This is a genomic window from Luteimonas wenzhouensis, assembly GCF_007859305.1.
Taxonomy (GTDB): Bacteria; Pseudomonadota; Gammaproteobacteria; order Xanthomonadales; family Xanthomonadaceae; genus Luteimonas; species Luteimonas wenzhouensis.
In genome coordinates this window covers 1-57,671 of sequence record NZ_VOHE01000010.1, presented here as the reverse complement: position 1 = coordinate 57,671, position 57,671 = coordinate 1, and the positions used below count along the sequence as shown (strand labels likewise).

Below are 57,671 nucleotides of genomic sequence, written 5' to 3'. Positions count from 1 at the left end.
GATCCGCCGCGCCGGCGCCGACGGCGTACTGACCTACTTCGCCCTGGACGCGGCCCGCTGGCTGCGAGAAGGATGATCCGCCGCGCCGACCCCGCCGACATCCCTGCACTCGCCGCGCTGGTCGTGGCAAGCGGCGACGACGGCGGCGATCCCGCCGGACTGCCGGCACGCCTGGCGCGGCTGCTCGACCAGGCCACCCATGCGCTGTTCCTGGCCGAGGGCGACAACGGCCCCTGCGGCTTCGCCGCCGCCGAGCACTGCCTGGCGCCGGGCGGCGAATGCGTGGTCCTGACCTGCCTGGCCGTCGACGCCGCCGCCCGGCGGCGCGGCCTCGGCAGCCAGCTGCTGGCCGCCGCCGAGGCCTGGGCGCGGCGGCGCGGGGTGAAACGGGTGCAGGTGCCGGTGCCGCTGGCGCACGGGGACGCCCACGGGTTCTATCCGGCACTGGGCTACGAAGCCTTCGACACGCGCCGGGTCTACCGGCGCGACCTGCGCTGATCCGCGCCGCGGAGTAGACTCGTAGGCCGGTCCACCAGCGAGCGGTCGACATGAGCAGCCTGTACGCGGTTTTCGGCCATCCCGTCGGGCACTCCCTTTCGCCGCGCATCCACGCCACCTTCGGCCGCCAGACCGGCATCGCCCTGCGCTACGAGGCGATCGATGCCACGCCGGAAGAATTCCCGCGCGCGCTCGACGCATTCGCCACCGCCGGCGGCGCGGGCGCCAACGTCACCCTGCCGCACAAGCAGGCCGCGTACGCGCTGTGCGCCACCGTCACCGAGCGCGCGCGTCGCGCCGGCGCGGTCAATACCCTGGCCCGCAGCGCCGAAGGCTGGCACGGTGACAACACCGACGGCGCCGGACTGGTGCGCGACCTCACCGAGCGCCACCGCTTCGACCTGCGCCAGCGCCGCACCCTGCTGATCGGCGCCGGCGGCGCCGCGCGCGGGGTGGCGCCATCGCTGCTCGACGCGGGCGTGGGCGAGCTCTACATCGTCAACCGCACCCCCGAGCGCGCCGACGCGCTGGCCGACATCCTCGGCCAGCCGGCGCGGGTGCACGCACGTTACCTCTCCGACCTGCCCGCCCTGGGCAGCTTCGACCTGCTGCTCAACGCCACCTCGGCCGCGCGCGGCGGCAGCCTGCCGCCGCTGCCGATGTCGCTGCTGGCGCCGCGCTGCACCGCGGTCGACCTGAGCTACGGCGAGGCCGCGATCCCGTTCCTGGCCTGGGCGCGCGCGAACGGCGCGCAGCAGGTGGTGGACGGCCTGGGAATGCTGGTGGAGCAGGCGGCCGAGAGCTTCGCCCTGTGGCATGGCGTGCGCCCGCTGACCGACGAGGTCTACGAGGAACTGCACGCCCGGCACGCGGCGCTGGTGACCGCGGACTGAGCCGCGCTTCGGCACCCCGATGCCGGCATCGCCTGCGGCGGAGCCGCGCGCGGGGCGTACTCAGCGGCCGCCCGCGGCCAGGTATTCGTCCTTGAGCCGCACGTAGTGCTGGGCGCTGTAGTACAGGGCCTCGATCTGGGCATCGTCCAGCCGCCGCACCATGCGCGCGGGGTTGCCCAGCCACAGTTCGCCCTCGCCCACCACCTTGCCGGGCGGCACCAGCGCGCCGGCGCCGACGAAGCCGTGGCGCTTGACCACCGCCCCGTCCATCACCACCGCGCCCATGCCGATCAGGCAGGCGTCCTCGATCCGGCAGGCATGGATGATCGCGCGGTGGCCGATGGTGACGTCCTCGCCGATGATGGTGGCGAAGCCGCCTTCCTTCACGTGCGGGCCGTCGTGGCTGACGTGGATCACCACCGCGTCCTGGATGTTGGTGCGCGCGCCGACGCGGATGTAGTTCACGTCGCCGCGGATCACCGTGGTCGGCCAGACCGAGACGTCGTCGCCCAGGACCACGTCGCCGATCACCTCGGCCGAGGGGTCGATGTAGACCCGCGCGCCCAGCTGGGGCAGCTGGTCGCGGTAGGCACGCAGGCGGGGGGAGGGCATGGGCGTCATGCCGCGCATTGTAGGCCCTGCCCCCGGCGGGCCCGTCTACACTGGCCCGATGCAGCCGCCCGTCGACACCCCGCCGGCCGACCTGGCGCCCACCCTGGCGCGGCTGCGCGCCGCCTGGCGGGCGGCGCGGCCGGACCTCGGGCAGCGCCTGGACGACCTCGCCCGGCTGCGCGCCGCGCTCAAGGCGCGGCTGCCGGAGATGGCCGACGCGCTCGCCGCCGACTTCGGCCACCGCTCCCGCCACGAATCGCTCATCGCCGACGGCATGGCCGTGCTGGCCGCGATCGACCATCTGCGCCGGCACCTGCGCGGCTGGATGCGGCCGAGCCGGGTCGCCGCGGGCTGGCGGTTCTGGCCGGCCCGGGCGGAAGTGCGCAGCGAGCCGCTGGGCGTGGTCGGCGTGATCTCGCCCTGGAACTACCCGGTCAACCTCGCCCTGGTGCCGCTGGCGACCGCGATCGCGGCCGGCAACCACGCCTTCCTCAAGCCCTCCGAGCACACCCCGCGCAGCAGCGGGTTCCTGCGCTCGCTGCTCGATACGGTGTTCCCGGCCGACCGGGTGGCGGTGGCGACCGGCGGCGCCGAGGTGGCGGAGGCGTTCGCGGCCCTGCCCTTCGACCATCTGGTGTTCACCGGCTCGACCGCGATCGGGCGCAAGGTGATGGCCGCGGCCGCGGCCAACCTGGTGCCGCTCACGCTCGAGCTCGGCGGCAAGTCGCCGGCGATCGTGTGCGCGGACGCGCCACTGCCGCGGGTGGCCGCGCGCCTGGCCAGCGGCAAGTGGTTCAACGCCGGCCAGACCTGCATCGCGCCCGACTACGTGCTGCTGGTCGGCGGGCGCGCGCGCCGCGACGCGCTGGTGGAGGCGCTGCGCGCCGAGATCGGCGCCCGCTACGGCGGGGCCGGCGCGCCGGACGACTACAGCCGGATCATCCACGACGCCGCCTTCGCCCGCCTGCAGGCGCACCTGGACGATGCCCGCGCGCGCGGCCTGGAGGTGGTGCCGCTGGCGTCCTGGCACGACCCTGGGCAGCGGCTGTTCGCGCCGCACCTGGTGCTCGAGCCCGGCGACGAGGCCAGGGTGATGGGCGAGGAGATCTTCGGCCCGATCCTGCCGCTGCGCAGCGTCGCCTCGCTCGACGCGGCGATCGACGAAGTCAACCGCCGCGAGCGGCCACTGGCGCTGTACCCCTTCAGCGACGACCGCGCCAGCGTCGAGCGGATCCTGCGCAATACCCTGGCCGGCGGGGTCACGGTCAACGACACCCTGGTCCACTTCGGCATCGACGGCCTGCCCTTCGGCGGCGTCGGCGCCAGCGGCATGGGCGCCTACCACGGCCGCGCCGGCTTCGACGCGATGAGCAAGCAGCTGCCGGTGGCATGGCAGGCGCGTCGTGCCGGCAGCGACCTGCTGCGCCCGCCCTACGCCCGGATCGCCCGGCTCATCGACCTGCTCGTGCGCTGAAGGCCATGACCGTGTCGCCGCGCGCCCCCGACCCGGACGACGACGCGCTGGGCGACGCCCTGCCGCGGCCGCCGCCGCTGGAGGACATCGCCACCACCGGGGTCTGGATCGTGCAGTGGCGCGACGGGCGCGGCCCGCAGCCCGGGACCGCGCTGCACCGCTGGCTCGAGGACCGGCACCCGGGCTGGGCGCGGCTGGTCGATTGCCGGGGCCGCACCGACGTGGTCTCGGCGATCAAGGCCGCCAGCTGGTTCGCCCGCGACGCCCGCGCCAGCCCGATCCTGCACCTGGACGCGGACTGCGACCCGGACGGGCTCGCCGGCCCGGAACGCGACGGCGGCCGCGGCCGGGCCGGCTGGGACGCACTGGCCCCGCACCTGGCGCGGCTGAACCTGGCCACCCGCGGCAACCTGCTGCTGGTGTGCGCGGCAGGCGATGGCGTGGCCGCGCGGCTGGCCGCCGCCACCGGCGACCGCAGCCCGTGCGTGGCGGTGATCGCGCCGGCCAGCGCCCGCCCGCCGCCGCCCGCGCCGTGGCTGATCGCGACCCGGCGCCTGTACCGCAGCTGGCGCCAGGGCCAGCCGGGCCTGGCGGAGGCCTCGGCGCCGCTGGCGCCGGTGGCGATGCAGGCGCAGTCGATGCCCGAACAGCTCCACGCGCGCCTGCGGTCGGCGCTGCTCGCCGCCACCGGCCCCGGACGGCGCGCGGCCCCGGGCGGCCCGGCCGCGCTGATGGCCGCGCTCGGCGCCGATGCCGACCCCGACCTCCCGTGGGCCGCGGTGCCGCGGCGACTGCAGCGGTACTGGCGGGCGCTGTTCATGGCCGACCTCCACCCCGGCAACCTGCGCCGGTTCGACATCGACCTGAAGAGCGCGGCGTGGCGGATCCTGCAGGCGCGCGGCCTGGCCTGAGCGGCCGCGACTCAAGCCCCGGCCGCCGCCGCCGTTACCGATTGCGACCCACCCGCACCGGCCTGCACATGTCCTGTCCCTTGCCTCGCCCACGGATGGGGGTCCCGTCGCGCCAGCACCGGCCGCGTCCGCGCGCCCGGCACCCCGGGGGGCGCCGGTGAACGGGCCGGGCGGCCCGCCCCTGGGCGACGGCATGGACCGGATCTGGATCCGCAACCTGCTCGACAGCGCGGAGGAGGTCATCTATTTCAAGGACCTGCAGAGCCGCTTCCTGCGGGTCAGCCTGGGCATGGCGCAGCGCCACGGCCTGACCCAGGAACAGATGTACCTGCTGACCGACTTCGACCTGTTCGCCGAGGCCCACGCGGCCGCGGCGCTGGCCGACGAGCAGGAGATCATCCGCACCGGCAAGCCGATCATCGACCTGGAGGAGTGCGAGAGCTTCGTCGACCGGCCCACGCGCTGGGTCTCGACCAGCAAGTTCCCGCTGCGCGACCTCGACGGCCGGATCATCGGCACCTTCGGCATCTCGCGCGATATCACCCGCCGGGTGGTGGCCGAGCAGGCGATGGAACGGCTGGCCGAGCGCTCGGCCGCGGCCAGCGCCGAACTGGCACGGGTCGAGGCGCAGCTGCGTGCGGTGCTCAACGGCTCCTCCGACGCCATCGCCCAGTACTCGCCGGACCTGCGCTACCGCTACGTGAACCCGGCCGGCGAGCGCCTGCGCGGGCTGCGGCTCGACGCACTGATCGGGCGCACCGACCGCGAGCTCGTCCCCGACCTTCCCGGCCTGGACACCTGGGAAGCCGCGCTGCGCGAAGTGCTCGAGACCGGCACCCCGCGCGAGCACGAATTCTCCATGGCCCTGCCCGACGGCAAGGAGGGCTGGTTCCACACCACCTTGTCGCCGGAAACCGACGTCTCCGGTGCCGTGGTCGGGGTGCTGACCTCCACCCGCGACGTCACCCAGGCCAAGCTCGCCGAGCGCGCGCTCGCCCACCAGGCCATGCACGATCCGGTCACCGGGCTGGCCAACCGGTACCTGCTGATGGACCGCCTCGGCCAGGCGATGCTGCGCCTGGAGCGCAGCCCCGGCAAGGTCGCGCTGGTATTCATCGACGTCGACCACTTCAAGGCGATCAACGACTCCTACGGGCACGAGGTCGGCGACGAGGTGCTGATGGAACTCGCGCGCCGGCTGTCTGCGGTCGGCCGCCGCGAGGACACCGTCGCGCGCCTGGGCGGCGACGAGTTCGTGATGCTGTGCGAGAACGTGCAGGGCGATGCCGACGTGCGCGCCCTGGCCGGGCGCGTGGTCGCCGCGCTCGCCGACCCGTTCGCGGTCGGCAACGGACTGCAGCTGCCGTTGTCGGCCAGCGTGGGCGTTTCGGTGACCGGCGATCCGAACGCGCGCCCGGCGGACCTGCTGCGCGACGCCGATACCGCGATGTACCGGGTCAAGCAGCACGGGCGCAACGGCTTCCACGTCTTCGACGCGGCCGCCGACGGCGAGAACGACGACCACCTGCAGCTGGCGGCCGAACTCCAGCACGCGGTCGACCGCGGCCAGTTCATGCTCGCCTACCAGCCGCTGCTGTCGCTGTCGGACCAGCGCCTGCTCGGCTTCGAGGCGCTGCTGCGCTGGCGCCACCCGGTCCGCGGCGTGCTGCTGCCGGGCGAATTCCTGCCGACCGCCGAGCGCGCCGGGCTGATGGGGCAGATCGGGGCGTGGGTGCTCGACGCCGCGTGCGCACGCCTGGCCGCCTGGTCGGCCCATGCCGGCGACGGCGACCACGACCGCGAACCGCTGAGCATGGCGGTGAACGTCTCCGGCAGCCAGCTGCGCTCGGCCGCCCTGGTCGACCAGGTGCGCAGCGCGCTCCAGGCGCACGGCGTGGCGCCCTCCTCGCTGCGGCTGGAGATCAGCGAACGCGAACTGATCCACGACGACCCGCGGGTCGAATCCACCCTCGCCGCGCTGGGCGCGATGGGGGTGCAGCTGGCGGTGGACGACTTCGGCGCCTCGGTCACGTCGCTGGCGCGGCTGCCGCGGATCCCGGTGAGCGTGGTCAAGCTGGCGCGCTTCGCCGACCTCGGCCAGCGCGAGGTGGTGGCCGCGGTGATCGCCACCGCCCACGGCCTGGGCATGAGCGTGGTCGGCGGCGGCATCGAGGACGCCGAGCAGCTGGCCCAGCTCAGCGCGCTGGCCTGCGACGACGGCCAGGGCTTCCTGCTCGGCCGCCCGCTGGACGAGGCCGCGGCCGAGCGGCTGCTGCGCGGCAAGGCCGCGCCCGCCGCCGCGACGGCGCGTTCCCGCCCCGGGCCGCCACCGCGCGACGCACGGGGCTAACATGGTCCGGCCCAGGAACAGGACGCCGCGCGCCGGATGAAGATCGCCAGCTGGAACGTCAACTCGCTCAACGTGCGCCTGCCGCACCTGGAACGCTGGCTGCGCGACGCGCAGCCGGACGTGGTGGGCCTGCAGGAAACCAAGCTCGAGGACGAGCGCTTCCCGGACGCGGCGCTGGCCGCGCTCGGCTACCGCAGCGTGTTCCACGGGCAGAAGACCTACAACGGCGTGGCGATCCTGGCCCGCGACCGCGCGCTCGACGACGTGCAGATGGGCATCCCCGGCTTCGAGGACGACCAGAAACGGGTGATCGCCGCCACCGTGGACGGGGTGCGCATCGTCAACCTGTACGTGGTCAACGGCCAGGACGTGGGCACCGAGAAGTACGCCTACAAGCTGCGCTGGCTCGACGCGGTGCACGGCTGGCTGGCGCAGGAGCTGCAGCGCCACCCGCGCATGGTGGTGCTGGGCGACTTCAACATCGCGCCTGACGACCGCGACGTCCACGACCCGACCCTCTGGAACGACGACCACATCCTGACCTCGACCGCCGAACGCGCCGCGCTGCGGCGGCTGCTGGCGCTGGGCCTGCACGACGGCTTCCGCCTGCACCACGAGGAGGCGGGCATCTTCAGCTGGTGGGACTACCGCCAGGCCGCGTTCCGCCGCAACCTGGGCCTGCGCATCGACCTGACCCTGGTGTCGGAGGCGCTGCGCGCCGAGGCCGCGGCGTCCGGGGTCGATCGCGAACCGCGCACCTGGGAACGTCCCAGCGACCACGCGCCGGCGTGGGTGACGCTGGCGCGCTGAGCCCGCGGCAGCTTCAGTCGACCGCGGGCGCGCGCGCCGCCTCCGCCGACAGCACGCGCTCGAAGCAGTGGCGACCGGCCGGGTGGCGCCAGCCTTCGTCCGCGCGCCCGCCGGGCCAGGCCTCGCCGCGGGTATCGGTGGCGAACTCCGCGCACAGCCGGTAGCGCCCGCCCTCGCCCGGCGCGTACACGTAGGGGGTCCGGCCCAGCGGGTCGACCAGGTTCAGGTGGCGGCCGGTCGCGTCGGCCAGCGGCTCGAGCGAGGCCGGCAGCCGGCCCTCGCGGCGCGCATGGTCGGCGATCGCGGCCTGCAGCTGGCGCAGGTCGTCGACCCGGCGCTCGTCGAGCCGCGCCTGGCGCTGCGCCGGCGGCGTGCCGATCACGGCGATGGCGCAGGCCACTGCCGCCACTGCCGCCACCGCCGCGGCCACCACCAGCCCCCGGCCCAGGCCGCGACCGTCGCCGCCGGTCTCGTCGCGGCGCAGGTCGGACAGGTAGTAGCCGAACACCGCCCCGGCGATCACGCCGACCACCGCCACCTTGAGCACGAAGCGCAGGCTGGCCTCGCCGCCCAGGACGTTGTAGACCAGCGCCACCAGGTCGCCGACCAGCACCGAGGCGGCGATGAACAGGGTGAGGTAGGTCAGCCAGCGCCGCACCGGCGACAGCCGCCGCACCGGCTCGCGCGCCACGTCGCCGCCGATGCGGCGGGCCAGCCAGGCGAACAGCGGGAACGCGACCACCAGGGCCGAGATCGACCAGCGCATCGACGGGCCCAGGCGGCGTAGCCGGTAGGCCGGATCGGCCGGGTCGGGCAGGACGTGGTCGACCAGGTCGAACAGCAGGCTGCCCAGGTGCCAGGCCGACAGGTACAGGGTGGCGAACAGCAGCAGATACTCGAACGCCTCGCGCGCCGACAGCTGCCGACGCGGGCGCGGCACCGGCACCGGGCCGGCGATGTCGGCGTATCCGGCCAGCGCGGCGCGCACCTGGGCCTGGCCCCAGCCGGCGCCGAGCAGGGTCGCTTCCACCTGCGGCCGCGGCATGCCGGCGGCGAGTGCGTCGCGCACGTAGCGCTCGAGTTCCTGCGGGACCGCCATGTCGCCTCCGGGCATGGAAAAGCCGATGGCCACCTTGCGGGTGGCCATCGGCCCGGGTCAAGCGCGCGGCGGTCAGTCGCGGTGTTCGCCGATAATGCGGCCTTCCTCCGGGTCCAGGCGCAGCTCGACCTTGCGGCCCGAGGAATCGCGGGCCTCTGCCTTCCACACGCCGTCGTCGAACTCGACGTCGTGCACGTCGCTGTAGCCGGCGGTGGCCAGGCGCGCCTCGATATCGGCCTTGCCCAGCTTCGACACCTGGTGGTCGGGGAAAACCTGGCCGGTGCGCGGATCGATCGACAGGTCCACGCGCTTGCCGTCGGCACTGCGCGCGTCGGCGGTCCAGACGCCGTCGTCGAACTCGACGTCGTGGACGTTGGTGTAGCCCTCGGCCTCGATCTTGGCGCGGACCTCGGCCTCGGTCAGGACCTTGCCGGGGTCCTGGGCGCCGGCGGCGCCCGCGGCGGCGACCAGGGCCACGGCCAGCCACGCCTTGCGGAATCGGATCGGACGTTGCATCAGCTGCACTCCTCGTAGGGGGAACGCGCATGCTGGCGGGCGGGCGCGCAAGCCGACGTGAATCCCCCGCGCAGGCGCGGAACCGTTCACGTGGCAGCCCGGAACGCGAAGGCGACGCGGCCGCCGCCGGCCTCGCGCCCACGCGAAAAAAAGCCCGGCCAAGGCCGGGCACCGTCTGGAGCAAGAGAGAGGAAACCGCGCGTCAGCGGACGCTGCCGCGGCGGAACAGGTTGACGATCGCGAGCAGGATGATCGCGCCCAGCAACGACACGATGAAGCTCATCACCGAAATGCCGTCGTTGATCGACCCGGCGCCCAGCAGCGGCCCGATCAGCCAACCGCCGATCAGTGCACCGACGATGCCGACCACGATGTTGAGGATGATGCCCTGCTGCGCGTCGCGCTTCATGATGATGCTGGCGAGCCAGCCCACGATGCCGCCGACGATGAGCCAGATGATGATGCCCATTGTGCTGCCTCCTGTCAGGTGAAGTCGGGCTCGACGCACGCATGCGCGGAGTGGACTTCATGCTGGCAGCGGTGTCGTGACGGTGGTGTCAGCACCCCGCGCGGTCTTCGCCGCAGTGCAACAGGCGCAGCAGTGCCGCGCGCGGCAGCTTGCCGGTGTCGTTGCGCGGCAGCGCCGCCACCCGCCGCAGCGGACGCGGCAGGAAGGCCGGGTCGATGCTGCGACGCAACGCCTCGCGCACCGCCTGTTCGTCGAGCGTGGCGCTGGCGTAGACCGCCGCCACCCGGCGCACCCCCGCACGCTCGTCGTCGAGCTGGAACACCGCGCCGTCGTCCACGCCCGGCACCTCCAGCAGGCGCCGGGTCAGGTCGGCCAGCGACGCGCGCTTGCCGGCGATCTCGAGCAGGTCGGCCTGGCGACCGCGCAGTTCGAAGCGGCCTTCGCCGCGCAGCTCGACCACGTCGGCGAGCAGCACCGGCGCGGGCAGCCCCGGCACCGTGACCAGGCTGCCGTCGGGCCGCGGCTCCAGCCGCACGCCGGGGAACAGCCGCCAGGCCTCGCCGAGGGCGGTCCGGCGGCTGGCGATGATGCAGGTTTCGGTGGAGCCGAAGGTCTCGCGCACCTCGCAGCCGCAGCGCGCCTCGGCCTCGGCCGCCAGCGCCTGCGGCAGCGGCGCGGTCGCGCTCACGATCCCCGCCATCGGCGGCAGCGCCACGCCCGAGCCGACCAGCGCGCGCAGGTGCACCGGGGTGGTCACCAGCAGCCGCGGCGCGGCGGCCTCGTGCAGGGCGCGGGCGATGTCCTCGGGAAAGAACGGGCGCCCGCGGTGCACCGCCACCGGCCCGAGCAGCGGCAGCACCACCGACATCTCGATCCCGTACATGTGCTGCGGCGGCACCGTCGCCACCACCTGCGGTTGCATGCCCGCCGGCCACAGGCTCTCGAGCGCGGCCAGGTTGCGCGCGGTGCTGGCGCGCAGCGCGCCCAGCGTCTTGGCGTGCGGCATCGGCGTACCGGTGCTGCCGGAGGTGAAGCCGATCGCGACCACCGCTTCGTCGGGCACCCGCAGTGGCGGACCGTCGAGCCAGGGCAGCCGCTGCGGCAGGTGCACGAAGTGGCTCCCGCTCGGCAGCAGTCCCGCGTCGCAGCCGCAGGCCTCGCCGTCGCCGATGCAGTAGCTGTCGGGATGGCGCGCGCGCACCTCGTCGATCGCGGCCCGGGTCCGGGTCGGCGGCAGCAGGTTCACCTGCCCGCGCACGGCCACCGCGCAGAACGCGACCAGGAACCGGTAACGGTCCTCGCACAGGTTCACCGCGAAGCCGGCGCGCGGCAGCCGCGCCGCCAGCGCGCGCACGTGCCCGGCGAACGCGGCGGCGCTGACCACATGCGCGCCGTCGAATGCAAAGGCCCGCGCGCCATCGCCCGTCGGCAGCGGCGATGGCGCGTGCATGGGTGCGGTGTGGTGCCCGATCGCCGCCGACATTCTTCTCCGCGCAGTTCACGCCGTCCGGCCGCTAGCTTACGCTGGCCGGCCCATGGAGACCGAGTCCGGCCCGCCGATGCCCCACCCGCCCGACAGCCTCGACCTGGGCGCGGTGCGCTGCGCCTGGGGCCCGTACCGGCGCGGCGAGCGGGCCGAACCGCAGGCCCGGCGCTGGCTGGCGGCGCAGCTGGCGGTGGACGAGGAGGCGCTCGGGCTCTGGCGCGATGCCCGCGGCCGCCCACACCTGGGCCCCGCCCACGCCGGCCTGGACGCGAACTGGAGCCACAGCGGCGAACGCCTGCTGGTGGCGCTGGCGCGCGGCGCCCGGGTGGGCGCGGACATCGAGTGGCTGCGCCCGCGGCCGCGGGCGATGACCCTGGCGCGCCGCTTCTTCACCCCGCGCGAGGCGGCGCTGCTGGCGGCGCTGCCGGCGGCCGAGGCCGAAGACTGGTTCGTGCGCCTGTGGTGCGCCAAGGAGGCGGTGCTCAAGGCCCACGGCCACGGCATCGCGTTCGGCCTGGAGAAGCTCGAGTTCACCCGCGAACCGGACGGCTGGCGGCTGCACGCCTGCGACCCGGCCCTGGGCGCGCCCGGTGACTGGCGCCTGCATGCGTTCACGCCGACGCCCGGCTACCTGGCCACCCTGGCCTGGCGGCCCTCGCCGGCGGCGGACGTCGCGCCCGGTCCTACAATGGCGCGATGACCGCATCCTCCCCCGACGCGCTGCGCGGGACCGTCGAATCCGGCCTGGCCGCGCTCGGGCTCGACGCCGCGCTGGCCGGCCCGCTGCTCGACTACCTGGCGCTGCTGCAGCGCTGGAATGCCGCCTACAACCTGACCGCGGTGCGCGATCCGCGGCAGATGGTGGTCCTGCACCTGCTCGATTCGCTGGCGATCGCGGCGCACACCGAGGGCCTGCAGCGTCTGGCCGACCTGGGCACGGGCGCCGGCCTGCCCGGCATCCCGCTGGCGATCGCGCGCCCCGACCTGCAGGTCACCCTGGTCGAGTCCAACGGCAAGAAGGCGCGCTTCCTGCGCGAAGCGGTGCGCCAGCTGGGCCTGGCCAACGCGCGGGTGGCCGAAACGCGCGCCGAGGCGCTGGATGAACCGGGTGCCCATGATGCGATCACCGCGCGCGCGCTGGCGCCGCTGGCCGAGATCCTGGCCGTGGGCGGGCACCTGGTCCGCCCGGGCGGCCGGCTGCTGGCGATGAAGGGCCAGCGCCCGGACACCGAACTGGCCGCGCTGCCGGCCGGCTGGCGCCTGGAGGGCGTGCACCGGCTGGACGTGCCCGGGCTGGCCGCCGAGCGCCACCTGGTGGTGGTCGAACGCCTGTCCTGAAGCCGCGCGGCGGCGCGCCGGCCGCGGCCGCGGGCGGCCGGCCGCGGCGTGGTCCACGGGCCGCGGACGACGCGGGGGCGCCGGGCGCGGCATAATCCCCCGTCCGGGCCGCCCTTCGCGGCCGATCCCCGCCGCAACCGAGGCACCCGGACCCCATGGCCCGCATCATCGCCATTGCCAACCAGAAGGGCGGAGTCGGCAAGACCACCACCGCGGTCAACCTCGCCGCGGCGCTGGCCGCCACCCCGAAGCGGGTGCTGCTGATCGACCTCGACGCCCAGGGCAACGCGACCATGGGCAGCGGCATCGACAAGCGCGACCTGCACGCCTCGACCTGCGACGTGCTGCTCGAGGAGCTGCACGCCGAGGACGTGATCGTGGAGACCGCCGAGGGCTACGACCTGCTGCCGGCGAACACCGACCTGACCGCGGCCGAGATCGAGCTGATGGACGAGGAGGGCCGCGAGCAGCGGCTCAAGCGCGCGCTCGAACCGCTGCGCCCGCGCTACGACTTCATCATCATCGACTGCCCGCCGGCGCTGTCGTTGCTGACCCTCAACGCACTGACCGCGGCCGATTCGGTGATCGTGCCGATGCAGTGCGAGTACTACGCGCTTGAGGGCCTGAGCGCGCTGCTCGAGACGATCGAGGCGCTCCGGGCACGGCTCAACCCGGCGCTGGAGATCGAGGGCGTGCTGCGGACCATGTTCGACGTGCGCAACAACCTGGCCAACGCGGTTTCGGCCGAGCTGGTGCAACACTTCGGCGACAAGGTGTTCCGTACCATCGTGCCGCGCAACGTGCGCCTGGCCGAAGCGCCCAGCCACGGCCAGAGCATCATCGGCTACGACCGCGGCTCGCGCGGCGGCATCGCCTACCTCGGCCTGGCCGGCGAGGTGCTGCGCCACCAGCGCGAGCGCGAACAGGCCGCGCGCCAGGCGCGGCCCGACACCCCACACGAAACGGAGACCCCGGCATGAGCACCGCCAAGCCAGCGTCCACCAAGCCCGCGCCCGCCCGCAAGCGCGGCCTCGGCCGTGGCCTGGAGGCCCTGCTCGGCCCCAAGGGCGCGGCCCAGGCGCCGAAGCTCGAACCCGAGCCCGGCGAGGCGCTGCGCAACCTGCCGGTCGACGCGCTGCGCCCGGGCAAGTACCAGCCGCGCAAGCACTGGGACGGCGAACGCCTGGACGAGCTGGCCGAATCGATCCGTGCCCAGGGCGTGATCCAGCCGATCGTGGTCCGCGCGCTGGCCGACCGCACCTACGAGATCATCGCCGGCGAGCGCCGCTGGCGCGCCTCCAAGCTGGCCGGCCTGGCCGAGATCCCGGCGGTGGTGCGCGAGGTCGACGACCGCACCGTGGTGGCAATGGCGCTGATCGAGAACATCCAGCGCGAGGACCTCAACCCGCTGGAGGAGGCGCAGGCGCTGCAGCGCCTGATCGACGAGTTCGACCTCACCCACGCCGCCGCCGCCGAGGCCGTCGGCCGCTCGCGCGCGGCGGTCTCCAACCTGCTGCGGCTGCTGGAGCTGCCGCCGGCGATCCGCGCCCTGGTCGAGGAACGCAAGCTGGAGATGGGCCATGCCCGCGCCCTGCTGACCCTCTCGCCCGATCTCGCCGCGAAGCTGGCGAAGGAAGCCGCGGAGCAGGGCTGGTCGGTGCGCGAGGTCGAGCACCGCGCAGCGCAGTTCGCGGCGGGCAAGGTGCCGGCCGGCGGTCGCCGCAAGCCGGCGCCCAGGGGCGCGGCCGCGCCCGACATCACCCGGCTCGAGAACGAGCTGTCCGAGATCCTGGGCGCGAAGGTCAGCATCCAGAACGGACGCGGCAACAAGGGCAAGCTGGTGATCCATTACGCCGGCCTCGACGCGCTCGACGGGGTGCTGGAACGCCTGCGCGGCAAGTGAGGGCGCGCGCGTCCGGACGGGCGCGACGCGCCGCACCGGCCGTTCCGGCTGCAGGCGCGGCTGCGGCCGCGAACCGGCCTCCGGACCCGGGATCCCGGGCAGTGGGGTCGCGGCTGAAGCCGCTCCTGCGGGGCGGGTTCCCCGCCGGCGCGCCGGCAGCCTGGCCCGCGCCCGCCGCCATCATCCGCCGGCCATGCGTCGTGGCCGATACTGTGCCCGCATGAGCACCTGGCGCCTGCCATCGGTCTTCGAGCCGTCGTCGATCGCGATCGTCGGCGGCAGCCCGCGCGAACGCTCGGCCGGGCGCGCGGTGATGCGCAACCTGCGCCAGGGCGGCTACGGCGGGAAGATCGGCTGGGTCAGCCCGCGCCACCGGCAGATCGACGGCATCGCCACGGTGCGGCGCCTGGCCGACCTGGGCTGGGTGCCGGACCTGGCCGTGATCACCGCGCCGGCCCACCTGGTGCCGGGCCTGGTGGCGGAAGCCGCGCAGCTGGGGGTGGGCGCGGCGCTGCTGCTCAGCGCCCACCTGGGACCGGGCCGCGACGCCTTCCACGACGCGATCCGCGACGCCGCGCGCCCGCACGGCATGCGCATCGTCGGCCCGCACTGCCTGGGCATCGTCTCGGCCCACGCCGGGATCAACGCCAGCATCGCCGCACGCGCGCCGCAGCCGGGCGACCTGGCGCTGGTGTCGGAGTCGAGCGCGATCGCGGCCGCGCTGGTGGAGTGGGGCGTGTCGCGCGCGATCGGCTTCTCCAAGGTGGTCTCGCTCGGCGACGCGCTCGACGTGGACTTCGCCGACCTGCTCGACTACCTGGCCACCGACCGCCATACCCGCGCGATCCTGATGTACGTCGAGCGGGTGGCCGACGCGCGCAAGTTCATGTCCGCCGCGCGCGCGGCCGCGCGCGCCAAGCCAGTGGTGCTGGTGCGCGCCGCGCGGCCGCAGCCGGCGGCGAGCATCACCGAGATCGGCCTGCGCGCGCTGGCGCCCGCCGACGCGGTGCACGCGGCCGCGTTCCAGCGCGCCGGCCTGCTCCAGGTCGAGGCCCTGGACGAACTGTTCGCTGCCGCGCAGACGCTTTCCACGGTGCGCACCTTCCCCGGCCGCCGGCTGGCGATCCTGGGCAACGGCGGCGGCGTGGGGCTGCTGGCCGCGCAGCAGCTGGCCAGGCTCGGCGGCACGCTCGCCACGCTGGCGCCGCAGACGGTGGCCGCGCTCGACGCGGTGCTGCCGGGCGGCTGGTCGCACGACAACCCGGTGGACCTGGTGGTCGACGCCGACGGCGAGCGTTACGGCGCCGCGGTCGAGGCGCTGCTGCAGGACCCGGACAGCGACGCGCTGCTGGTGGTGAACGTGCCGACCGCGTTCACCTCGCCACTGGACGCGGCCAGGGCGCTGTCGGGCGCGCTCCAACGCCGCGCGCCGCGCGCCGCGCGCAAGCCGGTATTCGCGGTCTGGCTGGCCGACGACGACCAGGCACTGGCCGAGCTGCACCGCGCCGGCGTGCCCGCGTACGCCACCGAGACCGAAGCCGTGAACGGCTTCATGCACCTGGTGCGCTACCGCGAGGCGCAGCAGGCGCTGATGGAAACCCCGCCCAGCCTGCCGGCCGACTTCGCGGTGGACGCCGACGGTGCGCGCGCGCTGGTGCGCGAGGCGCTGGCGCGCGGCGACGTGCAGCTCGACCCGCAGGCCACCGCGCGGATCCTGGCCTGCTACGGGATCGGGCTGGAGGCGCCGCGGGCCGCGGCCGACCCGGAGGCCGCGGTCGAGGCCGCGCGGCCGCTGCTCGCCGCCGGGCGCACGGTCGCGGTCAAGATCGACTCGCCTGACATCGCCCACAAGACCGTGGTCGACGGCGTGCGCCTGAACCGCGGCAGCGAGCAGGCGGTGCGCGACGCCGCCGCCGACGTGCTGCGGCTGGCGCGCGAGCGCCGCCCCGACGCGCGCATCCGCGGAGTGACCGTGCAGGCGATGGTCGAGCGGCCGCACGCGCGCGAGCTGATCGCGGCGATCGCCGATGACCCGGTGTTCGGCCCGGTGATCGTGTTCGGCCGCGGCGGCGTCGCGGTGCGGGTGGTCGACGACCTGGCCGTGGCCCTGCCACCGCTGGACCTGCGCCTGGCCCACGAGCTGATCGGCCGCACCCGGGTCTCGCGCCGGCTCAAGGCCCACCGCGGCGAGCGCGCGGCCGACGAGCGCGCGATCGCGCTGACCCTGGTGAAGCTGGCCCAGCTGGCGGCCGACGTGCCCGAGATCCGGCAGCTGAGCCTGAACCCGATGCTGTCCGACGCCGACGGGGTGGTGGTGGTCGACGCCCGGATCCTGGTCGGCCCGGTCCAGGCCCTGCACCGCGGCCGCGGCCACCCGCGCTTCGCGATCTTCCCCTACCCGAGCGAGCTCGAGCGCCACATCACCCTGGCCGACGGCACCCGCGCCTTCGTGCGCCCGGTGCGGCCCGAGGACGAGGCCCTGTTCCGCGAGTTCTTCAGCCACGTCACCGACGAGGACCTGCGCCTGCGTTTCTTCCAGTCGGTGCGCCACTTCAGCCACGAGTTCATCGCCCGGCTGACCCAGATGGACTACGCGCGCTCGATCGCGCTGGCGGCGATCGACGCCGACGGCGCCATGCTCGGCGCGGTGCGCCTGCACGCCGACGCCAACTACGAAGCCGGCGAGTACGGGATCCTGGTCCGCTCCGACCTCAAGGGCCGCGGCCTGGGCTGGCAGCTGATGACGATCATGATCGAGGTCGCCGGCTGGATGGGTCTGCGCGAGGTCGAGGGCCAGGTGCTGCGCGAGAACCGGGGGATGCTGGCGATGTGCGAGCAGCTGGGCTTCCGGATCACCCCGGACCCGGACGAGCCGGGGCTGATGGTGGTGCGGCTGCCGGTCGCCGCCCCGGGCACGCCGCCAGGCGGCGGCGCGGCCTGAGCGCGGGCCGGGCGCGGCCGGACTTGTCCACAGGCCGGCCGGCGGGCATAATTGCCGGCTCGCTGTGCCCCGACCGCTGGGTCGCGGGCGCCGGAGCGGCCGGGAACGCGATCCCCCCGCCCCCATGCAGCGACCCTGTCCCGCATTGCGTGGCAGGCGTGGCCCCGCCGGGTCCGCGCCCGCCGGGGCCGCCGCCTCCCTGGCCAAGGGAGGCCCCACGACACACATCCGAGGTGTGCAATGTCACGAGTCTGCCAGGTCACCGGCAAGCGTACGACGACGGGCAACAACGTCTCGCACGCGATGAACAAAACCCGCCGCCGCTTCATGCCGAACCTGCACGAACGCCGGTTCTGGGTCGCCAGCGAGAACCGCTGGGTGAAGCTGCGCGTTTCCACCGCCGCACTGCGCACCATCGACAAGAACGGCATCGACGCCGTCCTCGCCGAGCTGCGCAAGCGTGGCGAGAAGGTCTGAGGAGTAGGACGCCATGGCATCCAAGCGCGACAAGATCCGCCTGATTTCGTCGGCCGGCACCGGCCACTTCTACACCACGGACAAGAACAAGAAGAACACCCCCGGGAAGATGGAGATCAAGAAGTACGATCCCGTCGTCCGCAAGCACGTGATCTACAAGGAAGGCAAGATCAAGTGACCTGACGGCCACGCGACAGCGTGGCCACCGGGGATCTCCGGCGCGAGCCGGGGCCGCAAAAACCCGCCGCGAGGCGGGTTTTTGCGTTGTGGGGGCCGCGCCGGGCGCGGCGGACGGCTCCCGCGGCGACGGCGGGCCCCCACCCCAACCCTCCCCCGCATGCGGGGGAGGGGGCATTCGGCGGCTGCGCGGTGGTGTGGGAGCACCGCCGGGACGCGGGAAGGGCGCGGAGCCCTGCGACCCGCGCAAGAGCCGCGCCCCCCCGCACACGGGGCAGGCGGGACATTCCGCGGCTGTGCGGTGGTGTGGGAGCACGGCCGGGACGCGGGAAGCGCGCGGAGCCCTGCGACCCGCGCAAGAGCCGCGCCCCCTCCCCCGCACACGGGGCAGGCGGGACATTCCGCGGCTGTGCGGTGGTGTGGGAGCACGGCCGGAACGCGGGAAGGGCGCGCGGAGACCTGCAATCCGCGCAATAGCCGTGCCTCCTCCCCCGCATGCGGGGGAGGGTCGGGGTGGGGGTGGCCCGCGCCGCCGCCGCGACCGGCCGCGCTACACTCCGGGGCGCACCGATCGGGGGAGGGTTGGATGCTGCCGGGCTGGGTCCTGCTGCTGGTGTCGGTCGGCTACGCCGCGCTGCTGTTCGCGGTGGCGTGGATCGGCGACCGCTACCCGCTGTATCCGCAGCGGCCGTGGTTGCGGCCGCTGGTCTACAGCCTGGCGCTGGCGGTGTACTGCTCGTCGTGGACCTTCTACGGCGCGGTGGGCACCGCGGTGCGCTCGGGCATCGGCTACCTGCCGATCTACCTGGGGCCGCTGCTGCTGCTGCTGTTCGGCTGGCGGATCCTGGAACGCATGGCGCGGGTGGCCCAGGACCAGAACACGGTCTCGATCGCCGACTTCATCGCCTCGCGCTTCGGCCGCTCGCAGCCGCTGGCGGCGCTGGTGGCCACGATCGCGCTGATCGCGGCGGTGCCCTACCTGGCGCTGCAGTACAAGGCGGTGGCGATCAGCCTGGGCGTGCTGGGCGGGCAGGACCCGGACGGGCCGGCGCTGGGCGATCCGGCGCTGTACGTGGCGGCGCTGATGGCGCTGTTCTCGATCCTGTTCGGCACCCGCCAGGTCGACGCCACCGAGCACCGTCCCGGCATGATGCTGGCGGTCGCGCTCGAATCGGTGGTCAAGCTGGTGGCGCTGGTGGCGGTGGGGCTGTTCGCCAGCAGCTGGCTCGGCGCGCGCGAGCTCGATTACGTGGCCGCCACCCGCGCCCTGGTCGACGTGGCCCCGCCGGTGGGCTTCGTCGCCCAGTGCCTGCTCGCGTTCACCGCGATCTTCTGCCTGCCGCGCCAGTTCCACGTCGCCATCGTCGAATGCGGCAACGTCGCCGACATCCGCCGCGCGCGCTGGATGTTCAGCGCCTACCTGGTGGTCATCACCCTGATGGTGGTGCCGATCGCCAGCGCCGGCATGGTGCTGTTCGGCACCGCCGGCGAGGTGGCGCCGGACAGCTTCGTGCTGGCGCTTCCGCTGGCCGAGCAGCGCGACAGCCTGGCGCTGCTGGCCTACGTGGGCGGGTTCTCCGCCGCCACCGGCATGGTGATCGTGGCCAGCGTGGCGCTGGCGACCATGGTCAGCAACGACCTGGTGATGCCGCTGCTGCTGCGCCGCGGCTGGGCCGAACGCCACGGCGGCGACGTGGCCCGCACCGTGCTGTGGATCCGGCGCATCGCCATCGTCTGCATCGCCGGCATGGCCTGGGGCTATTACCGCGCCAGCGGCAGCGACGCCTCGCTGGCCTCGTTCGGGCTGATGTCCTTCGCCGCGGTGGCGCAGTTCGCGCCGGCGCTGATCGGCGGCCTGTACTGGCACGGGGCGAGCCGGCGTGGGGCCGAGGTGGGGCTGTCGCTGGGCTTCGCGGTCTGGCTGTACACCCTGCTGCTGCCCACCCTCACCGACGCCGGCTGGTTCGATCCGGCCTGGGTGCGCGACGGTCCGTTCGGGATCCACTGGCTGCGCCCGCGCCAGCTGTTCGGCCTCGGCGGCTGGGATCCGCTGACCCACGGCACGTTCTGGTCGCTGCTGGCCAACATCGGCGCGCTGCTGGTGGTGTCGGCGCGCTGGCGCCCGAGCCTGGACGAGCGCCTGCGCGCCGCTCCGTTCCTCGACCCCTACGCCGCGCGCGCGGCGCTGGTGGCCGGCGAGTGGAAGGGCAACGTCGCCATCGGCGACCTGCTGGTGCTGGCCAGACGGATCGTCGGCGAGCGCACCGCGCAGCGCGCGTTCCGGCAGCGCGCGCGCGAGCTGTCGCAGGAGCTGCAGCCGCAGGCCCACGCCGACCGCAACTGGGTCCAGTTCACCGAACGCCTGCTGGCCGCCGCGGTGGGCGCGGCCTCGGCCCGGCTGGTGGTCACCAGCCTGCTCAAGGGCTCGGGCATGGAGGTCGGCGAGGTGGTGGCGGTGCTCGACGAGGCCGGCCAGGAGCTGCGCTTCAACCGCGAGATCCTGTCCAACACGCTCGAGAACATCGACCAGGGCGTGAGCGTGGTCGACGGCGACATGTGCCTGGTGGCCTGGAATCGCCGCTACCAGCAGCTGTTCGACTATCCCGACGGCATGCTCTACATCGGCCGCCCGGTGGCCGACCTGATCCGCTACAACGCCCAGCGCGGTGAGCTCGGGCCGCTCACCCCGGAGCAGATCGAGGAGGAAGTGGACAAGCGCATCGGCTACATGCGCGCCGGTTCGCCGCACGTGAGCGAGCGGGTGCGCGCCGACGGCCAGGTGCTGCAGCTGCGCGGGCAGCCGCTGCCCGGCGGCGGCTACGCCACCAGCTACAGCGACGTCACCGACTTCAAGCGGGTCGAGCGCGAGCTGCGCGAGATCAACGAGCACCTGGAGCAGCGCGTGGCCGAGCGCACGCGCGAGGCCGAGATCGCGCAGGAATCGCGCTCGCGCTTCCTCACCGCGGTCAGCCACGACGTGCTGCAGCCGCTCAACGCCGCGCGCCTGTTCACCTCGGCCCTGCGCGAGAGCAGCGAGCCGCAGGAGCAGGCGCACCTGGCCGAGCGCGTGGACACCGCGCTGCGCGCGGCCGAGGAGCTGCTCGACGGGCTGCTGGACGTCTCGCGCCTGGACGCGGGCAAGCTGCAGCCGGAGATCACCGACTTCGATGCCGGCGTGCTGCTGCGCGAGCTGGCCGCGCAGTACGCGCCGATGGCCGCCGCGCGCAGCATCAACATGCGCGTGCACGCGCCGGCGCTGACCGTGCGCAGCGACCGCCGGCTGCTGCGCCGGGTGCTGCAGAACTTCATCGCCAACGCGCTGCGCTACACCCCGCGCGGGCGGGTGGTGCTGGGCGCGCGCCTGCGCGGCGGGCAGGTGGCGCTGGAAGTCTGGGATTCGGGGCCCGGCATCCCCGAGCACCACATGCGCCAGATCTACGACGAGTTCCACCGCTACGAGCAGCCCTTCGACTGGGACGGGCGCGGCCTGGGCCTGGGGCTTTCGATCTGCCAGCGCATCTCGCGCCTGCTCGGGCACGCGCTCGACGCGCGTTCGACGGTCGGCCGCGGCAGCGTGTTCTCGATCGTGGTGCCGCGCGGTTCGCCGCTGGCGCCGGACGCGGGTGGGGCGCAGCCGCTGGACATCGACCAGGGCCTGCACGGCCTGACCGTGCTGTGCGTGGACAACGACCGCGACATCCTCTCCGGGATGCACGCCCTGCTCTCGCGCTGGGGCGTGCGCACGGTGACCGCCACCACCGTGGACGAGGCGCTCGAACGCCTGTCCGAACGCCCCGACGTGCTGCTGGTCGACTACCACCTGCACGACCGCCTCGACGGCCTGGACACCCTCGACGCGCTGCGTGGCGCCGCCGGCTGCGCGCTGCCCGGCGCCCTGCTCACCGCCGACGGCAGCGATGCGCTCAAGCGCGCCGCGCGCGAGCGCGGCTACCGGGTGCTCACCAAGCCGGTCAAGCCGGCCTCGCTGCGCGCGTTCCTGGCCGCGCAGCGGCGCCGCGTGGACGCCGAGGCCTGACCGGCCTCAGTCCTCGTCGCCGCCGGGAGGCACCACCTTGTCCGGATCCACCGCCAGGCGCCCGGCCATGAGCACCGCCTGGGTGCGGTTGGACGCGCCGAGCTTGCGCAGGATCGCGCTCATGTGGGCCTTGATCGTGGCCTCGGACACGCCCAGCTCGTAGCCGATCTGCTTGTTGAGCATGCCCGAGCCGAGCATCTGCAGCACCCGGAACTGCTGCGGGGTGAGCTCGCGCACGCGCGCGGCCACCTCGTGCTCGTCCGGGCCGACCCGCGGGGCGGCGTCGGCCGCCTCGGGGACCCAGCGGTCGCCGTCGAGCACGCTGCGCAGGGCGGTGCCCAGCAGTTCGGCGTTGGACGACTTGGGGATGAAGCCCATGGCGCCGTGGTCGAGCGCGCGCCGGATGACGGCCGGCTCCTCGCGCGCGGACACCATCACCACCGGCAGCTGCGGATGCAGCCCGCGCAGGTGGACCAGGGCGCTGAAGCCCTGGGCGCCGGGCATGTTGAGGTCGAGCAGCAGCAGGTCGGCGTCGGGGTGCGCGTCGGCCATGGCGTACAGGCCGTCGGCGTTGTCCGCCTCGTACAGTTCGGCGTCGGGAATCACCCGGACCACCGCCCCGCGCAGGGCCTCGCGGAACAGTGGATGGTCGTCTGCGACGAGGATGGTGGTCATGGGGGAACGGGGGCAGTGGGGAGCCTGGGGTGGTCCTGGGACCGCGACCGGCGACCGATGGCGGAGGACGGCGCCGCCGGCCCCCGCCGCGCGGCGCGCCCGGCTACGCGTCCCTCCGGTTCTTCACCAGCGACTCGACCACGGACGGGTCGGCCAGGGTGCTGGTATCGCCGAGCTGGTCGGGCGCGTTCTCGGCGATCTTGCGCAGGATCCGGCGCATGATCTTGCCCGAGCGCGTCTTCGGCAGGCCCGGCGCCCACTGCAGGAAGTCGGGGGAGGCGATCGGCCCGATCTCCTTGCGCACGTGCGCCACCAGTTCCTTGAGCAGCTCGTCGCTCTCCACCTCGCCCGCCACCAGGGTCACGTAGGCGTAGATGCCCTGGCCCTTGATGTCGTGCGGGAAGCCGACGACCGCGGCCTCGGCCACCTTCGGGTGCGAGACCAGCGCGCTTTCCACCTCGGCGGTGCCGATGCGGTGGCCGGAGACGTTGATCACGTCGTCCACGCGGCCGGTGATCCAGTAATAGCCGTCCTCGTCGCGGCGGCAGCCGTCGCCGGTGAAGTACATGCCGGGATAGGTCTTGAAGTAGGTGTCGATGAAGCGCTGGTGGTCGCCGTGGACCGTACGCATCTGGCCCGGCCACGAGTCGAGGATCACCAGGTTGCCCTCGGCCGCGCCCTCGAGCAGCTTGCCCTCGGCGTCGACCAGCGCGGGCTGCACGCCGAAGAACGGCAGCGTCGCCGACCCCGGCTTGAGGTCGACCGCACCGGGCAGCGGCGAGATCAGGATGCCGCCGGTCTCGGTCTGCCACCAGGTATCTACCACCGGGCAGCGGCCGTCGCCCACCACTTCGTGGTACCAGCGCCAGGCCTCGGGGTTGATCGGCTCGCCGACGCTGCCCAGCAGGCGCAGCGAGGCGCGCGAGGTCTTCTTCACCGGCTCGGCGCCCTCGCGCATCAGCGCGCGGATCGCGGTCGGCGCGGTGTAGAAGATGGTCACCTTGTGCCGGTCGACCACGTTCCAGAAGCGCGAGTAGTCCGGGTAGTTGGGCACGCCCTCGAACACCAGCGAGGTGGCGCCGTTGGCCAGCGGGCCGTACACGATGTAGCTGTGGCCGGTCACCCAGCCCACGTCGGCGGTGCACCAGTAGATGTCGTCCTCGCGCAGGTCGAACACCGCCTCGTGGGTGTAGGCCGCGTACAGCAGGTAGCCGCCGGTGGTGTGCAGCACGCCCTTGGGCTTGCCGGTGGAGCCGGAGGTGTAGAGGATGAACAGCGGGTCCTCCGCGTTCATGCGCTCGGGCTCGCACTCCCCGGGCTGGCCGTCGGCCACGGCGTCGTACCAGCGGTCGCGCGGCATCTGCATGTCGACCGCGGCGCCGGTGTGGCGCACCACCAGCACCGTCTCCACGCTCTGGGTGCCGGGCATCTTCAATGCCGCGTCGACGTTGGCCTTGAGCGGCACCTTGCGCCCGCCGCGCAGGCCCTCGTCGGCGGTGATGATCAGCTTGCTGCCGCAGTCGGCCACGCGGTCGGCGATCGAGTTCGGGGCGAAGCCGCCGAACACCACCGAGTGGATCGCGCCGACGCGGGCGCAGGCGAGCATCGCCACCGCCGCCTCGACGATCATCGGCAGGTAGATCGTGACCCGGTCGCCCTTCTTCACCCCGAGGCTGCGCAGCGCGTTGGCCAGCTTGCACACGCGCGCGTGCAGCTCGCGGTAGCTGACGTGCTTGGGCTCGGCGGCCGGATCGTCCGGCTCCCAGATCAGCGCGGTCTTGTCGCCGCGGGTGGCCAGGTGGCGGTCGAGGCAGTTGACGCTGGCGTTGAGTTCGCCGTCGGCGAACCAGCGGATGCGGAAGTCCTCGCGGTCGAAGCTCACGTCGCGGATGCGCGTCGGCGGCCTGCTCCATTCCAGCCGCTGCGCGATGCGCCCCCAGAAGGCATCGGGGTCGCGGACGGACTCGGCATAGTCGCGCTCGTAGTCGGCCGCGGTGACGTTGGCCTGGGCCGCGAACGCCTCGGGCACGGGATACACATCGGACATGGCGGTTCCTCCTCACTGGAACTGGGCTGGCCCCAGTTTGCCGCATCGCAGCGTAACGCGATTTAGACCTTGGTCTATTCAACGCCCGGCGACGGCGACGCACAATGCGCGCATGGACCCCGTCCCCGGCCTGGACCTGAGCCTGCCGCCGTTCGACCTGCTCGACGACGCCGGCCGGCGGCGCCTGCAGTCCAGCGTCGACATCGGTTTCCATCCCGGCGGCACCACGCTGATGGAGGCCGGCAGGCCCTCGCCGCAGGTGTTCGTGATCCTCAAGGGCCTGGTCCACGCCTACCAGGTGGACGACCGCGGGCGCGAGGAGCGCTTCGCCGACTACGGACCCGGCGACATCCTCGGCGCCTGGGCGGTGATGGCCGGGCGCGCGCGCTTCAGCTATCGCGCCGACGGCGACTGCGTCAGCCACATGATCCCGGCCGCCACCTTCCGCCAGCTGCTCGAGGACAATCCGCGGGTGGCGGCGTATTTCAACGAGGGACTGGCCGCCAAGCGCCAGTTCGCCAACGGCGGCGAGCGCCGCGAGGCCGCCGAACTGATGGTGATCCGGGTCGGCGAGGCCGACCTGGCGCCGGCCGAGCACATCGATGCGGCCGCCACCATCGCCGAGGCCAGCGCGCGGCTGCGCGACCGGCGCGTGGACTGCCTGCTGGTCGACGACCCCGCGCACGCGCAGCCCGGCATCGTCACCCGCACCGACCTGCTGGGCGCGCTGGCGCTGCGCGCGCTGCCGCTCGACGCGCCGGTCGGCCCGCTGGCCAGCCGCCCGCTGGCGACCATCGGCACCGGCGAAGTGCTGTTCCAGGCGCTGATCGACATGACCGAGCGCCAGATCGAGCGCGTGGTGGTCACCGAGGGCGGGCGCGTCGCCGGCACCCTGGGCATGGCCGAGGTGCTGGCCCATTTCGCCAGCCACTCGCACCTGATCAGCCTGCGCCTGGCGCGCGCGCGCGACATCGACGCGATCGCCGAGGCCGCCTCCGGCATGACCCGGCTGGTGCGCAGCCTCAACGTCAACGGCACCCGCATTCCCTACATGATGGAGCTGGTGAGCGCGCTCAACAGCCGCATCATGGCCGGCATCTTCGAGCTGGTGGTGCCGCCGGAGCTGCACGAGCGCATCTGCCTGCTGGTGATGGGCAGCGAGGGCCGCCGAGAGCAGCTGCTCAAGACCGACCAGGACAACGCCCTGGTGCTGGCCGACGACCTCGACTGGCCGGGGCTGGGCGAGGCGATGGACCGCTTCAGCGCGGCGCTGGCGAAGGTCGGCTACCCGCCGTGCCCGGGCCGGGTGATGGTGGACAACCCGCACTGGCGCATGAGCGCGGCGCAGTGGCGCGAGCGCATCGGGCAGTGGCGGCGGGTGCACGGCGGACAGGGCGCGCTGGACCTGTCGATCGCGCTCGACGCGCGCCCGGTCGCCGGCAACGGCGCGCTGTTCGCGCCGGTCAAGCAGGCGCTGATGGCGCTGGGCGACGACGAGATCCTGCTCCACCACCTGGCCGCGGCCACGCTGGAATTCGACATGCCGCTGACCTTCTTCGGCCGCGTGCGCAGCGGCGGCGCCGGCACCGACATCAAGAAGGGCGGCCTGTTCCCGGTGGTGCACGGGCTGCGCTGCCTGGCGCTGCGCCACGGCATCGCCGCCACCAGCAGCCGCGAGCGCTGCGCCGCGCTGGTCGAGGCGGGCCAACTGTCCCCCGGCCTGGGGCGCGACCTGCCGCAGGCGCTCAACGTGTTCCAGCACATGCGGCTGGACGCGCAGTTCGCGGCGCTCGACCAGGGCCGCGCGCCGGACAACCACATCGATCCTTCCCGCCTGCGCCGGCTCGACCGCGAGCTGATGCGCGATGCGCTGCTGGTGGTCAAGGAGTTCCGCGCCCACGTGCGCCAGAGCTTCCACCTGCGCGACTAGCATGGGCCCGCTGCGACGCTGGTGGCTGCGACGCCGGGCCGGCAATGGCGAATGGGCCTGCCTGCTGGGGCCCGCGCGGCCGGGCGAGTGGGTCAGCCTGGATATGGAGACCACCGGGCTGGATCCGCGCCGGGACCAGATCCTGAGCCTGGCCGCGGTGCCGGTGCGCGACGGACGGGTGCTGGTCTCCGAACGCTTCGAGCGCCGCATCCGCGTCCATCGCGCCTTCGGCATCGAGTCCATCCGCCACCACCGCATCACGCCCCAGGAGGCGGCCAGCGGCGTGGCCGTCACCGAGGCGGTGCGCGAGTTCCTGCACTGGCTGCAGGGCCGCACCCTGCTCGGCTACCACCTGTCGTTCGACCTGGCGATGCTGGCGCCGCACGTGCGCGCGCTCACCGGCTTCGCCCTGCCCAACCCGCGCGTGGAGCTGGCCGCGGCCTACGCCGCCCGCGCCCGCCGCGCCCAGCCCAACGCGCCGCCCAACCTCGACTTCCAGCACATCGCCGACAGCCTCGGCGTGCCGGTGCTGGCCCGGCACAGCGCGCTGGGCGACGCGGTGACCGTGGGCCTGTGCTGGCTGGCGCTGCAGGGATCGTCCGGCCCGCTCCCGGGCGCGGACCGGGGCTAGCACGGCGCAGCCGCGCCGCGCCCGCGGCGGCGGCGTATTCGACCAATGGCGAATAGGCGGGCGCCGGCGGCGCGGTCAGGCTCCGGGGACCGCGCATGCGCGGATTCCTGTGGGAGGGAGCAATGACGACGAAACGACGCCACCCGCGGCGCCTGTTGGCCAGTGCCGTGCTGGTCGCGCTTGCGGCACCCGGACTGGCCTTCGCGCAGACGGCCAAAGAGGTCGAACTGGAGGCCCGCGTGGCCCAGCTCGAGGCACAGATCCAGGCCCTGCTGCAGGCGCAGCAACAGCAGCAGCAGAGCATCACCCAGGCGCAGACGCGGCTGGACGAGGTGCAGGTCGCGCAGACCGCCAAGCCGGTGCAGTCCAAGCCGATCCTGGCCAACCCCGACGCGGTGTTCACCTACGGCGGCTTCATCAAGCTCGACGCGATGGCCACCGACACCAGCGACGGCGTGATCGCCGAAGGTTCGGCCGGCCGCATGTTCTACGTGCCCAGCACGATCCCGGTGGCCGCCGACGGCGCCGAGCCCGACACCGATCCGTATACCGACGTGCACGCCGCGTTCTCGCGCTTCTGGTTCGCGGCCGACCACACGACCGAGAACGGCAACAAGTTCCGCGGCTTCATCGAGGCCGACCTGTTCGGCGGCGGCACCTCGAACCTGGGCAACGAGGTCTCCACCAACACCCACGGCATCACCATCCGCCACGCCTACGTGACCTGGAACAACTGGCTGGCCGGCCAGACCTGGTCGAACTTCCAGGACGTGGCGGCGCTGCCCGAGGCGGTCGACTTCGTCGGCGTCACCGAAGGCACCACCTTCGTGCGCCAGGCGCAGATCCGCTACACCAGCGGCCCGTTCTCGGTTTCGCTGGAGAACCCGCACACCACGGTCAGCAACGTCGTCAACGCCGCGCGCAACAACGCCGGCGGCAACGACCTGATGCCCGACCTCACCGCCCGCTACGTGGCCAAGGGCGACTGGGGCCACTTCTCGGCGGCCGGCCTGCTGCGCCAGCTCAAGTCGGGCGACGAGACCACCACCGGCGCGGCGTTCAGCCTCTCGGGCCGGTTCAACCTCGGCGCCAGCGACGACATCCGCTGGATGGCCAACTACGGCGAGGGCATCGGCCGCTACATGGGCTTCGGCCTGGGCGCCGACGCGGTGGCCGACGCCAACGGCCGGCTGCACGCCCAGACCGGCGCCGGCGGCTTCGTGGCGTGGCGGCACGCGTTCACCCCGGAGCTGCGCTCGAACCTGATGTACTCGGTGGCCGCGTTCGACAACGACCGCAACCTGGCCGGCTGGGGCCTGGACAGCTGGGCGGCGGTGGAGCGCGCGCACTCCTTCCACGCCAACCTGATCTATTCGCCGTTCCCCAAGCTGGACATCGGCGCGGAGATCGGCTGGGGCCAGCGTGAGCTCGAGGACAGCCGCAAGGGCGACCTCAGGCGCATCCAGACCACCGTCAAGTACACCTTCTGATCGACCGACCGCACGAGGGGGCAACGAAAGACATGTCCGAGAAATCACCACAGCACTACTGGAAGGCCAACCTGCGGATCATCTGGATCTGCATGTCGATCTGGGCCCTGGTGTCCTACGGGTTCGGCATCATCCTGCGGCCGCTGCTCGCCGGCATCCGCATCGGCGGCACCGACCTGGGCTTCTGGTTCGCGCAGCAGGGCTCGATCCTGACCTTCATCGTGCTGATCTTCTACTACACCTGGTACATGAACCGGCTCGATCGCGAGTACGACGTGGACGAGCAATAAGGGGCGACCATGGATCAGTTCACTCTCAATCTCATCTTCGTCGGCGGCTCGTTCCTGCTCTACATCGCGATCGCGATCTGGGCCAAGGCCAGCTCGACCTCCGAGTTCTACGCCGCCGGCCGCAGCGTCCATCCGGTCACCAACGGCATGGCGATCGCCGCCGACTGGATGTCGGCGGCCTCGTTCATCTCGATGGCCGGCCTGATCGCCTTCGTCGGCTACGGCAACTCGGCCTACCTGATGGGCTGGACCGGCGGCTACGTGCTGCTGGCGATGCTGCTGGCGCCGTACCTGCGCAAGTTCGGCCGCTTCACCGTGCCCGACTTCATCGGCGACCGCTACTACAGCCGGGTCGCACGCCTGGTGGCGGTGGCGTCGCTGCTGATGATCTCGATCACCTACGTGATCGGGCAGATGACCGGCGCCGGCGTGGCCTTCTCGCGCTTCCTGGAGGTGGACACCAACACCGGCCTGCTGATCGCCTCGGCGGTGGTGTTCGTGTACGCGGTGCTGGGCGGCATGAAGGGCATCACCTACACCCAGGTGGCGCAGTACATCGTGCTGATCATCGCCTACACCATCCCGGCGGTGTTCATCTCGCTGCAGCTCACCGGCAATCCGATCCCGCAGCTGGGCCTGTTCTCGACCCACACCGAGTCGGGCATGCCGCTGCTGGCGCGCCTGGACCAGATCCTGGTGGACCTGGGCTTCAACGACTACACCGGGCTGCACGATTCGACGCTGAACATGACCCTGTTCACGCTGTCGCTGATGGTCGGCACCGCGGGCCTGCCGCACGTGATCATCCGCTTCTTCACCGTGCCCAAGGTGTCCGACGCCCGCAAGTCGGCCGGCTGGGCGCTGGTGTTCATCGCCCTGCTCTACACCGTGGCCCCGGCCGTGGGCGCGATGGCGCGGCTGAACATCCTGACCACGATCTATCCGGAAGGCACCCGCGCCGAGTCGCTGACCTACGACGCGCGCCCGGACTGGATGCACAACTGGGAGCAGACCGGCCTGCTGAAGTTCGAGGACAAGAACGGCGACGGCATGATCCAGTCGTACAACGAGGCCAGCACCGAGTTCGCCGCGATCGCGGCCGAGCGCGGCTGGCAGGGCAACGAGATGGTCACCTTCAACCAGGACATCCTGGTGCTGGCCAACCCGGAGATCGCCGGGCTGCCGGGCTGGGTGATCGCGCTGATCGCGGCAGGCGGCCTGGCGGCCGCACTGTCGACCGCGGCTGGCCTGTTGCTGGCGATCTCGTCCGCGGTGAGCCATGACCTGATCAAGCGCACCTTCAAGCCGAACATCACCGAGAAGGGCGAACTGCTGGCGGCGCGCATCTCGATGGCGGCGGCGATCGTGGTGGCCACCTGGCTGGGCATGAATCCACCCGGATTCGCGGCCCAGACGGTGGCGTTCGCGTTCGGCCTCGCCGCCAGCTCGCTGTTCCCGGCGATCATGATGGGCATCTTCTCCACGAGGATGAACTCCACCGGCGCCATCGCGGGCATGCTCGCCGGCCTGGTCTCGACCAGCGTGTACCTGTTCACCTACAAGGGCTGGTTCTTCATCGCCGGCACCAACATGCTGGCCGACACGCCCGACAACTGGCTGTTCGGCATCTCGCCGCTGGCCTTCGGCGCCGTCGGTGCGGTGATCAACTTCATCGTCGCCTACGTCGTGATGAAGATGACGGCTCCGGTGCCGGAGAACATCCGCCACCTGGTCGAGGACATCCGCGTGCCGCGCGGCGCGGGGGCGGCCACCGGCCACCACTGATCCACCTGCTGTCGCACTGCGGCGGCCCGCTCCCGGAAACGGGGGCGGGCCGCACCGCTTCCGGGCCCGGCATCCGGTTGCCGCGCGCCGACTACAATCGTGTTCCATCGCCAGCCACCCCTCGGGAGCCTCCATGCTGCTGGAATTCATCGCCATCCTCGCCGCCGGCTTCGGCCTGGCCGGCATCGCGCTCGCGCTCAACATCGCGCTGCGCAAGCGGCTGCCGCAGTGGATCGTGCCCGCCGCGGCCGGCGCCGGGATGCTGCTGATGGCGATCTGGCTGGAATACTCCTGGTTCGAGCGCACCACCGGCACCTTCCCGGAAGGGGTGGAGGTCGTCTCCAGCAACCAGGTGCGCTCCTGGTACCGGCCCTGGACCTACGTGGTGCCGCTGACCAACCGCCTGATCGCGATCGACAGCCGCTTCAATCGCCGCCACGCCGACCGGCCGGGACAGGTGCTCACCCGGGTCATCCTCGCCGGCCGCTGGGAGCCCACGCGCCAGTTCGGCGCGGTCTACGACTGCATCGGCCACCGCCGCGCCGACCTGCTCGACCAGGTCGAGCTGCGCGAGGACGGCAGCCTGGGCAACGCCACCTGGGTGCAGCTGTCCGCCGACGACGCCGCGCTGCGCATCGCCTGCGGGCGCTGATCGCGCCGACAGCAGACACGCCCGCATGCGCGCGGCGGTGGACGCAGCGGCCGGCCGCGGGCATGGTGGCAGGGACCCGCGGCACGCCGGCCGCCGGCAGCCGTTCCACCCCGCAGTCCCGAACCCCGCGTGCCGCCCGCATGACCCAGCCCGAGGCTTCCCTGCCGACCCAGATCCACGGCCCCGGCCGGCACCAGGCGCTCGAGGAGCCGCACCGCAGCGCCAACGCCAACAGCCTGCGCCAGCTGGTGCTGGTGCGCTGGATCGCCGTGGTCGGGCAGCTGGTCACGATCTCGGTGGTGCACTGGGCGCTGGGCATCGCCCTGCCGCTGGTGCCGATGTTCGCGGTGCTGGCCGCGCTCGCGCTGTTCAACCTGGTGGCGATGCTGCGCCCGCGCCGGCGCGTGACCAACACCGCGCTGCTGGTCGGCCTGCTGGTGGACGTGGCGACCCTGACCGTGCAGCTGTACCTGTCGGGCGGGATCGCGAATCCGTTCGTGTTCCTGTACCTGCTGCAGGTGGTGCTGGCGGCGGAGCTGCTCAAGGCCTGGTCGGCGTGGCTGGTGGTGGCGCTGACCTGCGCCTGCGTGATCGGGCTGACGCTGTTCCCGGGCCCGGTGCACCTGCCCGGCGGCCCGCTCGGCGGCCTCGACAACCCCTACCTGTTCGGCCTGCTGCTGTGCTTCGCCCTGATCGCGGTGCTGCTGGTGGTGTTCATCATCCGCATCCGCCACATCATCCGCGCCCGCGACGCGCGCCTGGCCGCGATGCGCCAACGCGCGGCCGAGGAGGAGCACATCGTGCGCATGGGCCTGTTGGCCTCGGGCGCGGCGCACGAACTGGGCACGCCGCTGGCGACGATGGCGGTGATCCTCGGCGACTGGCAGCACCTGCCGCACTTCGCCTCCGAGCCCGAACTGCTCGAGGACGTGACCGAGATGCAGGCCCAGGTGCTGCGCTGCAAGGCGATCGTCTCCAACATCCTCGCCACCGCCGGCGAGACCCGCGGCGAGGAGCCGCGCGGCACCACCCTGCGCGCCTTCCTCGACGACCTGGTCGACGAGTGGAAGCGCAGTCGCGCGGTGCGCGGCTTCGAGTACCACGACCGGATCCAGCGCGACGCCGCGATCGTCTCCGACGTCGGCCTGCAGCAGATGCTGTGGAACATCCTCGACAACGCGCTCGAGGCCTCGCGTTCGCGGGTGGAGATGGAGGCGACGCTGTTCGAGGGCGCGCTGGTGCTCACCGTGCGCGACGACGGCCCCGGCTTCCCGCCGGAGATGATCGAGCGCATCGGCAAGCCCTACCAGTCCAGCAAGGGCGCGCCCGGCCGCGGCCTGGGCCTGTTCCTGGCCGTGAACGTGGCGCGTACGCTCGGGGGTACCATAACCGCATACAACGAACCCGGCGGCGGCGCCGCGGTCACCGTCACCCTGCCGCTGCCGGCGCTGTCGCTGGAGCAGGAGGAGGAGTGACCAACGACGCCCGCAGACTGCTGATCGTCGAGGATGACGCCGCGTTCGCGCGGACGCTGACCCGCTCGTTCGAACGCCGCGGCTACGTCGTGCGCCACGCCGCCAGCCTCGACGCGATGCAGGAGGTGCTCGCCGACGGCTACGCACCCACCCACGCCGTGGTCGACCTCAAGCTCGCCGCCGGCACTTCCGGCCTGGCCTGCGTGAAGGCGCTGCACGAACACGACCCCGGGATGAAGATCGTGGTGCTCACCGGCTACGCCAGCATCGCCACCGCGGTGGAGGCGATCAAGCTCGGTGCGCACCAGTACCTGGCCAAGCCGTCGAACACCGACGACATCGAGGCCGCCTTCGCCAGCAGCGGCGACGGCGACACCGGGGTGCCGCTCACCCGCCGCCAGACCTCGATCAAGACCCTGGAGTGGGAACACATCCACGAAGCGCTGGCCGCGGCCGACTTCAACATCTCCGAGGCCGCGCGCCAGCTCGGCATGCACCGCCGCACCCTGGCCCGCAAGCTCGAGAAGCGGCGGGTGAAGTAGCCGGCGGCGCCGCGATCGGCGCCTGCCGGACCGGCGGCCGGCGATGGCCGCGCCGCGCCTGGACCCGGAGCCTCTCCCGCCGCACCGGCGCCAGGGCGGCGCGGCCCCGGCCCGGGTGCCGCGCAGGTTCCGGGTCGGGCGAGGTTGTCGTCCGCCGCCGCAGTGGCCAAGATGCCCTCGGATCCAAGGGGGCGCCGATCGATGGGGAAGCGCGCGATCATGTTGTCGGGCCTGCTGGCGGCAGCGCTGCTGGCCGGCCTGGCCGGCTGCGGCGGACGCCAGGACGCCGACGATGCCGGACGGGCCGAGCCGCCCACCCCGGGCGAAACGGTGCGGTTGCTGACCGCGCACCTGGCCGACGGCCGGCTCGACGCGTTCGCCCGCGACGCGGTACCACCCGACCTGCACGCGCAACTGGAGCAGGCCTGGCGCGAGGGCCGCACGCGCTGGCCGCTCGATCAGCTGCCGTTCGCCCCGCACATCCCGCGGGCGATGGCCGCGCTGTCGGCGCCCGGCGCCGAGCGCGACCTGCAGCAGGCCTTCGACCGCCAGCTGGCCAACACCAGCCTGGCCGCGGCGGCGGAGTTCCTGACCGTGTTCACCGTGCAATACATCACCCGGCAGGGCGAGTTCAGCGACAGCGAGCGCGAGCACTACCCGCAGCTGGTGGAGGCGCTGGGCAGCTGGGCGATGCAGGCCCCGCTGGGCGACCGGGCCCGCGCCCAGGCCGCGATCGCCGCGCTCTCGGCCGCCGCGCGCGAGGCCGCGCTCGACAGCGACGAAGCCTTCGCCCGGGCCGGCATGGACGACAGCCTGCGGCACATGTCGCGCATGGCAGTGACCTTGCGCGAAGCGCTGCAGGCCTACGGCCTCGACCTGGCCGCCGACCTGCGCGCGATGGACGTGCAGCTGCAGTCGCAGACCGGCGACATGGCGATGGTGCGCATGCAATACCGCCTGGCCGGCAGCCCGATCGACACCGTGGTCCAGCTCCAGCGCCTCGACGGCCGCTGGTACGTCAGCGACTTCCTGCACCACGCCCGGGACGCCCTCCAGCGCCCGGCCCCCGAACCCGCCCCCGGGCCGCCGGCAGACGCAGGCAGCGAAGCCCCCGCGGCCTGAGTCGGCACCGTCGCCGGCCTGGGCTGACGAGGGCCGGTGGTGAGCGCGTTGCCCAGCCTGCACGCAGGCTCTTCCGCCACTTGCGGGAGTGGCGCGGGGAGAGCTGGCGTGGGGCCGCATCAGCGCGCCGCGCTCGACGGTCTCGCGTCGGACACTGCCCCCATCCCAACCTTCCCCCGCAAGCGGGGGAAGGCGCCGGTGCGCGGGGAGAAGGTTCAGACCAGGCTCCCTCCCCCGCGTGCGGTGGAGGGCAGGGGTGGGGGCCGCATCAGCTTGCCGCGCCCTCACCGGGCCAGGACGCTGATCCCCACCAGCACCATGAACACCGCGAACACGCGCTTGAGCGCCGTGCCGCTGATGGCGTGCGCCAGGCGCGTGCCCAGCGGGGCGGCCAGCACCGAGGCCAGCGCGATCCCGATCGCCGCCGGCAGGTACACGTAGCCCACCGCGTGCACCGGCAGCGCGCCGTCCGGCGCATGCACCGCATAACCCGCGGCGCTCGCGATCGCGATGAACACGCCGCAGGCCGACGACGTGCCCACCGCGCGCACCGGCTGCACGCCACGCCAGACCAGCAGCGGCACGGTCATGCTGCCGCCGCCGATCCCGACCACGGCCGAGACCGCGCCGATCCCGCTCCCGGCCGCCGCCATCGGCCAGCCGGTCGGCACCACCGCGTCCCCGGCCGCGCCGCCGCGGGGGCCGCCGAAGGCCATCTGCGCCGCGACCACGAAGCAGTACAGCGCCACGCACCAGCGCAGCACCTCGCCCTGCACCGCGACGGCGAACCAGCTGCCCAGCCAGCCGCCCAGCAGCAGGCCGGGCACCATCCAGGCCACGGTCGGCCACAGCACGCTGCCGCGCGCGTTGTGCGCGCGCGCCGAAGATGCGCCGGTCAGGATGATGCTCGCCAGCGAGCTGGCCAGCGCGGTGTGCATCACCGCGTCGGCCGGGATCCCGTGCGCCGGCAGCAGCCACACCAGCGCGCCGATCAGCACCAGTCCGCCGCCAATGCCGAGCAGGCCGGCCATCACGCCGGCGGCCACGCCCAGCAGCGGGAACATCCACCAGCCCTCGATCACCGGAATGCCCCCGCGCACGGGCGGCGGCCTGAAAAGTCGTTCATCGGGCGCTGGCTATAGTCGGGGGATGTCGAAGCAGCTGCGTATCGTACTCGCCGCGCTCACCCTGCTGGCCGCCCCGGTCCTGCAGGCGCAGGACGATGCCACCCTGCGCGCCGCCTTCGAGGCCGCCGAACGCGGCCTGCCCGCGCCCGCCCTCGCTCCCGACCACCCGGTGAAGCCCTGGGTGGACATGGTCGCCCTGCGCAAGGACATCGACACCCTGCCCGCGGCCCGCGCCCGCGCCTTCCTCGAACGCCATGCCGGCCAGCCGGTGGCCGAGGTGTTCCGCGAGGCCTGGCTGCGCGCCCTGCTCAAGCGCAAGGACTGGGCCGGCTTCCGCGCCGCCTGGTCGCCGGCGGTCACACACACGGCGCTGCGGTGCGCCGAGCTGCAGGCGCGCCTGGAAACCGGCGCCGCCGACGCGCAGTGGATCCGTGACGCCCAGGCGATGTGGCGCAGCAGCGGCAAGTCGCTGCCCAACGAGTGCGACCCGGTGTTCGAGGCGCTCGCCGCGCGCGGCGGCCTGACTGACGCGCTGCGCTGGGAGCGGATCGAACTGGCCGCCGCCGAATGGGAGCCGGGCGTGATGCGCGCCGCCGCCCGCGGGCTGCCGGCCGACCAGCTCGCCCTGGCCAACGACTACGCCGCCTTCGTGCAGGCGCCGCATCCGCGCGCCACGCAGTGGCCGAAGACCGCGCGCAGCCGGCTGGTCGCCTCGCACGGGCTGGCCAGGTTCGCCAAGGACGATCCGCTCGCCGCCGAAGCCCGGCTGCCGGCGATCGCGCGGGCGCTCGACTTCACCGAGGTCGAACGCGGCCGCGTGCTGTACCAGGCGGCGCTGTGGACGGTGGCCTCCTACCTGCCCGACTCGGCGCGCCTGCTGGCCGCGGTCCCGGCCTCGGCCTACGACGAGCGCCTGCACGAGTGGCGCGTGCGCGAGGCCCTGGCGCGCGGCGACTGGAACGCGGCGCTTGCCGCGCTGCGGGCGATGGACCCGGCGCTGCGCAGCCGCTCGCGCTGGCAGTGGTTCGAGGCGCGGATGCTCGAGCTCACCGGCGACCGCGCCGGCGCCCGGGTGCTGTTCGCCAGGGCCGCGACCAAGCCCGACTTCCACGGCTTCCTCGCCGCCGACCGGCTCGACCGCCCCTACGCGCTGTGCCCGTGGTCGCCTGACTGGAGCGAGGCCGAGAAGGCCTCCGTCGCCGCCGATCCCGCGCTGGTGCGGGCGATGGCGCTGTACCGCGCCGACCGCAGCGGCTGGGCGGTGCGCGAATGGAACGACGCGCTGGCCCGCTTCGACGACCGCCAGCGCCGCATCGCGGTGCAGGTGGCGCAGGAGCACGGCTGGTTCGACCGCGCCGTGTTCAACCTCGGCAAGACGCCCGACGAACACCGCCTGTACACCCTGCGCTTCCCGATCCACCATGCCGACCTGATCGAACGCGAGGCGCGCAGGAACGGCCTCGACCCCGCCTGGGTGGCCGCCGAGATCCGCGCCGAGAGCACCTTCAACCCCCGCGCCCGCTCCCCGGCCAACGCCCGCGGCCTGATGCAGGTGCTGCCGAGCACCGGCGCCGCGGTCGCGCGCCGCCTGGGCCTGCCCTGGGGCGGCGCCGAGAGCCTGTACGACCCGGCCACCAACATCACCCTGGGCACCGCCTACCTGCGCGAGAAGGAGCAGATGTACGGCAAGCCCTACGTGGCGATCGCCGCCTACAACGCCGGTCCCACCCCGACCTCGCGCTGGCTGTCGCAGCGCGGGGACATGGACCCGGACATCTGGATCGAAACCATCAGCTACCGCGAGACCCGCGAATACGTCGCCCGCATCCTCGCCTTCAGCGTGCTCTACGACTGGCGCATGTTCGGCACCGCCCGCCCGGTGAGCGAACGCATGCTGGGCGCCGCCGCGGGCAACGGCAAGCGCAAGCGCTTCGAATGCCCCGCGCCGGACGCGGCCCCGCAGGCCGGCTGAGACGGCGCGAGGCTCCGCTCGCCAGTCACCTCCCCCCGTATGCAGCCCCTCCCCCGCTTGCGGGGGAGGGCCGGGGTGGGGGCCGCTTCAGATCGCCGCGCTCAACGATGTCGCATCGGACATCGCCCCCATCCCAACCTTCCCCCGCAAGCGGGGGAAGGAGCTGGGGAGTCGAGGCATCATAGGGCGATGAAAACCTACCTCGTCGGCGGCGCGGTGCGCGACCGGTTGCTGGGCCTGCCGCCCGGCGATCGCGACTTCGTCGTCGTCGGCGAAACCCCCGACTCCATGCTCGCCGCCGGCTTCCGCCCGGTCGGCCGCGACTTCCCCGTGTTCCTGCATCCCGACACCGGCGAGGAGCACGCGCTCGCGCGCACCGAACGCAAGAGCGCGCCGGGCCACCGCGGTTTCGTCGTCCACGCCGACCCGTCCGTCACCCTCGAACAGGACCTCGAGCGCCGCGACTTCACCATCAACGCCATCGCCGAGGACGCCGACGGCAACCTCGTCGATCCCTTCGGCGGCGTGCGCGACCTCGAGGCGCGCGTGCTGCGCCACGTCGGCGCCGCCTTCGTCGAGGATCCGCTGCGCGTGCTGCGCGCCGCGCGCTTCATGGCGCGGTTCGCGCCGCTGGGCTTCCGCGTCGCGCCCGAGACCATGGCGCTCATGCAGCGCATGTCGGCCAGCGGCGAGCTGTCGAGCCTGGTCGCCGAGCGCGTGTGGCAGGAGCTGTGCAAGGCGCTGGCCGCGCCGCAGCCGTCCGCCTTCCTGCGCACGCTGCGCGAGGCCGATGCGCTGGCCGTCGTGCTGCCCGAGGTCGATGCGCTCTACGGCGTGCCGCAGCGCGCCGAGTACCACCCCGAGATCGACACCGGCGCGCACCAGGAACTGGTCAGCGACATGGCCGCCAGGCTCGCGCCGGGCGATACCGTGGTCGGCTTCGCCGCGCTCACCCACGACCTGGGCAAGGCGCTCACCCCGAAGCAGGAGCTGCCGCGCCACATCGGCCACGAGCGCGCCGGCGTCGCCCCGCTGCGCAGGCTGTGCGAACGGCTCAAGGTGCCGCTGGAGCATCGCGACCTGGCGATCATCGCCTGCCGCGAACACCTCAACGTCCACCGCATGCTCGAACTGCGCGACGAGACCGTGCTCGAACTGCTCGAGCGCTGCGACGCGTTCCGCAAGCCCGGTCGGATCGAGAAGCTCGTGATCGCGTGCGAGGCCGACAAGCGCGGCCGCCTCGGACTGGAAGACCAGCCCTACCCGCAAGGGCCCGAACTGCGCCGCCTGCACGCCGCCGCACTGGCGGTGAACGCCCGCGACCTCGCCACCGAAGGCCTCGACGGCCCACGCATCGGCCAGGCCCTGCGCAAGGCCCGCATCGCCGCGATCCGCGCCGCGCGCCAGTCCTGACCGCCGAGCGGGATCCCCCTGTAGGAGCGGCTTCAGCCGCGACCGGGCCACCACGATGCTGGGCTCGCGACGGGTGGATCCGGGTCGCGGCTGAAGCCGCTCCTACAGGGGAGGCAGGGGGTGCAGGGGTGTTTCAGGCGCTGGCCTTGCGGCTTGCGCGCGAGAGGAAGCCCAGCAGGGCGGCTTCCCACTGGCGCGGGCCGCGGGCCCTGGCGGCGCGGCGCTGCAGGCGGCCGTCGCGCCAGCCGTCGAAGACGCGCGGGTCGATGTAGCTCTTGCGGCACACCGTGGGCGTGTTGCCGAGCAGCGCGGACACCGCCGTGCACACTTCGCGGCACACGCCCGCGGCGGCGGTGTCGGAGATCGCGTCGTCGCAGGCGATCGTCGCCAGCTGCCGGAACGCCGCCTCGGTCGCGCCCCAGGTGCGGAAGTCCTTGGCCGTGAACGCCTCGCCCATGCACTCGCGCAGGTAGTCGTTGACGTCGGAGGACTCCACCGCCGCCAGCGTGCCGTCCGCATCCCGGTACTGGAACAGCCGCTGCCCGGGCAGTTCGTGCATCGCCCGCACCAGGCGGCGCAGGCGCGGGTCCTGGATGCCGGCCTCGTGGGCACGGCCGCCCTTGCCGACGAACTGCAGCCGCAGCTCGCCGGCGAGGAAGCGCGCGTGCCGGGTACGCAGCGTGGTCAGGCCGAACGAGCCGTTCTCGCGCGCGTAGCTGTCGTTGCCCACCCGGATCAGCGTGCTGGCCATGATCGCGACCACGCCCGCGAGCACCTTCTCGCGCGGCAGCCCCGGCCGCGCCAGGTCGGCGCGCACGCGGCGGCGCAGCTTCGGCAGCGCGCGGCCGAAGGCGACGATGCGGTCGAACTTGTTGGCATCGCGCAGCGGGCGCCAGTCGGGGTGGTAGCGGTACTGCTTGCGCCCGCGCGCGTCGCGCCCGGTGGCCTGCAGGTGGCCGAGCGGCGAGGCGCAGATCCACACCTGCGTATAGGCCGGCGGGATCGCGAGCGCGCGGATGCGCGAGAGCGTGTCGTCGTCGCGCACCAGCGCGCCGTCGGGATCGCGATAGGAGAACGGCCGAGCGGGTCGACTGGGTGGCGGCCTATGCCGCGGCGGCGGAAAAGTCGAAGGCCCGCGCCGACGACGCCTGGGCCAAGCGCGTGGCCGCGCGCGACAAGCGCTCCAAGCCCTCGCTGCCGCTGTCCGGCTACGCCGCGACCTACCGCGATGCCTGGTACGGCGACGTCGAGGTGAAGCAGGAGAACGGGCGCCTGCTGATGCGCTTCACCCGCAGCCCGCTGCTGGTGGGCGAGCTGCAGCACTGGCAGCACGACACCTTCCTGGTGAAGTGGCGCGAGCGCACGCTCAACGGCGATGCCTTCGTCACCTTCCACCTGGATCCGGACGGCAAGGTGCGCGAGGCGCGGATGGAGGCGGCCTCGGACCTGACCGACTTCAGCTTTGACTTCCAGGACCTGGTGCTCAAGCCCCGGTGACGGGTCAGGCGACGGTGCCGCGGGAGCACGGGGAGGATCCCCCGCGGCACCGCGCCTGGTAGGCGCTAGCGCCCGGACAGCTGCGCGGCGTAGATGCGCTGCGCCGCGACCGGGTCGATCCGGCGTTCGGCGAGGTCGCGCATCACCGCCTCCGGGCTGCGCTCGGCGGGCGGCCCGTAGCCGCCGGCGCCGGGCGTGATCACCGTGACCCGGTCACCCGGCTGCAGGTCGGCGATGCCGTTGGCCACCTGCACGCCGTCGCTGAAGGCGTAGCCGCCGCTGGATCCGGGCAGGCCCCCGGCCAGGCCCCAGGGCTGGCTGCGCATGCGCGAGCCGTCCACCTTGACCCGGCAGCTGCGTTCGGCGCGGTAGACCCGGCGCAGGCCCATGCCGCCGCGGAAGCGCCCGGCGCCGCCGGAGCCGTCGACCATCTCGTAGCGCAGAAGGGTGAGCGGATATTCCTGCTCCAGCGCCTCGGCCGGCAGGTTGGAGGTGTTGGTCATGTGCACGTGCACGCCGTCCAGCCCGTCCTTGGTGGCGCGTGCGCCGGCGCCGCCGCCGATGGTCTCCAGGTAGACCCACAGTTCGCCGTCCGGACGGGTGCCGACGAAGGTGGCCGAGGCCACCGCGCCGTTGCCGGCGGCGGTCACGCGCTCGGGCACGACCTGCGCCAGCGCGCCGTGGACCAGGTCGACGATGCGCTGGCAGGGGGCGATGCGGCCGTTCACCGCGGCCGGATGCCGGCAGTTGAGGATGCTGCCCTCGCGCGCGCTCACGTGCAGCGGCCGCGCCAGCCCGCCGTTGGGCAGGATGGTCGGGTCGACCACGGTCTTGACCGCGTAGTACACCGTCGACAGCAGCGCGGTGAACACCATGTTCAGTCCGGCGCGGACCTGGTCGGGGCCGTCGAAGCGCAGGTGCATCTCGTCGCCCTGCACCCGCACCTCGCACTCGAACACCATCTCGCCGTCGATGGCCGGATTGTCGAAGCGGTCGCTGAAGCGGTAGGTGCCGTCGGGAATGGCGGCGATGCCGGCGCGCATCTTGCGCTCGGCGTAGTCCATCAGCTCCTGGCCCGCCGACAGCACCACCTCGCGGCCGTACTTGGCGCACAGCTTGCCCAGGCGCTCGCAGGCGAGGCGGTTGGCGGCCATCTGCGCGCGCAGGTCGGAGATGCGCTCGCGCGGAACCTGGCAGTTGAGCAGGAACATCGCCTGCAGGTCCTCCTGCAGCACGCCGGCCCGGTACAGCCGGATCGGCGGGATGCGCAGGCCCTCCTGGTAGATGTGGGCGTGGCCGCGGTCCTCGAAGTCGGCGTGGTGGGCGGTGTTGACCGCCCAGGCCACCAGCGCGCCGTCGTAGAACACCGGCTCGGCGATCACGATGTCCGGCAGGTGGGTGGCGCCGCCCTCGTAGGCGTCGTTGCCGATGAACACGTCGCCGGGACGGATCTCCTCCGGCGCATGGCGCTTGAGGATGTGCGGGATGATGCCGAGGAAGCTGCCCAGGTGCATCGGGATGTGCTCGGCCTGGCACAGCGCCTGGCCGGAGGTGTCGAACAGCGCGGTGGAGCAGTCGCGCCGCTCCTTGATGTTGGCCGAGTGGCTGGCGCGGACCAGGGCCTCGCCCATCTCCTCCACGATCGAGGACAGGGCGCTGCCGATGACCTCGACCGTGATCGGATCGACCGGGACCCGCGCGGTTGCGGTGGAGGTGCTCATGCTCCGAACTCCAGAATCAGGTTGAGGTAGGGCTCGACCGTGGCGGTCATGCCGGGCAGGACCACGGTGGTGGTGTCCATCTGTTCGACGATCGCCGGGCCGGCGATGCGGTTGCCGGCCTCGAGCCGCGCGCGGTCGTAGACCGGGCAGTCGACGAAGTCGCCGTACTCAGGCATCCACACCTGGCGCCGGCCGGCGAGGGCCGGGGACGGGTCCGGACCGGCGTCGGGCTGCGGCCGGAACGCGGCCTTGCGCACCCGGCCGGTGGCGCCGGCGCGGCAGGTCACCAGCTGGACCGGCTCGCCTTCGGCCGAGAACCCGTACAGGCGCTCGTGCTCGGCGGCGAAGCGGGCGGCGACGGTCTCCAGGGTGGCCGGCCCGATCGGGCCGTCGGGCACCTGCACCGCGATCTCGTAGTTCTGGCCGAGGTAGCGCACGTCGATGGAGCGTGCCAGGGCGCGGTCGGCCGGATCGATGCGCTCGTCCCGGAACCAGGCCTCGGCCTGGCGCTCCAGCGCGGCGAAGGCCCGTTCCAGCGGGCCGGCGGCGCCGGCGTCGAGCTGCCGCATCAGGCTGCCGGCGAAATCGGCGCGCAGGTCGGTCAGCAGCAGACCGGTGGCGCTGAGGATGCCGGGGGTCAGCGGCACGATCACCCGCGTCATCTCCAGCTCCCGCGCCAGGCGCGCGGCATGGAGCGGGCCGGCGCCGCCGAAGGCGACCAGGCTGTAGTCGCGCGGGTCGTGCCCGCGCTGCACGCTGATCACGCGGATCGCGCGGGCCATGTTGGCGGTCACCACCGAGAGGATGCCCTGGGCGGTCTCCATGACCCCCAGGCCGAGGCGCCCGGCCAGCCGCTCCACTGCCGCCACCGCCAGCTGCCGGTCGATCGGCATGCGCCCCGCCAGCAGGTGCGTGGGATTGAGCGTCTGCAGCACCACGTTGGCGTCGGTCACCGTGGGCTCGGTGTTGCCGCGGCCGTAGCACACCGGGCCCGGGTCGGCGCCGGCGCTGCGCGGGCCGACCTTGAGCAGGCCGCCGTTGTCCACGTAGGCGATCGAGCCGCCGCCGGCGCCGACGGTGTGGATGTCCAGCATCGGCGCCTTGATCGGGTAGCCGTGCACCACCGCCTCGCTGGCCAGCGCGCAGCGGCCGTCCTGGAGCAGGGCCACGTCGCTGCTGGTGCCGCCGACGTCGAAGGTGATGAGGTTGCCGAAGCCGGTCTGCTCGCCGATGGCCTGGGCCGCGACCACGCCCGTGCTCGGGCCGGACAGGACGGTGCGCACCGGCAGGCGCGAGGCCTGCTCGAAGCCGATCACGCCGCCGTTGGACTGGGTCAGGTGCGGCGCGACCCCCAGCCCCAGCGCGGCCAGGCGGTCGGCCAGGCGGCGGATGTAGCGCTCCATCACCGGGCCCAGGTAGGCGTTGACGACGGTGGTGGACATGCGCTCGTACTCGCGGAACTCGGGCGCCACCTCGGAGGAGACGGAGACGAACGCGTCGGGGAACTCCTCGGCCACGATCCTGCGCGCGGTCTGCTCGTGCTCGGGCCGGACGAACCCGTACAGGAAGCTGATCGCCACCGAGCGCACGCCGGCCTCGCGCAGCGCGCGCGCGGCCTCGCGCACGGCCTGCTCGTCCAGGGCGGTCTCGACGCTGCCATCGTGGCGCACGCGCTCGGGCACCTCCAGGCGCAGGTCGCGGGCGACCAGGACCGGCGGCTTGTCGGCCTGGAGGTCGTACAGCTCGGGGCGCTTCTGCCGGCCGATCTCCAGCAGGTCGCGGAAGCCGTCGGTGGTGATCAGGCCGGTGGGCACGCCGCGGAGCTGGATCAGCGCGTTGGTGCCGACCGTGGTGCCGTGGCCGAAGTAGCCCACCGCGTCCGGGGTCGCCCCGACGCGCTGCAGGGCCTCGGCCACGCCCTGGGCGATGCCGCGCGAGGGATCGTCGGGGGTCGAGGAGACCTTCCAGATCTCGGTCCGCCCGCTGCCTTCTTCAAACAGGTAGACGTCGGTGAACGTGCCGCCGGAATCCACGCCAATACGCCAATTCATGCGATGCCCTTGAGGAATGAGGGAGTGGGGCGGCGCGCGCCGCGCGCCGCGGTGTGCAGGCGGAGCAGGACGCGCGGGTTCACGGCGCGCGCTCCAGGTGGTGGCCGCCGTCGCCGTCCCAGGGGCGGCCGTGGCCGAAGCCGCCCTGCCAGCCGCAGACCTGGGCGGCGAAGCGCGCCCCGGCCTGGAGGCAGTCCGGCAGCGGCCGGCCGTCCAGCCGGGCGAGCAGGAAGGCGGTGATGAAGCCGTCGCCGGCGCCGAGCGTGTCCACCACCTCGGCCGGGAACACGTCCTGGCGGTGGACGCCGCCGCCAGCGTCCGCGGCCAGCGCCCCGGCCGCGCCGCGGGTGGCCACCGCGCAGCGCGCGCCGTGGCCGATGCAGCGCTCCAGCAGCGCCCGGCAGTCCTCCTCGCGCAGGTGGGCGGCCGAAAGGAACAGCACGTCCATCGCGCCGGCGACCTGGCCCAGCAGCGCGTCGTCCCAGCGGTCGGAGCAGTCGAAGGACAGCTGCCGCGCCGCCGCCGCCAGGCGCGGCAGCTCCGGGCCCAGGTCGCTGTAGACGCTGGTGTGCACGAGGTCGAAGCCGGCCACGTAGTCGAAGTCGGCGTCGCTCAGCCGGTACTGCGCCCGCACGCCCGGATGGGACCCGAGGAAGCGCCGGTCGCCGCGGTCGTGGGACACGAACGCGCGGGCGTTCTCGCCCGGGCGCACGCGCACCCGGGACACGTCCACGTCCTCGGCGCGCAGCGCGTCGAGGACCAGGCGCCCGCCGGCGTCCTCGCCCACGCAGCCCAGGTAGGCGCTGCGGGCCCCGAGGCGGCGCGCCAGCGCCGCCACGTTGACCGCGTTGCCGCCCGGGTACTGGACCCGGGCGGAGACGTAGGTGTCGACGGTGTTGTCGCCGATGCCGAGGATGCGATGGTGGCTGGCCATGGTCGTCGCGCCGCGCTCAGTATTCGGTCTTCCACATGTAACGGCGCGTGCTGAGCGGCTGGCCGCGCAGGTCGGACAGGTGCTCGGACAACCGCTTGAGGGCGGCCTGCAACACGTAGGGCGCGACGATCGGGCGGATCGCCGGGGCGATGCCCTCCATCTCGTAGTCGCGGGAATCGTAGATCATCAGGCGCCTGGCGTGCTTGTTGCAGAAGCGCAGCACGCGCTCCATCAGCGGCCGGCTGGGATCCTCGCCCAGGATCAGGATCAGCGGGGTGTCCCCGTCGACGATCTCGAAGGGGCCGTGGAAGAACTCGGCCGCCTCGATCGGGTAGCTGTGCAGCCACAGCATCTCCATCAGGATGCACACGCCGAACACGTAGGCCGGGGTGAAGCCGGGGCCGGAGGCCACGTGGTACAGGTTGTGGTCGTGCTGGTACGCCTGCGCGTCGGCGCGGGCGCGGGCGTCGTTGCCGGCGGCCGCGTCGGCGATCACGCCGGGCAGCGCCGACAGCGACGACAGCAGCTCGTCGGCGTGCGGCCAGCCGTCGCGCTCGGCCAGCAGGCCGCCGACCACCGCCTGCATCAGCATGAACAGCGCCACGAAGGACTCGCCGGTGTCGCCGGCCAGGAAGCCCTTCTGGGCCAGCCCGGCCAGCGGGCTGTCGCCCTTCAGGGTGAAGCCGACCGTGCGACAGGGCTTGCCGCGCAGGTACTCGGCCGCGGCGACCGTCTCCGGCGTGGTCCCCGACTTGGAGGCCAGCAGGACCAGGGTGCGCTCGTCCAGCCGGGGCGGATCCTGCGCCATCAGCTCGGACGGGAAGTAGCGGCGGACCTCCAGCGACGGGCTGAAATGCTCGATCCAGTACTGTATCCCCTGCATGGCGCGGTTGGCCGAGCCGTGCGCGACGAAATAGATGCGGTCCACCTCGCCGGCCAAGCTGCGCCCGAGCGCCATCGCTTCCGGCAATGCCGATACGGTCTGGGCCAGTCCGGACAGGATGGCGCTGCGATTCACTTCCGATGCCATGGGTGTAGCTCTCCGTTGGTATATACCAATAACGAAGGTGAGACTACCAATTGCATCGACCAAGTACAACAGGCAGATCGAAGCCAGAGCTGGCTTTGCTAGTCCACAATCTGCGATGGTTAACCGTCCCTTCCTCCTGCCAGGCCATGGTCCAAGACACCGCCACCCCGATCCCGCCGCCCGCCGTCGCCCTGGACGAGACGGTCCCCGCCTATAAAGCCATCCAGAAATTCATCCTCGACCTGATCCGCGGGCCGGACTACGGGCCCGGGGACCGGATCCCGTCGGAGCGGGCCCTGGCCGAGCAGCTTGGGAAGAACCGGATGACGGTGCGCAAGGCGATCGACGGTCTGGTCGCGCAGGGCCTGCTGGAGCGCAACAGCACCAGCGGCACCCGCATCCCCATGCCGCGGGTGATGCGGCCGATCGATGCGCGGACCTCGCTCGGCATCACCCGGATCATCCAGAGCGGCGGCAGCGTGGCCGGCAACAAGCTGCTGCACTTCGAGCAGACCCGCGCCAGCGCCCAGGTCGCCGAACACCTGCAGATCAAGGAGGGCAGCGAGATCGTCATGTTCCGCCGCCTGTGGACGGTCAACGACACGCCCTGCTGCATAGAGACCAGCCACATCCCCCTGGGCCTGGTGCCCGGGCTGGCCGCCGAGGACCTGATGGCCGGGCAGTCGCTGTACGGGCTGCTGCGCGACCGCTACGGCATCGGGACGGTGACCGGCGAGCGCCAGATATCGGTCGCCGCCGGCAGCGACATGGAGGCGCGGCTGCTCGGCCTGCCCGCCGGCTCGGCCTGCCTGCTGCTGCGCCTGGAGGTCTACGACGAGCAGGGCCGGCCGGTCGAGTACATGCGATCGGTCAACCATCCCGGGTTGGTGATGTTCAAGACCTCCAAGGCCGAGATGACGGCCTGAGCGTGCATGGCGGCGGTCGCGGCCGCTCTCCTCGCCCCCGGTTCCCGGGAGGCTCCCGCTGCGCGGGCGTGAAATTGGTGCTATGCCACTTGCATATTGGTCTAGACCAATGTAACTCTTGTGACACGCTTCTGGGACGGGCCGGTCTACCGGGGTCGCCTATTGGTATACGCCGGTCCGGCCCCCGGGCGCGGTGATGGCCATCCCGAACCAGAACGGTGCCGTGCCAGCCGTGGGCGACCTCGCGGGAGCGGCGGACTGGCGTTGACGTCTATGCGAGAGAGGAAAGCGTACCCATGAGTGCAACGACACCCAGGCTCGGCGTGCTGGCCGCGGCGTGCATGCTGGCGATCAGCGGCATGCCGGCCGCGGCCCAGGACCAGCCGCAGGAGGCTTCCCCGGGCACGGATCAGCCCATCCAGCTCGAAACCGTGGCAGTGACCGGCTCGCGCATACGCCGCGTGGACGCGGAAACCGCCAACCCGGTGTTCACCATGAGCCGGGAAACGATCGAGAAGTCCGGCTACATGACCGTGGGCGAGCTGCTGCAGCAGCTGCCCAACATCGCCGGTGCCGGCATGACCACCGGCGACAACTCCTACGGGGGCACCGGCGCCTCGACCATCTCGCTGCGCGGCCTGGGCAGCGAGCGCACCCTGATCCTGCTCAACGGCGTGCGCTACTACGCAGGCGACGTCAATGCGCTGCCGGCCAACATGATCCAGCGCATCGAGGTGCTGAAGGACGGCGCCTCGGTGGTGTACGGCTCCGACGCCATCGCCGGCGTGGTCAACGTCATCACCCGCCAGGACCTGGACGGGGTGGAGTTCAGCGCCTACTACGGCGCCAGCGACAAGGGCGATGCCCAGACCCAGAGCTACCAGCTGACCTTCGGCAGGACGTTCGACGGCGGCGCCTTCGTCGGCGGCCTGAACTACGGCAAGCAGAAGGCGATGTGGCGCACCGACCGCGACTGGTCCCGGGTCAGCCAGTCGCTCAGCTACGGCAGGCCGGTGTTCGCCGGCTCGTCGACCATCCCCAACGGCCGCTTCGCGGTGCCGCGCGCCACCGCGGCCGCGCTGGACCCGTCGCTGGACTGCGGCAATGCGGGCAACACCGCCAGCACCGTCTACCTGACCCGGAGGGACGGCGCGGCCGGCACCTCGCCGGCCGACTTCCGCTGCTACATCGCCTCGGGCGAGGGCAACGACACGTACGAGTTCTCGGGCGAGACCCAGCTGGGCACGCCGCAGGACCGCTACAGCCTGTTCCTCAACGGCAGCTACGACCTCTCCCCCTCGGTGACCTTCTTCGCCGACGGCTTCTACACCCATACCCGTTCCGACTCGACCCTGGCCTCCGACCCGCTGCTGGCGGGCAACTACGGCGTGGTCGCCTCGGGCGACGGCATCTACAACCCGTTCGGCACGGACATCGGCAACTTCAGCATCCGCCTGGTGGACCTGGGGCCGCGGGTGCGCACCTACGACCGCGACGACGTGCAGGTGACCACCGGCCTGCGCGGCCGGCTCGGCCGCTTCGACTGGGACACCGCGTTCACCTACGCCAAGCAGCAGCAGCGCATCACCAAGACCGGGAGCATCTACCTGCCCGCGCTGCAGGACGCGATCGGCCCCTCGTTCGTCGACGCCGGCGGCGTGGCCCGTTGCGGCGCCCCGGGCGCGGTGATCGCCAACTGCACCCCGCTCAACGTGTTCGGCCCGCTCACCCGGGAGCAGCTGCAGGCGTTCTCGCCGACCCTGATCAACCTGTACGACGGCGAGCAGACCGATTTCCTGGCCAACATCACCGGCGACCTGTTCGACCTTCCGGCCGGCCCGGTGGGCGCGGCCTTCGGCTACGAGTACCGGCGGCAGAAGTCCGATTTCCAGCCCGACTACCTGCTGGCCAACCGGATGGTCGACGCCACTCCCGAGGCGCCCTCGCGGGGCAGCTACGACGTGAACGAGGTCTATGCCGAGTTCAGCGCGCCGCTGCTGGCCGACCGGCCGTTCGCCCAGGCGCTGAACCTGACCGCCGGCGTGCGCTACTCCGACTACTCCAGCTTCGGCGACACCACCAACGCCAAGCTCGGGCTGGAGTGGCGCCCGTACGCCGACCTGCTGCTGCGCGCCAGCTATGCCGACATCTTCCGCGCCCCGACCATCGACGACCTGTACGGCGGCCAGACCGGCGACACGCCGACGGTCAACGACCCGTGCTCCGGGGCGGCCGCCGGCGTGGGCGCGTGCGCGGACGTGCCCGCCGGCTTCATCGGCGAGCGGCAGCCGCCCGCCACCAACGGCAGCAATCCGAACCTGCAGCCGGAGACCGGCCGCGCCACCAACGTGGGCTTCGTCTACAACCCGTCCTTCTACACCCCGCTGACGGTCTCCGTGGACTTCTGGCAGTACCGCATCGAGGACGCCATCGTGGCCCCGGGCGCGCAGACCATCCTGGACCTGTGCTACCGCTCCGGGCTGCCGTCGTACTGTTCGCTGGTGAGCCGCGGTCCCCAGGGCAACATCGTCAACATCGACAACACCCTGGCCAACGTCGGCACCATCGAGACCCGGGGCGTGGACCTGGGCCTGTACTGGACCCTCGGCCAGACCCGCTTCGGACGCTTCCAGCTCAGCTTCGACGGCACCTACCTGGATTCGTACGACTACACCGCCGTGTCCGACCAGCCCGGTACCCGGGTCGGCTACGCGGGCAAGTGGAAGGGCTCGGACTCCGGCGGCCTGGGCAACTTCGCCCGCAACCGCGCGCGGACCACGCTGAACTGGTCGCAGGGCGACTTCAGCGCGGCGCTGACCCACCGCTACGTGTCGCATGTCTACGTCGACAACCTGGACACCGCCGCCGGTGCGCACTGCGACGGCAGCCGCGCCGTGGTGGACACGCCGCAGGGCGGGGTGGTGTGCAAGTACAAGGTGCCGGCCTACAACTACGTGGACCTGTCCGGCGCGTGGCAGTACCAGCCGTGGAACGCGACCTTCAGCCTGGGTGTGAACAACCTGTTCGACAAGGAGATGGACAGGTTCGCGGTGGACTACAGCACCTACGACGTGATCGGGCGCTTCGTCTACGCGCGGATGAGCTTCGCGTTCGAGTGACGCCGCCGCGGCCGCCGCGCCGCGTGCGCGGCGGCCGCGCGCCTTATCCACAGCAGACAGGAGAGCACGTGAGTACCCGCAACGATCATCCCGACGCCACGGGCCGCCGCCGGTTCATGGCCGGCGCCGCCGCCGTGGGCCTGGGCGCGGCCGCCGGGGCCGCGCTGCCGGCGCTGGCCCGGCCGGCGCGCCCCCAGGGCCTGGACGGCCTGGCCGCGCATCCCGGTCCGAAGCGGATGGCCACCGCCGACGGCGCGATGGTGGTCACCTCCAACCCGCTGGCCACGCGCGCCGGCATCGAGGTGCTGCGCGAGGGCGGCAACGCCTGCGACGCGGTGCTGGCCGCGGCGATGGTGCAGCTGGTCACCGAGCCGCACATGACCTCGATCACCGGCGGCCTGAGCATGATGTACCGGGACGCGGCCAGCGGCGAGGCGACCTACCTCAACGGCAACATCAACGCCCCCCTGGCGCCGCTGCCGGGCTACGGCGGCGCGGACCTGTACACCGGCCGCGGCGTGCCGGTGCCCGGCTGGTGGCCCGCGTTCGAGGCCGCGCGCCAGCGCTGGGGGCGCACCGGCCGGGCGCGGCTGATGCGCGACGCGATCGACATCGCGCGCGAAGGGTTCGCGGTCGATCCGCGCCTGTTCGCCAGCTACAGCTCCTCGGCCGGCAACATCGGCATCCATCCGCAGGGGCGCGAGGTGTTCTGGCCCGACGGCTACCTGGTGATGCCGGGCCAGGCCCTGCGCCAGGCGCGGGTGGCGCGCACCCTGGAGCGCCTGCGCGACGAGGGCATGGACTACTACAACGGCGATTTCGCCCGTGCCTTCAGCGCGGAATGCCAGCGCGGCGGCGGGGTGATCGTGCCCGAGGACCTGCGCGCCTACCGGCCGATGTTCCAGCGGCCGGTGCAGGGCACGTACCGCGACCGCTACACGGTGATCGGCTCGCCGGCGCCCGACGACGGCGGCATGATGCTGGTGGAGGCGCTGAACCTGCTCGAGCACGTCGACCTGGCCCGCCTGGGCCCGGCCTCGGAGTCGTTCGAGACGCTGCAGTGGCTGATCCGGGTGCACAACGAGGTCTACTACGCGCCGCCGCGGCAGGGCGACCTGGACACCGCGCCGGAGGACGTGGCCCTGCTGCTGTCCAAGGAATACGCGGCCCGGCGCTTCGAGCTGATGTCGCAGCGCGACCCGCAGCCGGCCGGGCGGATCATGCCCACGCCGGGCACCATCCACATCTCGGCGATGGACCGCGACCGCAACGTCGCCAGCTGCACCCACTCGCACATGGCCGGCGGCTGGGAGAACGGCCTGTTCGCCGAGGGCTTCCAGCTGTCGGGCGGCGGTTCGTTCTTCCAGCGGATCCTGCCGCAGCCGGGCGCCCGGGCCACCGTCTACCTGGCGCCGAACATCGTCATGCGCGGCGACGTGCCGGTGATCGCCTCCGGCTCGCCCTCGGTGTCGCTGGTGGCCTGCGTGCTGCAGAACCTGGTGAACCTGATGGACTTCGGCATGGACATCGAGGCCTCGGTGCACCAGCCGCGCTTCGGCGCGCGCCCGCACAATCCGCAGAACGGCTGGGAGCGCGGCAACATCCTCGAATGCGGCTTCTCCGAGGACATCCAGCGGCAATACCTGGAGTGGGCCGGAAAGCGCCGCCTGTGGCACAGGCTGGTCCAGCCCTGGGCCGCCCTGACCGGCGGTTTCGAGGCGGTGGTGCAGGACCCGGACAGCGGGCGGCTGTCGGCCTGCGCCGACCCGCGCCGGGCCGGCGTGGCGATGGGACTGTGAGCGTGGTCGCGGGCGGCGGGGGGCGGCCATGAACCTGGACGAGCGCACCGCGCTGATGGCGCAGGCCCGCTTCGGGCGCAAGCGGCGGGTGGAAGCGGGCAAGGCCATGGTGGTCAGTTCCGACCCGCTGGCCACGCGCGCGGGGCTGGACGTGCTGCGCGAGGGCGGCAACGCCTGCGACGCGGTGCTGGCCGCCGCGGCGATGCAACTGGTCACCGAGCCGCACATGACCTCGATCACCGGCGGCCTGAGCATGATGTACTGGGACGCGGCCAGCGGCGAGGCGGCCTACCTCAACGGCAACATCAGCGCGCCGCTGGCCGAGCTGCCGGGCTTCAGCGGCGCCGACCTGTACACCGGCCGTGGCGTGCCGGTGCCCGGCTGGTGGCCCGCGTTCGAGGCCGCGCGCCAGCGCTGGGGCCGCACCGGCCGGGCGCGGCTGATGCGCGACGCGATCGAGGTGGCGCGCGAAGGCTTCCCGATGGACCCGTACCTGTACGGGGTGATGTACGGCAGGCAGGAAGGGATCGGCGTGCATGTCCAGGGGCGCGAGGTGTTCTGGCCCCAGGGGCACCTGCTCACCCAGGGCGAGACCGTGGTCCAGGCGCGGGTGGCGCGCACCCTGGAGCGCCTGCGCGACGAGGGCATGGACTACTACAACGGCGATTTCGCCCGTGCCTTCAGCGCGGAATGCCAGCGCGGCGGCGGGGTGATCGTGCCCGAGGACCTGCGCGCCTACCGGCCGATGTTCCAGCGGCCGGTGCAGGGCACGTACCGCGACCGCTACACGGTGATCGGCTCGCCGGCGCCCGACGACGGCGGCATGATGCTGGTGGAGGCGCTGAACCTGCTCGAGCACGTCGACCTGGCCCGCCTGGGCCCGGCCTCGGAGTCGTTCGAGACGCTGCAGTGGCTGATCCGGGTGCACAACGAGGTCTACTACGCGCCGCCGCGGCAGGGCGACCTGGACAGCGCGCCGGTGGAGACCGGCATCCTGCTGTCCAAGGAGTACGCGGCCCGGCGCTTCGAGCTGATGCGCGTGCGCGAGCCGCGGGCCACCGGCGTGCCCATGCCCACGCCGGGGACCATCCACCTGGCCGCGGTGGACAAGGACGGCAACATCGCCAGCTGCACCCACTCGCACATGGCGTCGGGGTGGCCCAACGGCCTGTTCGCCGAGGGCTTCCAGCTGTCGGGCGGCGGCTCGTTCTTCCAGCGGATCCTGCCGCAGCCGGGCGCCCGGGCCACCGTCTACCTGGCGCCGAACATCGTCCTGCGCGACGGCCGGCCGGTGATCGTCTCCGGCTCGCCCTCGGTGTCGCTGGTGGCCTGCGTGCTGCAGAACCTGGTGAACCTGATGGACTTCGGCATGGACATCGAGGCCTCGGTGCACCAGCCGCGCTTCGGCGCGCGCCCGCACAATCCGCAGAACGGCTGGGAACGCGGCAACACACTGGAGTCCGATTTCGCGCCGCAGATGCAGGAGCGGTTCGTCGCCTGGGCCCGGGAGCGGCGGCTGTGGCACCAGCGGGTGCACCCGCGCTGCACGCTCACCGGCAACTTCGAGGCCATCACCCTGGACCCGGCCAGCGGCCTGCTGGCCTCGTGCGCCGACCCGCGCCGCTGCGGCAGCGTCGAAGGCTACTGACGCGCCCCTGTTTCCTTTCTCCTGGAGTCCCCGATGCACGATCCCTCCGCGGCGGCGCACGCGCCGCCCCCGCACGACCCCGATGCCGGCTCGCCCGTGTGGCGCCGGGTGCTGTTCACCGCCGTGCTCGGGAACGTGGTGGAGTGGTACGACCATGCGCTGTACGGCATCCTGGCGGTGTTCATGTCGCGGATCTTCTTCCCGGAGGGAGACCCCTACGCGGCGCTGATCGCCACCTACGTCGGCCTGATCGCCTCGTATGCGATCAGGCCGGTCGGCGGGGTGGTGATGGGGCGGTTGAGCGACCTGCGCGGCCACCGCTTCACCCTGGTCCTCACCATCGCGCTGATGACCGTCGGCACGGTGCTGATCGGCGTGCTGCCCGGCTACGCGGCCATCGGCATCGCCGCGCCGATCCTGCTGATGCTGTGCCGGCTGGTGCAGGGCGTGGGCGCCAGCGGCGAGTACACCGTGGCGGCCAACTTCATCCTCGAGCACGGGCCGCGCCGGCGCCGCCAGTACCTGGCGGGATGGAGCGTGGGTTCGACCTCGCTCGGGCCGCTGCTGGCCTCCATCGTCGCCCTGGCGCTGATCGTGGGCCTGCCCGAGGACGCCTTCACACACTGGGGCTGGCGCATCCCGTTCCTGCTGGCCGCGCCGCTGGGCCTGGTCACGCTGTACATCCGCCGCAGCGTGCCGGAGCTGCCCCGCATCCAGCAGGCGCTGGAGCAGGCCGCCGAGGAGGCGCCGCCGCCGCGCCCGTTCACCGAGGCGGTGCGGGGCCACTGGCGGCAGATGTGCCAGGTGATCCTGCTGGGCGCCGGGCAGCGGGTGGGCACCTTCTGCATCCAGACCTACTTCGTGGTCGCCCTGATCAACTCCGACTTCGGCGCCGACAGGGCGCTGCTGGCCTCGATCCTGACCTACCTCATCGGCCCTCCGGCCGCGATCTGGGGCGGCCTGCTGGCCGACCGCCATGGCGGCCGGACCGTGCTGCTGGTCGGCTACGCGGCCTTCGTGCTGTTCACCGTGCCGACCTTCACCGCGCTGGGCGGCGGCTCGGTGGTGGTGGCCACCGCCGCGGTGGTCGGCTTCACCTTCATCAACAACTTCGTCGGCGCGCCGCTGACCCACGCCTACGTGCTGACCTTCCCGCCGGAGGTGCGCGGCACCGCCGCGGCGCTGAACTTCAACGTCGGCACGACCCTGATCGGCTCCACCGCGCCGCTGATGGCCACCTGGCTGCACATGCGCACCGGCACCGACGTCTCGTTCGGCTGGTACATGACCGGCGCCTGCCTGGTCTCGCTGCTGGTGGCCGCGTTCGCCTTCCCGCGTCCGGCGGCCGATGCCTGAAGCGCCGCCCGGCGCCCCGTCGCAGGGGCGCCGGGCGGGGTGCGGCTCAGCGGATCGGCTCGTCCAGCATCAGCTGGCGGACGAAGCGCACCGGCGGGGCACCGTGGGACAGGACCTGGTCGTGGTAGGTCTTCGCGTCGAAACGCTCGCCCAGCTCCGCCTCCGCCGCGGCACGCATGTCGAAGTGCTCCTGCGCGCCGACGAAGTAGGTCGGCAGCTGCGCCGAGGTCAGCTGCGCGCGCACCCACTTGCCGGCGGCCTCGCGCTCCTGCTGGAAGGTCTTCCGGACCATCAGGTCCATGGCCTGCTCGCGGCTCCAGCCGTCCACGTGCACGCCCTGGTCGAGGATCGCGTTGGCGATGGTGCGCAGGTAGAACTTCAGCTGCACCAGGCGGAACAGCGGGTCGTTGCCAAGGTAGCCGGCGTCGGCCATCACCTTCTCGGTGTACACTGCCCAGCCCTCGGCGAACGGACCGGAGCGCAGCACCGCGCGCAGGGTGGAGGGATGCCGCGCCGAGTGCCAGCCCTCCAGGTAGTGGCCGGGCGTGCCCTCGTGGATGCTCAGCAGGTGGATCATGCGCGAGTTGTATTCGCGCAGGAATGAGTCCACCTGTTCCTGGGTCCATTCCTCCGGGATCGGCGAGACCGCGTAGAAGGTCTTGAGGTTGCGGTCCAGCGGGCCGGGCGAGTCGCAATAGGCCACCGCCACGCCGCGCTGGAATTCGGGCATCTCGATGATTTCCACCGGCGCGTCGGGCAGGGTCACCAGGTCCTTCTCCCGCACGAACGCCGTGGCCTGCGCCAGCGCCGCCTCGGCGTCGGGGACCACGCGGTCGCGCGCCGGGCGCTCGGCGTAGGCCAGCTCCAGTGCGGCCTCGATCGCCGCCTGCTGCTGTTCCGGGGTCGGGGAGTCCGGCAGTTCGGGGACACCCGGGCGGTCGGCCAGCACCGTGCGGGCGATGCCGTACATCTCCGCGCGCACGCGCTCCAGCTCGGCCTCGGCGCGCTGGCGGATCTGCGCGCGCGACAGCGAGGACAGCAGGGCGAACTGCAGCTTGCGGTCGTACAGCTCCGCGCCGATGCGGAAGTCGCCGCGCGCGTTCGGGACCAGGGTCCGGTCCAGCCATGCCTGGTGCTCGACCACGGCCGCGCGCAGGCCGGCGATCGCCTCCTCGGCGGCCCGGCGGTCGGCCGCGTCCAGCTGGTCCAGCGCCGGGACCACGAGCAGGTCCACCAGGCCCAGCAGGCCGGAGTTCTGCCGGGCCACGGTCTCGGCGTGGATCTTCGGCACCCGCGCCGGATCGAGGTTGGCGCGCGCCTGCGCCAGCAGGCCGGGGATCAGGCGCATGCGCGCGGTGGCCGACCTGAGGCGTTCGGGCAGCGGCGCGAACTCGCGCGCCATCAGTCCGTAGATCGCGCTGCCGGCGAGGTCGCCGTAGACCTGCGGGTCCCAGGCCCAGGGCTGCAGCACTTCCGCGCTCCAGATGTCGTACTCCAGGCGGTTGCGCAGGATCGCGGCGTCGACCTGGTTGTCGCGGGACAGCGCGGCCACGTCCAGCGCATCCAGTTCGGCCAGCAGGGCGCGGCTGGTCTCCAGCGCCTGGCGGCGGCCCTCGGCGGAGAGGTCGTCCAGCTCGGCGTCATGGCGGTGGTCGCCGGCCTGGGTGGCGGCCACCGGCGACAAGCGCATCCAGGCCTCGAGCGCGCGCGCGGACAGGTCAGCGAAGGCGGCGTCGGCCGGGCTGGGCGCGGTGGCGGTGGACGCGGCTTCCGGGGCTTCGGGCTTCTGGCAGGCCGCCAGCGGCGCGAGCAGGGCGAGGGCCAGCAGGCAGGGGCGCAGGTTCGGGCGCATGGCTATACCGGTGTCGAGGGATGGCGCAGGATAGGGGCAAGGCGCCGCCCATGCCCCTGCCATTGGCTGGGCCGCGCCACCACGCACGGGGAGGACACCCTGAAGTACCAGGGAAGCTGCCATTGCGGCGGCATCGCGTTCACCGTCGAAGGACAGATCGACCAGGTGGTCGACTGCAACTGCTCGATGTGCCGGCGGCGCGGCGGCCTGCTGTGGTTCGTGCCGGCCAGCGCGTTCGAGCTGGCCACCCCGCGCGAGCGGCTGGGCACCTACCTGTTCAACCGCAAGCACTGACCTGAGTATGGAACTTGTAGCCAATCAGGCAGTGAGTCCGGGGTGAATGGTATCGGGTTCCGACCAGTTCCGGCGAACGGTCGCCGGGGGGTTGTAGCCATGGGCGCTGTGCGGCCGCTGCTCGTTGTAGAACTGTCGCCAGCGTTCGATCAGCACCTTCGCTTCGGCGCGGCTTACGGAACCATTCCCGGTTCAGAAGCTCGTCCCGAAGCTTGCCGTTGAAGCTCTCGACGAACCCGTTCTGCCAGGGGCTACCCGGCGCGATGAAGGCCGGGCCGATCGCCGCGTCGCGCAGCCAGCGCA

General features: G+C 72.8%; 45 protein-coding genes and 3 pseudogenes (1 of these 48 running past the window's edge). 33 read left to right on the top strand and 15 right to left on the bottom strand.

What is annotated here, in order from left to right:
- The 3 genes in view from hemB to aroE are tightly spaced (at most 50 nt apart) and all read left to right on the top strand, a layout consistent with a single transcriptional unit that may run on beyond the window.
- Positions 1-76: the final stretch of a porphobilinogen synthase gene (hemB, locus tag FQY79_RS14390; protein WP_146313578.1), read on the top strand. Its footprint begins 914 nt before the window's first position; 76 of the gene's 990 nt are visible here — the last part of the coding sequence; its start codon lies beyond the left edge, outside the window; its stop codon occupies positions 74-76.
- Positions 73-498, top strand: coding sequence for a GNAT family N-acetyltransferase (locus tag FQY79_RS14385; protein ID WP_146313577.1), 426 nt, complete (start codon positions 73-75; stop codon positions 496-498). The genes hemB and FQY79_RS14385 overlap by 4 nt, the downstream gene beginning before the upstream one ends.
- 50 nt (positions 499-548) lie before the next feature.
- Complete coding sequence (gene aroE, locus FQY79_RS14380; protein WP_146313576.1) at positions 549-1,391, top strand: shikimate dehydrogenase; 843 nt, start codon at positions 549-551, stop codon at positions 1,389-1,391.
- 60 nt (positions 1,392-1,451) lie between these two features.
- Here the strand turns inward: aroE and FQY79_RS14375 are convergent, their stop codons facing one another.
- Complete coding sequence (locus FQY79_RS14375; protein ID WP_146313575.1) at positions 1,452-2,012, bottom strand: gamma carbonic anhydrase family protein; 561 nt, start codon at positions 2,010-2,012, stop codon at positions 1,452-1,454.
- A gap of 49 nt (positions 2,013-2,061) precedes the next feature.
- Here FQY79_RS14375 and FQY79_RS14370 point away from each other — a divergent pair, with 49 nt between their 5' ends.
- The 4 genes from FQY79_RS14370 to xth all read left to right on the top strand — a co-directional run bounded on the left by FQY79_RS14370 (position 2,062) and on the right by xth (position 7,548).
- Positions 2,062-3,477, top strand: a complete 1,416-nt coding sequence (locus tag FQY79_RS14370) for a coniferyl aldehyde dehydrogenase (protein WP_146313574.1) — start codon at positions 2,062-2,064, stop codon at positions 3,475-3,477.
- Between the two features lie 5 nt (positions 3,478-3,482).
- Positions 3,483-4,388, top strand: coding sequence for a hypothetical protein (locus FQY79_RS14365; protein ID WP_146313573.1), 906 nt, complete (start codon positions 3,483-3,485; stop codon positions 4,386-4,388).
- Between the two features lie 193 nt (positions 4,389-4,581).
- The gene (locus tag FQY79_RS14360; protein ID WP_146313572.1) at positions 4,582-6,738 is read left to right on the top strand and encodes a sensor domain-containing protein; all 2,157 of its coding nucleotides are present in this window, start codon (positions 4,582-4,584) and stop codon (positions 6,736-6,738) included.
- A gap of 36 nt (positions 6,739-6,774) precedes the next feature.
- Positions 6,775-7,548, top strand: a complete 774-nt coding sequence (gene xth, locus FQY79_RS14355) for an exodeoxyribonuclease III (RefSeq protein WP_146313571.1) — start codon at positions 6,775-6,777, stop codon at positions 7,546-7,548.
- 13 nt (positions 7,549-7,561) lie between these two features.
- On the opposite strand, the gene FQY79_RS15455 is transcribed toward xth, so the two are convergent.
- The 4 genes from FQY79_RS15455 to FQY79_RS14335 form a co-directional block, all read right to left on the bottom strand.
- Positions 7,562-8,695 carry a DUF5671 domain-containing protein gene (locus FQY79_RS15455; RefSeq protein WP_186760096.1) on the bottom strand — a complete coding sequence of 378 codons (1,134 nt, stop codon included), beginning with the start codon at positions 8,693-8,695 and terminating at the stop codon, positions 7,562-7,564.
- A 24-nt stretch (positions 8,696-8,719) separates the two neighbouring features.
- Entirely contained in the window at positions 8,720-9,163 is a 444-nt protein-coding gene (locus tag FQY79_RS14345) for a PepSY domain-containing protein (protein ID WP_146313570.1), read from the bottom strand.
- Between the two features lie 202 nt (positions 9,164-9,365).
- Positions 9,366-9,632 (bottom strand): GlsB/YeaQ/YmgE family stress response membrane protein, encoded by a 267-nt coding sequence (locus FQY79_RS14340; protein WP_146313569.1) that lies wholly within the window; start codon positions 9,630-9,632, stop codon positions 9,366-9,368.
- Positions 9,633-9,720: 88 nt separating this feature from the next.
- A complete protein-coding gene (locus FQY79_RS14335) occupies positions 9,721-11,082 on the bottom strand; it encodes an AMP-binding protein (RefSeq protein WP_146313568.1) in 1,362 nt (453 codons plus the stop codon).
- Positions 11,083-11,167: 85 nt separating this feature from the next.
- Between FQY79_RS14335 and FQY79_RS14330 the strand changes: the two genes are divergently transcribed.
- The 8 genes from FQY79_RS14330 (at position 11,168) to FQY79_RS14295 (ending at position 21,990) form a co-directional block, all read left to right on the top strand.
- Positions 11,168-11,818: a 4'-phosphopantetheinyl transferase family protein gene (locus FQY79_RS14330; protein ID WP_246123143.1), complete on the top strand. Its 651-nt coding sequence runs from the start codon at positions 11,168-11,170 to the stop codon at positions 11,816-11,818.
- Entirely contained in the window at positions 11,815-12,456 is a 642-nt protein-coding gene (rsmG, locus tag FQY79_RS14325; RefSeq protein ID WP_027070922.1) for a 16S rRNA (guanine(527)-N(7))-methyltransferase RsmG, read from the top strand. Before FQY79_RS14330 ends, rsmG begins: the two co-directional genes overlap by 4 nt.
- Before the next feature lie 155 nt (positions 12,457-12,611).
- Positions 12,612-13,436 (top strand): ParA family protein, encoded by an 825-nt coding sequence (locus tag FQY79_RS14320; RefSeq protein WP_051322566.1) that lies wholly within the window; start codon positions 12,612-12,614, stop codon positions 13,434-13,436.
- Positions 13,433-14,359 carry a ParB/RepB/Spo0J family partition protein gene (locus FQY79_RS14315; protein WP_146313567.1) on the top strand — a complete coding sequence of 309 codons (927 nt, stop codon included), beginning with the start codon at positions 13,433-13,435 and terminating at the stop codon, positions 14,357-14,359. Before FQY79_RS14320 ends, FQY79_RS14315 begins: the two co-directional genes overlap by 4 nt.
- Before the next feature lie 220 nt (positions 14,360-14,579).
- Positions 14,580-17,300: a bifunctional acetate--CoA ligase family protein/GNAT family N-acetyltransferase gene (locus tag FQY79_RS14310; protein ID WP_146313566.1), complete on the top strand. Its 2,721-nt coding sequence runs from the start codon at positions 14,580-14,582 to the stop codon at positions 17,298-17,300.
- Between the two features lie 240 nt (positions 17,301-17,540).
- Complete coding sequence (gene rpmB / locus FQY79_RS14305; protein ID WP_027070919.1) at positions 17,541-17,777, top strand: 50S ribosomal protein L28; 237 nt, start codon at positions 17,541-17,543, stop codon at positions 17,775-17,777.
- 13 nt (positions 17,778-17,790) lie between these two features.
- A complete protein-coding gene (gene rpmG / locus FQY79_RS14300; protein ID WP_111265111.1) occupies positions 17,791-17,955 on the top strand; it encodes a 50S ribosomal protein L33 in 165 nt (54 codons plus the stop codon).
- A 585-nt stretch (positions 17,956-18,540) separates the two neighbouring features.
- Positions 18,541-21,990, top strand: a complete 3,450-nt coding sequence (locus FQY79_RS14295; protein ID WP_146313565.1) for a hybrid sensor histidine kinase/response regulator — start codon at positions 18,541-18,543, stop codon at positions 21,988-21,990.
- Positions 21,991-21,996: 6 nt separating this feature from the next.
- On the opposite strand, the gene FQY79_RS14290 is transcribed toward FQY79_RS14295, so the two are convergent.
- The gene (locus FQY79_RS14290) at positions 21,997-22,665 is read right to left on the bottom strand and encodes a response regulator transcription factor (RefSeq protein ID WP_146313564.1); all 669 of its coding nucleotides are present in this window, start codon (positions 22,663-22,665) and stop codon (positions 21,997-21,999) included.
- A gap of 103 nt (positions 22,666-22,768) precedes the next feature.
- Positions 22,769-24,712, bottom strand: a complete 1,944-nt coding sequence (acs, locus tag FQY79_RS14285; protein WP_146313563.1) for an acetate--CoA ligase — start codon at positions 24,710-24,712, stop codon at positions 22,769-22,771.
- 112 nt (positions 24,713-24,824) lie between these two features.
- Between acs and FQY79_RS14280 the strand changes: the two genes are divergently transcribed.
- From FQY79_RS14280 to FQY79_RS14245, 9 genes are all read left to right on the top strand, one after another.
- Positions 24,825-26,642: a putative nucleotidyltransferase substrate binding domain-containing protein gene (locus FQY79_RS14280; RefSeq protein ID WP_186760094.1), complete on the top strand. Its 1,818-nt coding sequence runs from the start codon at positions 24,825-24,827 to the stop codon at positions 26,640-26,642.
- 1 nt (position 26,643) lies between these two features.
- Positions 26,644-27,273, top strand: coding sequence for an exonuclease domain-containing protein (locus FQY79_RS14275; RefSeq protein ID WP_186760092.1), 630 nt, complete (start codon positions 26,644-26,646; stop codon positions 27,271-27,273).
- 122 nt (positions 27,274-27,395) lie between these two features.
- Positions 27,396-28,763 carry a DcaP family trimeric outer membrane transporter gene (locus FQY79_RS14270; protein WP_146313560.1) on the top strand — a complete coding sequence of 456 codons (1,368 nt, stop codon included), beginning with the start codon at positions 27,396-27,398 and terminating at the stop codon, positions 28,761-28,763.
- 32 nt (positions 28,764-28,795) lie between these two features.
- Entirely contained in the window at positions 28,796-29,053 is a 258-nt protein-coding gene (locus FQY79_RS14265) for a DUF4212 domain-containing protein (protein WP_146313559.1), read from the top strand.
- Between the two features lie 9 nt (positions 29,054-29,062).
- On the top strand, positions 29,063-30,838 hold the full coding sequence (locus tag FQY79_RS14260) for a sodium:solute symporter family protein (RefSeq protein WP_146313558.1): 1,776 nt from the start codon (positions 29,063-29,065) through the stop codon (positions 30,836-30,838).
- A 133-nt stretch (positions 30,839-30,971) separates the two neighbouring features.
- Complete coding sequence (locus tag FQY79_RS14255; protein ID WP_146313557.1) at positions 30,972-31,490, top strand: hypothetical protein; 519 nt, start codon at positions 30,972-30,974, stop codon at positions 31,488-31,490.
- A 140-nt stretch (positions 31,491-31,630) separates the two neighbouring features.
- Entirely contained in the window at positions 31,631-32,965 is a 1,335-nt protein-coding gene (locus FQY79_RS14250; RefSeq protein WP_222434299.1) for an ATP-binding protein, read from the top strand.
- Positions 32,962-33,507, top strand: a complete 546-nt coding sequence (locus FQY79_RS15510; protein ID WP_222434298.1) for a response regulator transcription factor — start codon at positions 32,962-32,964, stop codon at positions 33,505-33,507. Before FQY79_RS14250 ends, FQY79_RS15510 begins: the two co-directional genes overlap by 4 nt.
- A 219-nt stretch (positions 33,508-33,726) precedes the next feature.
- Positions 33,727-34,629: a hypothetical protein gene (locus tag FQY79_RS14245; RefSeq protein ID WP_146313556.1), complete on the top strand. Its 903-nt coding sequence runs from the start codon at positions 33,727-33,729 to the stop codon at positions 34,627-34,629.
- A 284-nt stretch (positions 34,630-34,913) separates the two neighbouring features.
- Here the strand turns inward: FQY79_RS14245 and FQY79_RS14240 are convergent, their stop codons facing one another.
- Complete coding sequence (locus FQY79_RS14240; protein ID WP_246123142.1) at positions 34,914-35,729, bottom strand: sulfite exporter TauE/SafE family protein; 816 nt, start codon at positions 35,727-35,729, stop codon at positions 34,914-34,916.
- Positions 35,730-35,778: 49 nt separating this feature from the next.
- Between FQY79_RS14240 and FQY79_RS14235 the strand changes: the two genes are divergently transcribed.
- Together FQY79_RS14235 and FQY79_RS14230 are read left to right on the top strand one after the other, a co-directional pair.
- Positions 35,779-37,728, top strand: coding sequence for a lytic transglycosylase domain-containing protein (locus FQY79_RS14235; RefSeq protein WP_146313555.1), 1,950 nt, complete (start codon positions 35,779-35,781; stop codon positions 37,726-37,728).
- 189 nt (positions 37,729-37,917) lie between these two features.
- Positions 37,918-39,141, top strand: a complete 1,224-nt coding sequence (locus FQY79_RS14230; protein WP_146313554.1) for a multifunctional CCA addition/repair protein — start codon at positions 37,918-37,920, stop codon at positions 39,139-39,141.
- Between the two features lie 133 nt (positions 39,142-39,274).
- On the opposite strand, the pseudogene FQY79_RS14225 reads toward FQY79_RS14230, so the two are convergent.
- Positions 39,275-40,231 (bottom strand): annotated as a pseudogene (locus FQY79_RS14225) (DNA topoisomerase IB); the annotation flags it as partial.
- Here FQY79_RS14225 and FQY79_RS14220 point away from each other — a divergent pair.
- A pseudogene (locus tag FQY79_RS14220) lies at positions 40,219-40,638 on the top strand (DUF3471 domain-containing protein); the annotation flags it as partial. The pseudogenes FQY79_RS14225 and FQY79_RS14220 sit on opposite strands and share 13 nt — an antisense overlap.
- A 65-nt stretch (positions 40,639-40,703) precedes the next feature.
- Here FQY79_RS14220 and FQY79_RS14215 read toward each other — a convergent pair.
- The 4 genes from FQY79_RS14215 to FQY79_RS14200 form a co-directional block, all read right to left on the bottom strand.
- Complete coding sequence (locus tag FQY79_RS14215) at positions 40,704-42,359, bottom strand: hydantoinase B/oxoprolinase family protein (protein WP_146313552.1); 1,656 nt, start codon at positions 42,357-42,359, stop codon at positions 40,704-40,706.
- Positions 42,356-44,410: a hydantoinase/oxoprolinase family protein gene (locus FQY79_RS14210; RefSeq protein WP_146313551.1), complete on the bottom strand. Its 2,055-nt coding sequence runs from the start codon at positions 44,408-44,410 to the stop codon at positions 42,356-42,358. Before FQY79_RS14210 ends, FQY79_RS14215 begins: the two co-directional genes overlap by 4 nt.
- Before the next feature lie 79 nt (positions 44,411-44,489).
- A complete protein-coding gene (locus FQY79_RS14205) occupies positions 44,490-45,344 on the bottom strand; it encodes a PfkB family carbohydrate kinase (RefSeq protein ID WP_146313550.1) in 855 nt (284 codons plus the stop codon).
- Between the two features lie 16 nt (positions 45,345-45,360).
- Positions 45,361-46,374 (bottom strand): SIS domain-containing protein, encoded by a 1,014-nt coding sequence (locus tag FQY79_RS14200; RefSeq protein WP_146313549.1) that lies wholly within the window; start codon positions 46,372-46,374, stop codon positions 45,361-45,363.
- A 146-nt stretch (positions 46,375-46,520) separates the two neighbouring features.
- Between FQY79_RS14200 and FQY79_RS14195 the strand changes: the two genes are divergently transcribed.
- The 5 genes from FQY79_RS14195 (at position 46,521) to FQY79_RS14175 (ending at position 55,222) form a co-directional block, all read left to right on the top strand.
- The gene (locus FQY79_RS14195) at positions 46,521-47,300 is read left to right on the top strand and encodes a GntR family transcriptional regulator (RefSeq protein ID WP_146313548.1); all 780 of its coding nucleotides are present in this window, start codon (positions 46,521-46,523) and stop codon (positions 47,298-47,300) included.
- A 296-nt stretch (positions 47,301-47,596) separates the two neighbouring features.
- The gene (locus tag FQY79_RS14190; protein WP_146313547.1) at positions 47,597-50,419 is read left to right on the top strand and encodes a TonB-dependent receptor; all 2,823 of its coding nucleotides are present in this window, start codon (positions 47,597-47,599) and stop codon (positions 50,417-50,419) included.
- 68 nt (positions 50,420-50,487) lie between these two features.
- The gene (locus FQY79_RS14185) at positions 50,488-52,218 is read left to right on the top strand and encodes a gamma-glutamyltransferase (protein ID WP_222434297.1); all 1,731 of its coding nucleotides are present in this window, start codon (positions 50,488-50,490) and stop codon (positions 52,216-52,218) included.
- Positions 52,219-52,246: 28 nt separating this feature from the next.
- Positions 52,247-53,866, top strand: coding sequence for a gamma-glutamyltransferase (locus FQY79_RS14180; protein ID WP_222434296.1), 1,620 nt, complete (start codon positions 52,247-52,249; stop codon positions 53,864-53,866).
- Between the two features lie 33 nt (positions 53,867-53,899).
- Entirely contained in the window at positions 53,900-55,222 is a 1,323-nt protein-coding gene (locus tag FQY79_RS14175) for an MFS transporter (protein WP_146313546.1), read from the top strand.
- 46 nt (positions 55,223-55,268) lie between these two features.
- Here FQY79_RS14175 and FQY79_RS14170 read toward each other — a convergent pair whose 3' ends face one another.
- On the bottom strand, positions 55,269-57,062 hold the full coding sequence (locus tag FQY79_RS14170; protein ID WP_186760101.1) for a DUF885 domain-containing protein: 1,794 nt from the start codon (positions 57,060-57,062) through the stop codon (positions 55,269-55,271).
- On the opposite strand from FQY79_RS14170, the gene FQY79_RS15920 reads away from it, so the two are divergent.
- Positions 57,009-57,368 (top strand): GFA family protein, encoded by a 360-nt coding sequence (locus tag FQY79_RS15920; RefSeq protein ID WP_484177364.1) that lies wholly within the window; start codon positions 57,009-57,011, stop codon positions 57,366-57,368. The two genes, FQY79_RS14170 and FQY79_RS15920, sit on opposite strands and share 54 nt — an antisense overlap.
- A gap of 24 nt (positions 57,369-57,392) precedes the next feature.
- Here the strand turns inward: FQY79_RS15920 and FQY79_RS14160 are convergent.
- Positions 57,393-57,671, bottom strand: a pseudogene (locus FQY79_RS14160) (integrase core domain-containing protein); the annotation flags it as partial.

Coding starts and splice junctions, on each gene's coding strand:
- FQY79_RS14280 (WP_186760094.1), top strand. CDS start 24,825: ATGGACCCCGTCCCCGGCCTGGACCTGAGCCTGCCGCCGTTCGACCTG.
- FQY79_RS14270 (WP_146313560.1), top strand. CDS start 27,396: ATGACGACGAAACGACGCCACCCGCGGCGCCTGTTGGCCAGTGCCGTG.
- FQY79_RS14290 (WP_146313564.1), bottom strand. CDS start 22,665: ATGACCACCATCCTCGTCGCAGACGACCATCCACTGTTCCGCGAGGCC.
- FQY79_RS14235 (WP_146313555.1), top strand. CDS start 35,779: ATGTCGAAGCAGCTGCGTATCGTACTCGCCGCGCTCACCCTGCTGGCC.
- FQY79_RS14215 (WP_146313552.1), bottom strand. CDS start 42,359: ATGAGCACCTCCACCGCAACCGCGCGGGTCCCGGTCGATCCGATCACG.
- FQY79_RS14210 (WP_146313551.1), bottom strand. CDS start 44,410: ATGAATTGGCGTATTGGCGTGGATTCCGGCGGCACGTTCACCGACGTC.
- FQY79_RS14335 (WP_146313568.1), bottom strand. CDS start 11,082: ATGCACGCGCCATCGCCGCTGCCGACGGGCGATGGCGCGCGGGCCTTT.
- FQY79_RS14370 (WP_146313574.1), top strand. CDS start 2,062: ATGCAGCCGCCCGTCGACACCCCGCCGGCCGACCTGGCGCCCACCCTG.
- FQY79_RS14260 (WP_146313558.1), top strand. CDS start 29,063: ATGGATCAGTTCACTCTCAATCTCATCTTCGTCGGCGGCTCGTTCCTG.
- FQY79_RS14375 (WP_146313575.1), bottom strand. CDS start 2,012: ATGACGCCCATGCCCTCCCCCCGCCTGCGTGCCTACCGCGACCAGCTG.
- FQY79_RS14230 (WP_146313554.1), top strand. CDS start 37,918: ATGAAAACCTACCTCGTCGGCGGCGCGGTGCGCGACCGGTTGCTGGGC.
- rpmG (WP_111265111.1), top strand. CDS start 17,791: ATGGCATCCAAGCGCGACAAGATCCGCCTGATTTCGTCGGCCGGCACC.
- FQY79_RS14250 (WP_222434299.1), top strand. CDS start 31,631: ATGACCCAGCCCGAGGCTTCCCTGCCGACCCAGATCCACGGCCCCGGC.
- FQY79_RS14360 (WP_146313572.1), top strand. CDS start 4,582: ATGGACCGGATCTGGATCCGCAACCTGCTCGACAGCGCGGAGGAGGTC.
- FQY79_RS14245 (WP_146313556.1), top strand. CDS start 33,727: ATGTTGTCGGGCCTGCTGGCGGCAGCGCTGCTGGCCGGCCTGGCCGGC.
- FQY79_RS14345 (WP_146313570.1), bottom strand. CDS start 9,163: ATGCAACGTCCGATCCGATTCCGCAAGGCGTGGCTGGCCGTGGCCCTG.
- FQY79_RS14195 (WP_146313548.1), top strand. CDS start 46,521: ATGGTCCAAGACACCGCCACCCCGATCCCGCCGCCCGCCGTCGCCCTG.
- acs (WP_146313563.1), bottom strand. CDS start 24,712: ATGTCCGATGTGTATCCCGTGCCCGAGGCGTTCGCGGCCCAGGCCAAC.
- rsmG (WP_027070922.1), top strand. CDS start 11,815: ATGACCGCATCCTCCCCCGACGCGCTGCGCGGGACCGTCGAATCCGGC.
- aroE (WP_146313576.1), top strand. CDS start 549: ATGAGCAGCCTGTACGCGGTTTTCGGCCATCCCGTCGGGCACTCCCTT.
- FQY79_RS14205 (WP_146313550.1), bottom strand. CDS start 45,344: ATGGCCAGCCACCATCGCATCCTCGGCATCGGCGACAACACCGTCGAC.
- rpmB (WP_027070919.1), top strand. CDS start 17,541: ATGTCACGAGTCTGCCAGGTCACCGGCAAGCGTACGACGACGGGCAAC.
- FQY79_RS14340 (WP_146313569.1), bottom strand. CDS start 9,632: ATGGGCATCATCATCTGGCTCATCGTCGGCGGCATCGTGGGCTGGCTC.
- FQY79_RS14365 (WP_146313573.1), top strand. CDS start 3,483: ATGACCGTGTCGCCGCGCGCCCCCGACCCGGACGACGACGCGCTGGGC.
- FQY79_RS14275 (WP_186760092.1), top strand. CDS start 26,644: ATGGGCCCGCTGCGACGCTGGTGGCTGCGACGCCGGGCCGGCAATGGC.
- FQY79_RS14385 (WP_146313577.1), top strand. CDS start 73: ATGATCCGCCGCGCCGACCCCGCCGACATCCCTGCACTCGCCGCGCTG.
- FQY79_RS14190 (WP_146313547.1), top strand. CDS start 47,597: ATGAGTGCAACGACACCCAGGCTCGGCGTGCTGGCCGCGGCGTGCATG.
- FQY79_RS14200 (WP_146313549.1), bottom strand. CDS start 46,374: ATGGCATCGGAAGTGAATCGCAGCGCCATCCTGTCCGGACTGGCCCAG.
- FQY79_RS14265 (WP_146313559.1), top strand. CDS start 28,796: ATGTCCGAGAAATCACCACAGCACTACTGGAAGGCCAACCTGCGGATC.
- FQY79_RS14320 (WP_051322566.1), top strand. CDS start 12,612: ATGGCCCGCATCATCGCCATTGCCAACCAGAAGGGCGGAGTCGGCAAG.
- FQY79_RS14315 (WP_146313567.1), top strand. CDS start 13,433: ATGAGCACCGCCAAGCCAGCGTCCACCAAGCCCGCGCCCGCCCGCAAG.
- FQY79_RS14295 (WP_146313565.1), top strand. CDS start 18,541: ATGCTGCCGGGCTGGGTCCTGCTGCTGGTGTCGGTCGGCTACGCCGCG.
- FQY79_RS14175 (WP_146313546.1), top strand. CDS start 53,900: ATGCACGATCCCTCCGCGGCGGCGCACGCGCCGCCCCCGCACGACCCC.
- FQY79_RS15455 (WP_186760096.1), bottom strand. CDS start 8,695: ATGGCCACCCGCAAGGTGGCCATCGGCTTTTCCATGCCCGGAGGCGAC.
- FQY79_RS14180 (WP_222434296.1), top strand. CDS start 52,247: ATGAACCTGGACGAGCGCACCGCGCTGATGGCGCAGGCCCGCTTCGGG.
- xth (WP_146313571.1), top strand. CDS start 6,775: ATGAAGATCGCCAGCTGGAACGTCAACTCGCTCAACGTGCGCCTGCCG.
- FQY79_RS14330 (WP_246123143.1), top strand. CDS start 11,168: ATGGAGACCGAGTCCGGCCCGCCGATGCCCCACCCGCCCGACAGCCTC.
- FQY79_RS14310 (WP_146313566.1), top strand. CDS start 14,580: ATGAGCACCTGGCGCCTGCCATCGGTCTTCGAGCCGTCGTCGATCGCG.
- FQY79_RS14255 (WP_146313557.1), top strand. CDS start 30,972: ATGCTGCTGGAATTCATCGCCATCCTCGCCGCCGGCTTCGGCCTGGCC.